The following is a 57,671-nucleotide window of genomic DNA, read 5'->3' on the forward strand; positions in this document are numbered from 1 at the left end:
TAATGTTAAATTTAAGAATAAACAGAGTTTATTTTAATTTAGAAAATTAAGAAAAGGCTATAAAAAATTTATTGAATGAAATTTAAACAGGCTCTAATAATTTCAAATTCTCGTAATAAGTACCAAAAATTTAGCAAATCTCTCTAATTTGCTCTAAATTTGCAAATCCAAAAAAACTTAAATTAAAGTTTTGATACTTAAGGGAGTTTTATTAGACAAACAGGCATACAAGCAGTGAATATACATAATAAGAAAAAAGTTGTAAGTTTTTTAAAGTATAAAAGAGAGTTCCAAAAATACGGACTCAAAAAAGTACGCAGTTACGAACTCATCCTGCATTGGCTAAGCAGCAGATTGAGCCGGAGTCAATTTCTTATTCTTTCTGGTATTTTAGTAGGCTGCACGGCAGGTTTAGCAGGCGTTTTACTGAAAACCTTGGTGCATAAAATTCATTTTTGGATTGTAACCAAAGTTCATTTTGAAGATCAAATCTTCTTCTACGTTGTATTTCCATTCTTAGGAATTGTGCTCACTACAATCATTGTACTGGGTATTTTTAAAGGTAATGACAGAAAAGGAATTGGCGCTATTTTATATGAAATTGCCCAAAATTCTAGTATTGTTTCATCCGTGAAAATGTACTCTCAAATCATCCAAAGTGCCGTTACCATTGGCTTAGGTGGCTCAGCGGGTCTAGAAAGCCCAATTGCTGTAACAGGCGCAGCGATTGGCTCCAATTTTTCACAAACTTACAGATTGGGCTACAAAGAAAGAACTTTACTTTTGGCTGCGGGTGCTTCTGCTGGTATCGCTTCTGCATTTAATGCGCCAATTGCTGGGATTATGTTTGCTTTTGAAATTCTTTTAACAGGTGTGGTTTTTTCAGATTTTATTCCACTTGTGGTGGCGGCCGTTTGCGGGAGTTTACTTTCGAGAATTTTATTGCAAGAAGATGTATTGTTTCACTTTTATGCAAGAAATTCTTTTGATTACCACAATATTCTTTATTATCTAATTTTAGGCATTGCTGCAGGATTTTATGCTCGGTATTTTGTTTTAATATACATCAAAACCGAACATTTTGTAAAGAGTTTCAAAATTTCGCGTTTAAGAAAAGCGATGATTGGCGGTGCGGCACTTTCATTATTGTGTGTGCTTTTACCACCACTTTTTGGTGAAGGTTATGACACTTTAAAAACGCTTACGAATGGTGAAACAACGGGAATAATTGAGCATAGTTTTTTTGGCTATTTTAATTTAGGTAGTTGGACGGTTATTATTTTTCTAGCGTTGGTTTGTGTTTTAAAAGCATTTGCAACATCCATCACAATTTTTAGCGGTGGTAACGGTGGGAATTTTGCACCTTCGCTTTTTGCAGGTGGAACTTTAGGATTTTTATTTGCATTGATTTGTAAACAATTTGGCTTAACAGACGTCCCAACAAGCAATTTAGTACTCGCAGGAATGGCAGCAGTGATGAGTGGCGTTCTATATGCGCCATTAACTGCAATTTTTCTAATAGCAGAATCCAGCCAAGGTTATGATTTATTTCTACCATTAATGATAGTTTCTGTCATTTCTTATTTAATGGCGCGATGGTTTTCACCAGTAAATCCAGATTTACAACCTATGGTAGAACAGGGAAAAATTTTTACTAACGAGCACGATAATAATTTGGTTTATTCCCTGCATTTACGAGATTTCATCGATCATCAATCTCAAACAATAAAAGCAGATGCGCCCATTTCGGAATTATTTGAATTAATAAAAAATGGCAAGAAAAATATTTTCGCAGTTGTTGATGACGAAAGTTCCTTACAAGGTGTACTCACTATGGACGACGTACGACCATATCTTTTCAACCCAGATGAAGAAATGCATACAAACATTCACCATATAATGAAAGCGCCGCCTGCCACTGTACATTTAAGCGATAATGCGGTCGCCATTCTGAAAACGTTTGATGATACAGGAGCGTGGCATTTGCCAGTGGTAAACGAAGACGACAGATTTATCGGCTTTATTTCAAAATCTAAAATCTTAACAGGCTATCGCCAACTTTTAAAAGATTATTCTTAATTAATTTTAGTTTTTATCTAAAAAATTCTACAAAAAAATTTTTTATTTTTATAGAATCTCGCCAATTTCTGATGAGAAGAATCGGCCTTGTTTTAGGACGGGATCACAGAGCGGCGTTTTAAATATAAATACAAAAAAAAATCTTTCAATAAAATTGAAAGATTTTTGCGATCCGGACGGGACTCGAACCCGCGACCTCCGCCGTGACAGGGCGGCATTCTAACCAGCTGAACTACCGGATCAAAAAATAAAAGTATTACCTGTTATTTGATGACTGCAAAAGTACACAATTCTTGCAAAACTGCAAATAAAAAACAAAAAAAATGCTTCCCAATATTGGAAAGCATTCATTATCAGTGTTATTTTTTTTATAAATGTGCAGATAGTTTTCCAGCTATCACTTCTTTTGGCGATACACCTACTAATTTATCTACTACTTCACCGTTTTTAAAAATCAAAACGGTTGGTATATTTCGAATTCCGTAATCCATAGAAATTTGTTGGTTGTTGTCTACATCCACTTTTCCTACGATCGCTTTTCCTTCGAAATCGTTTGCGATTTCTTCTACGATTGGGCCGAGCATTCTACAAGGACCGCACCATGCTGCCCAAAAATCTACCAAAACTGGTTTGTCTGAATTTAATACTGTTTCTTGAAAAGATTGGTCTGTTATTTCTAAAGCCATTTTATTTATTTTAAAATTAATGCTACAAATTTAATCATTTTATAATAGAAAGCACGAAACTAAATCTATACTAACTATTTACTTTTTCTATCTGATGACTTTCAAAAATATTTTTTAAAACTTCACAAAATCTATCAATTTCGCTTTCCGTAGTTGTATGGCAAAATGAAATTCTAAGTGGCGTGCCATTTTCCATCTCATCTTCATCTAAAACCATCATCATTACCATAGAAGGCTTTGTTGCGCCAGAAGAACACGCGCTTCCTTGCGAAATTGCAATTCCTTCCATATCCAATTTTAAACCAATCATAGGATCATTAAATGGCAAAAGCGCGCTCAAAACGGTAAAAAGACTTCTATCTTCTTCAGCACTTCTACCGTTAAATTTTATTCCAGGTATATTTTCTGAAAGTTTTTTGATGGTATAATTTTTAATTTTTTGAATGTGAGATTGGTATTCTTGCAAATGATTCATCACCAATTCTAAAGCTTTTCCTAAGCCTACAATGCCTACTACATTTTCAGTTCCAGCGCGCATTGTTCGTTCTTGTGGACCGCCAGTAATAATACCTTTTAAACCAGAAGATTTCCTTACAAAAGCAAAACCACTTCCTTTTGGGCCGTGAAATTTATGAGCGCTACAAGAGGCAAAATCTATATCAATCGCCGAAAAATCTAAATCTAAATGGCCAATCGTTTGCACGGTATCTGAATGAAAAAGCGCATTGTGTTTTTTACAAATTTCGCCTACTTTTTTTAAATCTAATAAATTACCAATTTCATTATTGGCGTGCATCAAACTCACCAGCGTTTTTTTGTCAGATTTACCTAAAGCCTCGTCTAACTGGTCTAAATCTATGTCGCCTTTTTTATTGGGTCTTAAATAAACCACTTCTACACCAAATAATTTCTTTAATTCTTGAGTACTTTCTGCGACACATTTATGCTCCAAAGGCGAAGTAATAATCCGCTGAACACCCAAATGATGCACGCAAGATTTCAAAATCATATTGTTAGATTCGGTACCACAAGATGTAAAAATAATTTCTGATGGACTTACTTTTAGATAAGTTGCGGCTTCGCGACGTACTTTTTCAATTAATGTTTTTGCAGCCTGCCCAAAACTGTGCGTGGACGAAGGATTTCCATAATTAATGTTCATTACATCCACCATTGCATCTATCACTTCTGGCGCAAGTGCAGTAGTTGCGGCATTATCTAAGTATATTTTATCCATTGGAAAGAATTTTTTAATTAAAATAAATGAAATTTAAAACATAAATTTCATCTTACGAAGTTAAGCATATTAAAAATTTTAGCATCGAAAATTTAGTGAAAAAATTCGTAGTGGCCTTCGTTTACAAAATCTAGCATTGCTCTATCGCCTTCAGTATCACCAAAGGCAATACTTTTATCAAATTTTTTATCTTTTATTTCTTCTCGTATTCGGCGTACTTTCTCTTTGCCGTTGCAATTTGCACCTTTAAATTTTCCCATAAAAATACCATCTTTAAAAAGGGCTTCGGTTGCAATAAGTTTCATATTAAATTTATCTGCAAATGGTTTTACCCAAATATCTAAAGATGCGCTTACAATATAACTTTCGCTTAAATCCCGATTAATATTTTTAATAAACTCCAACGCATTTTCCCGGATTAATGAGGGATAATTTTCTTCAAAAAAAGACTGTGCTTTTTCTTCTAAAAAACTTTTTGTGTGGCCTTTTAAAATTGATGCAATAAAGTGGCGCTTCACATTTTCTGCTTTTGCCAATTTTAATTTTAGCAATGAAAACAATGGGAGATGAAGAACAAACTGTTTTGCAAAACGAAATTTATCACAATGTTTCAAAAACATAAACATCGTGTCGTGCTTGGTAAGCGTGCCATCAAAATCAAAAAAATAAAGTTTCTTCATTAGAGTTTTAGTTTTTTAAATATAAATTCTGGAATATTTCTAATAATTGCCATTATGAAAAACCAAATTGGCAAAACATAAACTACATTTTTTTTGTTTTTATAAGCCTTGTAAATACAATCTGCGGCTTGTTTTGGGCTTGCGGTTAATTTTGGATTTAATGGTAAACCTTCCGTCATTTTTGTTGCCACAAAACCAGGTTTTACTGTTAAAACGTGGACTTTTTTTGAGAATAAATAATTCCTCAAACCACTTAAATAGGCTGTTAATCCGGCTTTTGCACTGCCATAAATGAAATTACTTTGCCGACCTCTTTCACCAGCAACAGAAGATAAAACAATTATAGTTCCGGCCCTTTTGGTTTCCATTTTTTGGGCAAAATAATTAATCAGCGTAATTAATTTAGCGTAATTAATATTGATAATACTTTCTGTATTTTTTAAATTATATAAAGCATTTTCAGAATCTTCACCTAAAAAGCCCGTCGCGCAAAATAGCAAATCTGAACTGATGTAATCTAACTTTTCAAAACTAACTTCTTTGAGTAAATCAAAATGTACCACTTCGCAATGTTGCAAGTATTTCACATCAATATGTTTTACAAATCTTTCGGTAATTTCAGGGTTTGAAGTGAGTAAAAAAATAGTGGAATACCTTTTACCTTCTGCTAAAATTCTTTCTACAAAAGCCTGCGCAATCTCCGAATTGGCTCCTAAAACTATCATTTTTTTAATTTAAAAAAGTGAAACCATTTAATCATATATTTTATAAATACAAATCAATAATTTTTAATCTAATTTCTAAAGTCTAATTTCTAACATCTGCTTAATATACGTTTTTGCTGCAAAGAATGAAATTTAAAATTTCGTGTATTTTTTAGATAATTGGTGAGTGAAGATTTGCTCATACTGTCTTTTGCCAAATAAATTTTACCACCATATTCTTCTACAATTTGGTCTAAATCTGCCACCAATTGGGGCAATTTTTTATTGATTTTAAAATCGAGCGCTAAAGTATAACCTTCCATGGGAAAGGAATTGTAAGCCTGCGGTGTTGGCGCACCAAATAATTTTAAAACCGCTAAAAAAGAGCCGTTTCCACTTTTGGCGATAGTTTTTAAAATTTTTCGCATGCCTTCTTTTCCGTTTTCTTTCGGAATTACCAATTGATATTGTATAAAACCATTTTTACCGTAGATTTTATTCCAATCTTTGATGGCGTCTAAAGGGTAAAAGAAGGTTTCATAATCGGTAAAATTGCTTAATAATTTATTTCTTTGCTTGGCATAAAATAGATAATTAAAAATTTTCACACTCCAATGGTTTAAAGCAAAACTAGGGAAAAAGAAAGGAATCGTGGGCGAAAATTTCTTTTTTATCGCGAAAGGTTTGGCTGCAAGTTTTGGGGGTAATTCGGCTAAAAGTGCGTGTTCGCCGCGCAACATAATGGAGCGACCAATATTTTGGCCTTTTTGCAAACAATCTATCCACGCCACTGTGTAACTCCAGTTTTTACTTTCTTCAAATAAGGTAAATATTTCGTCTAAATTCGTTGCTTTTATGCTTTCTTGTCTAATGTAAGAAGTTTCAATGTTTTTTAATTGAATTTTGGCTGACAAAATTATGCCCGTTAAACCCATTCCACCGAGGCTTGCCCAAAATAATTCTGCGTTTTCTGTGCGCGAGCAGTTTATGATTTCTGCATTTTCATTAATGATTTTAAAGGAAAGCAAATAATTGCAAAAAGAACCTTCAATATGATGGTTTTTGCCGTGAATATTGGCTGCAATTGCACCACCTAATGTTACAAATTTAGTCCCAGGAGAAACATATAAAAAATAGCCTTGTGGCATTGAAATTTCTAAAATATCCGATAATAAAACGCCAGATTCACATTCTAAAATTCCTTTTAACCTATCAAAACTGATAAATTTATTTAATTTCTTGGTAGAAAAAATATGTTCGCCCAATGCTGCATCGCCGTAGCATCTTCCATTTCCACGGGCAATAACATCATTTTTAGTATTGATAAATTCTTTTATTTTTGAATAAGATTCTTCAGATTTCACCTCTTTTTCTACGACGGGAAAATTGCCCCAATTGCTTATTTCTCTTTTAAAATTTCGTTGCATCGTAATAATAAATTAGAAGTAAAAAAGTGATAACCCAGAGAACAATTGTAACCTGAATGTAATGATCTTTATATATGATTTTGGTAGGAGATTCTGTTTTGTTATAAACCAATGTTTGCTGCAAATACCGCAAAAAAGCAAAAACAACAAAAATAACAGTGTAGAAAACCGGTGGATGAAAGCGTTGCTGAACTTCTGAGGAAAGCGTAAACATTAAATAACAAACAATTGCAAGCGTCACAGAAATCGAAAGTGCGATATCTGCAAACTGAACATTATAGCCATCTAAAGATTTTCTGGTTTTTCCTGAAATTTGTGCGTTGATGAGTTCGCCACGTCTTTTGCCAATGGCCAAAACTAGGGCAAGAACGAAGGTTAATAAAATAGCCCATTGTGAGGTGTAAATTTGCGTAATAGTACCACCTGCTAAAAGACGCAAAACGAAACCTATTGCAATAATGCAAACATCGATTATAGCGATGTGCTTTAATTTGAAAGTATAGGCTATATTTAAAACGATGTAAAACCCGATGACTAAAATAAAAAGCCAGATATTTTCGTAAAAATACCAATGCCCAAAAAAGAGCAAGGAAAGGTTAATTAAGAATAATACAGCCAAGATATAAAGCCCTTTTACTTTAGAAATTGCACCACTGGCCAAAGGTCTGTTTTTTTTCTGTGGATGTTTTTTATCTTGTTCTACATCGCAATAATCATTGATAACATATATAGAACTGGCCGCTAAAGAAAAAACTACAAAAGCAAAAATACTTTTTAGCAGTAAATCTCCATTCATTACATTTCCAGAAAAAAAGAGCGGCGCAAAAACAAAAAGATTTTTCACCCATTGCTCTAACCGAAGTAGTTTTAAATATTTTAGCATGGTATAAAATGAACTGCGAAAATAACGATTTTAAAATAAAAAAAACTGCCGAAGCAGTTTCTTTATAAATTCGAAAAATGACTAATTAGTTGCCTTGTTGCGCTTCTTTTATCATTGTTTCGTTTGCTGTAATCGCGAATTCTACGCGTCTGTTTAAGGCTCTACCAGCATCGGTATCATTTGTGGCAATAGGATCTAACTCGCCTCTTCCAACTGTTACCATTCTAGAAGCCGCTACACCATTACTCGATAAATAATTTTTTACTGCTTCTGCTCTTTTAGAAGACAATGTCATATTGTAAGAATCAGCACCTTTGCTATCTGTATAACCAAAAATATTTATATTGGTGTCTGGATTATTTACCAAAACTGTTGCTAATTTATCAAGATTTGCTTTTGCTTCAGGCGTTAAATTTGCAGAATCAAAAGCGAAATTCACAGTGTTTTCTCCTAAAGTAATTTTGATACCATCGCCTACTCTTTCTACTTCTGCACCTGGCAAAGTTTGTTTGATATCTTTGGCTTGTTTATCCATTTTATTACCGATTACATTCCCTGCAACGCCTCCGATTACTCCACCTAAAACAGCACCGAGAGCAGAATTTTTACCATTACCAATATTATTTCCTAAAATGCCGCCAATTATTGCGCCACCTGCTGCGCCAATTGCAGTTCCTTTTTGCTGATTATTTGCATTCTTGACAGCATCACAACCTGTAAGTAAAAAACTTGCAGAAAGAAATAATGCTGCTACATTTGTTTTATTGAATATTTTCATAATTTTTTAATTTTTAATATTAATTTTATTTCATTCCCGTTCTTTGGAAATTATAAGTCACTTGAACATTTTTACCATCAAATGGAATATTTTGTTGCAAACTAAATTGGTCTGTAGATTGGTTTACAATATCTAGAGAATAGCCCGCAGTTACATTTTTCGCTTTCACACCATCTTGCATTTTTTTAAACATGAATTGATTGTTGCTGGTAAAATCAATTTTTATAGGTTGGTTTACGCTTGGGCAATCGCCACCGCCATTTAAAGTGTAAGCGCCAGAATAATTATTTGGTATAAACCTCCAGTGGCTTCCGATAAAGCAAGACGCATCTGCATTTTCATCAAATGGCTTTATTTTGTAAGATTTATCGTAATCTATACTGGTGATATCCCAGTCGCCCTTTAATTTAAGAAATTCAGCACGTTGGTATTGTGCTGTTTTTGCGTTCTTTACGCTGTTGCAGGATGAAAGGGTTAACAAACCAACAATACCAGCGAGTAGTAATTTTTTCATTATTTAAATTTTATTTAAAGATATCATTAAAAAACCGTGCCACAAAATTTAATAAAAAAGTTCGGCGCTTTGCCGAACTCTCAAGTTTACTTTTTAGAATTGACTTTTCTATTTCGCTTTTTCTGAAGTCTTTTTTTACTTCCTTTTTTTTGAGGCATTTTTTTATAGAAATGGTCGTATGCATAGACGGCCGCTTTATATAAATCTATAACACCACCGGTTTTAGAAATTTTATCAAAAGTTAAAGTTGGATCATCAGCTATTCCTGCATTTACAGTTGATTTGTTTACAGTTTTCTCCAAAGATTCTATTACTTGTGCAGGCGTAAGATTCGGCATATAAGCCATCAAAACTGCGGCGGCACCTGCTACAACTGGCGATGCCATAGAAGTTCCGTCTAAATATTCATATTTATTGCCTGCTACAGAAGAATAAATTTGTGCACCTGGCGCAAAAACATCAACCATTTTTTGATTATAATTAGAAAAACTGGCTTTCAAATTGGCATCATCGTCTGTGCTCGCCCCTACTGTTATCATATTATTTAGAAATGGCGCAGGATCTGAAACACTTTTAAAATTGGTAGGGAAATTCTCCTCTTTCATCAAATCTGCATTATCATTTCCGGCAGCGTGAACTAAAAGTACACCTTTATCTTGAGCATATTTGAAGGCTTCCCAAACTTTCTTTTTACCAGGCGAAACCGATTTACCAAAACTCATGTTAATGATTTTAGCACCGTTATTTACCGCATAATAGATGCCATTTGCAATATCTTTATCTCGCTCATCTCCATCTGGCACGGCTCTAATTGTCATTATTTTCGCTACTTTATCTGCAATACCGTGTTGAATTTCGTCTCCATTTGGTTGCCCCGCAATGATGCCTGCGACGTGAGTTCCGTGGAGTGCATCTGGTCCCTCGTAATCGTTATTTCCATAATATCTTTCATTAATATTAGAATAATCATCACCTACGATTGGGCGTGGATCAAAATCTAAATTATATTGTTTTGTGGCTTGTGGCTCAAAATAATCAAGACCGTCTTTTATTTCTTTGGTCAATAATTTTTGAACCTCTTCTGCACTTTTGCCCTTTAACGAAGGATCTTTTATGGCTTGGGATAATACTTGCAAATTTCTAGCATCATCTTGTGTCGAAGGTTTGATGTTTGCCAAAGTTTCTTCCGTTAAATCTTTCCCACCTAGCAAAGCAACAATTGCAGGGATACGATCATAAATAGCTTTATAAGTTTGGTAATTTTGTTTTGCCTCCATACTTTTCTTAGTATATAAATCTTTAGATTTCATATACATTGCAAATTCTTCGGGCATTTTTGCTTGGTTTGCTTTGTTTGTGGCTGTAACTGGGCCTTCAAAAACATCTTTGTATTGGCGAATAACGCGTGTAATTTCTAAATTATCTACGTCTACATCACCATTTTTACCGCCAATAAAATCCCAACCATGAACATCATCTACATAGCCATTTTTATCATCATCAATCCCATTACCAGGAATTTCATTTGGATTTGTCCAAATATTACCTTTTAATGCTGGATGGTCGATCTGCACACCGCTATCTAAAACTGCCACAATTACAGTTTTTGGCTTTAATCCTTTAGAATTCAAAAAGTTATAAGCATTTTGTGTATCTACTCCATAAATTTTTGTGGTTGCAAAATCTTTATGGTACCAAGTCATCAAATCTTTATCTTGCATTGGATCATTGGACGTAGTTGCAGTTTGTGCAAAACCTAAAAATCCGCTAAGAAATAACGCGGCTATAAAAAACTTTTTCATATGTTGATATTTATTGTTTTTTTGGTCATATGTAATCGCTGAATCTTCATACGTGTTTGCGTTTGTAAATCATGGCGATTTCATATTAATTTTGATTAATTTTAATTTGTAATATATAAGCGCTCATCAAGAATTATATTTGTTGCATAATTTTGAAATAGCAATTTTCTCTTAATTTTAAATTGATTTTCTTAAATAAATTAAACTTTCTGGGCCAAGGTTAAAAAGTAAATCACACACGGATAAATCATATATAAAACCATATTTTTCTGAAAAAATTTGATAATAATTTTCAAAATTTTTCTTGGATTCTTTTTTTGCCGAAAATTCTTGCCTCAAATCTAATGCCGAAGTTTCAGCCTCATACTTTTCGGTGAATTGAATATTTTGGTCTATTTTTAAAAGATTGAGCAAAATCTCAAGAGCTTTTAAATTGAAATCGAAAAGATATTGTTCTTGATTTTCGTAAATTTTCGCAAATCGATCTTCATAAAATTCAAAGTAAGGCGAACTTTGATAGGCATTTTTTATGGATTTCCAGTGTTGTTTTTGCCAATTTTCAGCGTAGGAAATCTCGGTTTCTTTGTAAAGTCTTTTTCCTGTGTGGTTGATTGGAATTACCAAAGATAATTTTCCGTTTGCGCCGTAAATATTGGTTCTGTTGCGGAAAGTTTGTTTCGGAAAATTCTCGAATTTCTCTAGAATTACTTCTGAATCTTTTTTCAGAAATTCTGAAAACCAAGAGATATTTGGTAAATAAAAAAGTGGTAAAAGCTGAATATTCAATGTTGTTAATTTTTATTAAAAACTTTGTCAAAGTTACTATTGTTGCGCTTTAAAACTTTGACAAAGTGTGAAGTAAAGTTTTTGCGTTCATTCTCTATATTTTTTATTTAAAGCTTTGTCAAAGTTACTATTGTTGCGCTTTAAAACTTTGTCAAAGCGTGAAGTAAAAAAGCTTTGTCAAAGTTACTATTGTGCGCTTTAAAACTTTGACAAAGTTTGAAGTAAAGTTTTTGCGTTCCTCGGCTATATACTAAACTTAAATTACTTTTACCTAAAAATAATTATTCTTAGAAGAAAATTACTGCGTTTAGCCCCGATTGAACGGTTTGTTTGAGCTCTTTTTTTAAAATTTTTCACGGATTATGCTTGTTAAAAATTTTAAAAAAAAGCGAGCCGAGAAAGCGGGAAATAGCTCCTTATAAATGTTATGAAATACTATTCAATAAAGTTAAATAAGGCCCTTAAATATTTAATTTTCTTCTTCCGTTTGCTTTTTTCCGAACAATTTTACAAAATATTCCCAGCCAAAAAAGAGGATTAAAATGAGCGCTGCAATCCACCAATAGGAGGTTTTGTGCGCTTCACCGGTGTTTGTAGCTTTGAACATTCTGTCCCATCGAATTTTAAATGGTGCTTGATAAGAAGAGCTTTTATCTGAAAAGACGCCTTGTAAACTGAGCCAAGTAAACATGGGTTTTCCGACAATATTTTCTTCTGGAACGAAACCGAAAAAGCGAGCGTCCAAGGAAGCGTCTCGGTTGTCTCCCATCATCCAATAATAATTTTGTTTTATGGTGTAAGTATTTGTTTCTTTGCCGTTTATGAAAATTTTTCCGTTTTTGTTTTCTAAATGGTTGTGCTCATATTCTGAAATAATCCAGCGGTATTCTGGCAAAGTTTCTTGGTTAAGCGTCACCACATCTCCTTTTTTTGGAATGCGAAGTGGGCCGTAAAAATCTGGATTCCATTTTCTATTGATCGGAAAAATAGATTGTGTGGTATCAATTGTTTTTGTGTAGGCAGTTCTTTCTGCATTAACTTTATAAGATAGCATTGCGGAATCTTTTGGCAAAATTTCTTGTTTGATGTCTAGAACTTGCGGAATTTCTTTTATAATTTTGGCTGTTTTATCTGTTAAGCCTTGAAAATCATATTCATAACCGCCGTCTGTTTGTATTTCTCGCACTGGCAGATACTCTAAATTTTTGTAAAGAGACGGAATGTCTATTTGTGAACTGGCTTTTACAATGTATTTGTGCTGCTCCTCTTGATCACCCAAAATAACTTCGGGCTTATTATTAACGAATAGTTTTCCGGCGCGCATTTCCACTACATCGCCTGCAACGGCAACACAGCGTTTTACATAAGGGTCTTTTCTGTCTATCGCGGTATGCACAGAATCTTGTGGATAATTGAAAACCACAATATCATTGCGTTTTACTTTTTCCCAACCAGGAAGTCTTAAATAAGGTAATTTTACGGCATCAACATAAGATTTAGGATCATTTTTTGGATTTCCATCACCTTGTGGATCGTAGATTGTTCCCTGTAAAAATGGTAAAGCTAAAGGACGCATCGGCATTCTAAAGCCGTAATTTAATTTATTTACAAAAAGAAAATCTCCAACTAATAAGGTTCTTTCCATCGAGCCTGTTGGGATACCAAATGGCTGCGTAATAAATGTGTGAATAATAGTTGCAAAGACAATGGCAAAAGTGATGGAACCCAAAAATGTTTCTTTTTTTTGTTCGCTTTTTTCGGCATCTGTTAAATACAAATCATCTTCTGCATAAACTTCTGCATCTTTAGAATAATTGACGATTGCCATATAAATGAAAGGCAGAAAAATAGTCATTAATTTTTGCAAAGCGGAAGATTTGCCAAAATGTTTCATTAAAAACAAATGAAAAACGGTCATCATAATCGGCCCCACAATTGGCAGATAAGCCATTGCACACCACCATTTTGGATGTTTTGTTTCCTTTAAAATTAGATAATAATTAAAGAAAGGTATAAATGAAAAAATAGGATTTAAACCCATTTTTTTAAATAATTTCCAAGTGGAAATGCCCATCAGTATTGATAAAATCAGAACGTAATACGCATATTTTAAAATATAATCCATATAGTTTTGGTTTGCCGTTTTAGGCTGTGGTTAAATTAGTTTAAACTTGAATAAAAAAGTTACAGAAATTTTTAATTCTGTGAAGCCATTTGTAATTCCTTGAACTCATTTTTTTGCTAATCTATGGCTAAAACATCTTTCATACTGAAATTTCCAGTTTTTCCGATAATCCATTCTGCGGCAACGATTGCGCCTAAAGCGAAACCATTTCGGTTGAAAGCGGTGTGTTTTATTTCAATTTCATCTACATTAGATTTATAAAAAACACTATGCGTGCCTGGAACTTCATCTTCTCTGATGGCAAAAATACCTAAATTTTTATCTTCGGTTTCTTCTAATTTCCAAGCATTAAATTTAGAGTTTTTAATAATTCCTTCTGCTAAAGTGATTGCCGTTCCGCTTGGTGCATCTTTCTTGTGCGTATGGTGAATTTCTTCTAATTGGCAAGCATAATCTTCAAAAGGCTGCATCATTTGGGCTAATTTTTCATTTAAAGCGAAAAATAAATTTACACCTAGACTGAAATTACTTCCATATAAGAACGCCGTATTGTTTTCTATTGCAATTTTTTCTATTTCCTGTTTTTTTGAAAGCCAACCTGTAGTACCACAAACAACTGGTATATTTTGCTCTAAACAAAATTTAATATTATCAAAAGCCACTTCTGGATTTGAAAATTCTATCACAACATCGGGAGAATTAAGGTTTTCTAAAGTCGGTGATTCATTTAAAGTAGCAACAATGGAATGGCCTTTTTGCACTGCCAATTCTTCGATTATTTTTCCCATTTTGCCGTATCCGACGAGTGCTATTTTCATAATATTTCGCATCCTAACCTTCTCCAGCGAAGAAGGAACTATTTCGTTTTTATTAAAATTTAAAATTCAGAGCAAGTCCTGCTTTGCCATTTTGCAATCCCAATCCATCGTTTATTATGGTAGGCGAAACTGCTAAATCTGGATCGTGCCTTCCTTCATACAAATTGGCATCTACAACAGCATCTACAATATTTAAAATATAAACGAGCCCTGTAATTGCGATGGCATAATCTCTTTGCCTTTTAGCAGAATCTTGCGCATTTCCCAAAACATTTTTATCGATACCTGGAATGTTAGAAAATTCATGTGGCTGCCCATTAAGTTCGGCCACAAAGGCGTTTCTATACCTTTTGTATTGTTTATCATTATAAAAAGTAATACCCAAACCAGTTCCAATTGCACCAAAAACAATCGGGATTTTCCAATATTTTTTGTTGTAAAATTGTCCTAAACCAGGCAAAACTGCAGAATACAATCCGGCTTTTGTTGGGTTAAATTTTGGCTTTATTGCTTTAGAATTTGCGTTATTAATATCATCCAAAACCTGCCCTTCTGTTTTCGAAGTAGAAAGCGCTGCAATGGAATCATTCGGTTTGTTAGCCGTACGAATTGTATCATTTGGATTGACTTGTGAAAATCCAATTGTAAAAAATAATAAGAAAAAAAATAAAAAAATCTTCTGCATTTAATGAATGTGTGCTAGAATCTGTTCCAATTCTTGTTCGTTTTTAAAATCTAAAACTATTTTTCCTTTTTTGCCTGCTGCGGTAGATTTTATCTCTACTTTAACATCTAAAATATCCGATAAATTGCGTTCGGCTTTTTTTAAATAATTAGGCAAAGTAACTATTTTCTGTGGTTTTTTGTGAGGTTTTTTTAATTTTTGAACTTCCTGTTCCGCCTGTCGAACATTTAATTTTTGGGTAATAATTTTTTTAAACAAAACATCTTGTAATGCTTCTTCTTCCAAACTAATAATCGCTCTTCCGTGCCCTGCAGAAATTTCACCGCTTCTAATTGCATCTTGCACAACCGGACTTAATCGCAATAACCTAATTGAATTGGTAATCGTACTTCTCTCTTTACCAACTCTTTGGCTTAAATTTTCTTGAGTTAAACCAATTTCTTCTAATAATCTTTGGTAAGTTAGAGCCACTTCTATAGCATCTAAATCTTCGCGCTGAATATTTTCAACCAAAGCCATTTCCAGCAATTCTTGGTCGTTTACTAATCTTATATACGCCGGAACACTTTTTAAACCTGCCATTTTAGACGCCCGAAAACGTCTTTCACCAGAAATAATTTCAAATTTTTCACCGTCTTTTCGTAAAGTAATAGGCTGAATTACACCCAAAGATTTGATAGATTGTGCTAAATCTGCCAAAGCTTTTTCATCAAAATAAGTTCGCGGTTGGGTCGCATTTGGATAAATATCTTCCAACGAAACTTCCATTATATTTCCCACCAATTTTTCTGCACCTTCATCTGTTGCATTATTTATGGAACCCTTGGATTCGGCACTTAAAATTGCGCCCAAACCACGTCCCATTGCTCTTTTCTTATCTTTCATACTTCTATTATGCCTTATTTTATTGATATATGATGAATGATGATTATTGCGAAACTAAATTTTCATTTTTAATTAAAATTTCTTCCGCTAGTTGCAAATATTGAATTGCGCCTTTGCTTTCCGCATCATACATCAAAATACTTTCTCCAAAACTCGGTGCTTCACTTAAACGTACATTTCTGTTGATAATAGTATCAAACACCATTTCCGGAAAATGCGTTTTCACCTCTTCTACCACTTGATTTGATAATCTTAATCGACTGTCGAACATCGTTAAAAGCAAACCTTCAATATCTAAATCTTTGTTGTGAATTTTCTGAACATTCTTAATCGTGTTGAGTAATTTTCCCAAACCTTCTAACGCAAAATATTCACATTGAATTGGGATAATTACAGAATCTGCAGCCGTTAAAGCATTAATGGTAATTAAACCCAAGCTTGGCGCGCAATCGATAATGATATAATCGTAGTTGTTTAAAATCGATTGCAAAGATTCCTTCAGTCTAAATTCGCGTTTATGACGGTCAACCAACTCAATTTCAGCAGCAACCAAATCAATATGTGATGGAATAATATCCAAATTAGGAGAACTCGTTTTTTGGATGCAATTTTCTGCATCTTCAGAGTTTTCTAACAAATTATAAGTACTGAATTTTACTTCTTCAATTCCCAAACCAGATGTGGCATTCGCTTGTGGATCTGCGTCTATCAGTAAAATTCTTTTTTCTAAAACGCCCAATGCCGCAGCCAAATTTACCGCGGTTGTAGTTTTACCAACGCCTCCCTTTTGGTTTGCAATCCCAATAATTTTCGCCATAGTTATTACTTTATTTTCCAAAAATACAATAATTTTAAATCTGAAAGTCTTCTGGAAATGTTAGAAATTGTTAAACCTTTGTTAATTAAACCTTTAACTAAAAAAAAATTATCCACAAAAAAATAGTTTTTGTGGATAACTTTATAAAAAAACTAACTTTGCCTTATTCGAATTTCATAGAAACTGGAAAACTGAAGTAACTTCTAACCGCTTGCCCATTTAGTTTTGCTGGCGTCCATTTCCCGCGAATAGATTTTATGGTTTTAATAGCTTCTTTGTTAAAGTCTGCGTTCGCGCCATTTGCTTTTATATCGGAGATTGTACCATCTTTTTCAACAATAAAAGTAAGCGTAGTTTTTAAAACAATATCCGTTCCTTCAAAATTACTTCCATCAAAATTTTGAATCATTCCATTTCGAAAACCATCTATGCCTTTCGAAAATTTTGCTTCAACATCTACTTTCTTAGCGGGAGAATTATCTACTGGTTTTGGAGAATCTACTACAACCGGCGGCGAAACAGTTACGACGGCGGGCGGAGTAAAATTGTTTGCAGGCGGAGTACCTATAATTTCTTCTGTGCCAATATTTTTTCCGTCGGTACTTTTTAACGTAGTTGCCGGCGTTTGAACAATCGGATTTGCTGTGGGAGTTGGTATCCTTAAAACTGTAGTAGCGACTTGCGGCACAGTTGGTTCCACGTGTTTAACTGGAGGAACGACTTCGGGCGTTTCAACTCTGTGAAAAACATGCTCGCTTCCAAAATCCGTTGGCGGAGTGACAGTTTCAGTTTTAAAATTATTAATAATAAACGGTGTTGCTGAAATTGCAGCAAATAAAAAAACGCCTACAAATAATGATTTGGTAAGCACTTGATTGGCTTCGTTGCGAAGCGCATAAGCGCCATAATCCCGATTGCGGTGTTCGAAAAGAACTTCATCTAGTTGAAATTCGTTGTTGGATAGAAAATTTTTCATCTGTAAATATTTAAAAGGGTTAAAAAATTAAAAATTTATAGATTATCATTTCGTAGGTCTTCTGGTTATGTTATTAGCCACTAAACAACATTCGAGCCAAAAAAAATATTATTTCGTATGCCAAACAATTTTTTGGTATCAAATACACAATTTAGATAAAATTCATATTTACAGAAAATTAAAAAATGTTCGCTATTAATTTTCTAAATTTGAAGAAAAATAAACATTAATGGAAAAAATAGATGCGCTAAACCAAGTAGCAGAATTTCACAAAACTTTTAACGCACCCATTTTAGAATCGCCACAAATTCCTTCCGCAAAACGTTGTGAGTTGCGAGTGGCACTTTTACAGGAAGAACTAAATGAACTAAAAGAAGCCATTGCCCAAAATGATTTGGTTGAAGTTGCAGATGCTTTGTGCGATTTGCAATATGTACTTTCTGGCGCGGTTTTAGAATTCGGTTTGGGCGAAAAATTTGTAGAATTATTCAATGAAGTGCAACGCAGCAATATGTCTAAAGCCTGTGCAAATAAGCAAGAAGCAGATGAAACCATTGCATTTTATAAAGAAAAAGGTGAAGATGGCTATGCAGAAAAATCGGGTGATAAAATAAATGTACACAGAACATCAGATCATAAAGTGTTGAAAAATAAATATTACTCACCAGCGGATTTAAAAAAAATATTAAACAAATAGGTATGAAAAAAATAGGAAAAATAGTGCTTTTGGGTGGTTTACTTTTTTTGGTATTTCAATCTTGCACTTCTACAAAAATAGTTGTAAACAGAGAAGTAGATTCTAAAAATGATGGTAAAATGCTTTTGGGGAGACAAACTTTAGATCAGTTTCAAAAAGACCCATACGAAGGTTGGTTTAAGGAAGAACACGATGGTTACGCTTTTGATGCTGAAGCTATTAAAGAATTAAAAAAACAAAAAATCAACTCTTACAACATCACAATTTTCCTTGGAACTTGGTGCCCAGATAGCCACCGCGAATTTCCTAGATTTATAAAAATTTTAGAAGAACTGAAGTATCCAATGCAAAAACTGACAATAATTGCAGTTAACCGGAAAAAAGAATCCCCAAATGGTGAAGAAGGAAAATACAACATCCAAAAAGTACCAACTTTCATTATTTCAAAATATGGAAAAGAAGTGGGCAGAATTATTGAGTCGCCCAAAAGTGGCTGGCTAGAAAGAGATTTGCTGGAAATCTTAAAAAAAGATGACACTTCGCTAAAAGATTTATTTAAAAAATGATAAATACCATAAAATATTTCATTTCATTTATAATAGGAGCAATGGCAATGTTGTTCCTTTTTTTCATTTGGCAAAAAATCACGGGAAAATCTGCGGATCAAGTTCAAAACGATTACTACATCATCACCAATCAAATAAAAAAAATGAATAAATTGGTGGTGATGGAGCAAGATTTTTCAAGTATGCAAAAAACCAAATTTTCAACTGAATTGGCGGGCGGGCTTTTGCCAGCAAGCGAAAAAAAAATCATAACGTTTACAAAAACACATGCGCAAGTGTCTTATGATTTGAATAAAATGAAAATAAAGGTGGATAGTCTCGGAAAAAAATTAATTATTCAAGAATTACCAAATGCCGAGATAAAAATCACGCCAAGTGTTGAAATTCAGTCATTTGATGATTCTTTTTTTAACCGTTTTGATGAAAATGATATAAAAAAAATTACCAATTCAGCCAAAGAGAATGCTTTTAAAACGGTCAATCAAAACCGATTAAGAAGCGAAGGTAGAAAGCAACTTCTAATAGATTTAAACCAAATTTTCGTTCTCGCAAAAGCTTTAAACTACAAAATAATAGACCAAACGGGGACTTTAGATACTTCTAAATTATAAGAAACTCTGCTTCTTTTTTTAAGCTAAAATTAGACCTTCCTAACGTTAAATATTTTACAAAAAATAGTTAAAAAGAATGTTTGTCACGATTATTGATGCTTTTAAGTGTAAAAATTATTAATTAAAAAAAAAAAAAGATTATGTCTTACACTATTGTAGGGTTGTTTCCCGAACATAAACAAGCAGAACTTGCGGCAGAAAAACTTAGTAATGAAGGATTTTCTTCAGAAGATTACCATATTTCAAAATTTTCTACAAATATTGCGGATGAAGCTAAAGATTATTCTGCTGACGACCATCCACACTTTCATTTTCATGAAAGCGAAAAAACAACAGGTTTTTGGAATTGGCTTTTTGGTGATGAAGAACACGCAAAGAAAAAATACAGTTTCGCTGGCTCTAAAAATAATATAGTAACAGTTTTTGCAGATAATTTGGAAAATGCAGAAAAAGCAAGAAACATTTTAAACGAACAAGGCGCCATAAATGTGCATGATGAAACGAAAGAATATATCGCAAAAATGCACCCAAGCGCGAAAGCCAAATATGAGATAGATGAAGCAGAACGCGCAAGAATTATAAATAAAGCAAAAAATAATTTATACTTTACAAACGAGCGCAGCTATACTATAAAACACGAAGGAATGGACAGTGATATGGATTCGCAAGGCTCAAAAGACGTTTCAGTTTAGTTTCATTTTATTTAAAAAATAAAATTCCAGTTTTGCTACTGGAATTTTTTTTGTAAAAAACATTAAGAAAAGCAAAGCATCAGCCATTTCAAATTAATTACACTATAATTCTAAAATTTTTCTTAACTTGGCTTTCGATTTTAAAAAAAATAGATGCGGAAACAAAAAACATCAATTTTATTTGTAGATACTAAAGGAAAAGAAAACAAGGTGCTGCAAATCCCGACAAAATTACTTTTGCATTGGAAAAAATATTTTATAATTATAAATGTTGTTATAATTGTTTTATTGGGAATTATAGGTGTTTTTATATATCGAAGTACAAGCAACTCATACAAACAAAAGTTGGCAAATGCCAATAAAATAAGAAGTTTGATAGATTTAAAAAAAGTAAAAGAAACCTTTAAATCTATCGATAGTAGCACCTCAAAAATCAACCAATTTTTACAAAAACGCGGCATTGAAAATTTTGAAATACCCAACGCTGGTGGCGAGGAAAATTTTGAAATTACAGACATCAATGAAATTGCAGATTATTACAACGCCAAATTAAAAACATTAGAAAATACAACTAAAAAAATTCCGCTAGGTGTTCCTTTAAAAAGCAGAATAACTTCCACTTTTGGATATCGATCTAACCCTTTTACCGGCTTAAATACAGAAAATCATCCAGGGATAGATTTTAAAGGAAAAATAGGCGATTCAGTAATTTCCACAGCAGAAGGAATCGTAGAATTTGCTGGCCCAAGAGGTGGATATGGAAATTGCATTATTATAAAACATACCAAAAACCTTGAAACACTTTATGGCCATCTCTCTAAAATAAATGTGAAAATTGGGCAGAGCGTGAAAATTGGTGAAATAATCGGTGAAGTTGGAAGCACTGGTAGAAGCACAGGCCCACATTTGCATTACGAAATCATAAAAAACGGCGAAAAAATAAATCCAAAAGATTACACAACATTATAAAATTATGTTTAAAATAAGAAAAGAAAAACCAAGCATCTCGAAATTAGATACAATGCCAATAACCAATGTAATTGGGCAAGGTATGAATTTCGAAGGCAACATTTCTGGCGAAAACATCATAAAAATTGATGGAAATATTACCGGAAACATTGATGTAAAAAACGGACTTATTTTAAGTGAAAATGGCGTAATTACCGGAGATATAACCAGTGAAAATGTAATCGTTTATGGAAAAATAAATGGAAACATTTGCGCCAAAGAACTCCTTCTAAAAAAATCTGCTGTTGTAAACGGAAACATTGAAACCACCACATTAGAAATTGAAATGGGTGGAAAATACAACGGTTTACTTAAAATGCCTGAAATTGCCAGCCCGAAAAAGCTAGAAAACACAAAATTGCACACAGCCTAAAAACCTGCTTTTCGTGGCAAATTGCTAATTTTTAAACAAATTTTAAAAGTTTTTTCGTTTAAAAAGGCTAAATTTGCATCTTACAAAATTCTATGGAAAGTATCAAAATTCACGACAAAACTTTTGTACCTTATTTAAAGGATGAAGAAATTCAATCCATCGTAAAAGAAACCGCCCTGAAAATTTATGACGATTACAAAGATGAAACACCGGTTTTTATAGGTGTTTTAAATGGCGTTATTATGTTTTTTTCAGATTTACTAAAACATTATCCGGGAAAATGCGAAATTGCATTTATACAAATGAGTTCTTATGTCGGAACAAAATCTACAGGTATCGTTTACCAGAAAATGGATTTAACTAAAGACATCAAAGACCGACACATCATCATCCTAGAAGATATCGTAGATACAGGAAATACCGTAGAAAGTTTGTTTCAATACTTCACAGAAACGCAGCGTCCAAAATCGGTGAAAATCGCTTCATTTCTGCTAAAACCAGAAGTTTACAATAAAGAATTCAAAATAGATTATATCGGAAGAGAGATTCCAAATAAATTTGTCTTGGGTTACGGTTTAGATTATGATGAATTGGGAAGAAATCTAAAAGATTTATATCAATTAGAAGACGGTAAAATTAATCATTAATATCTTACAAATAAAAATAAAACATTTGGATTTTTAAATCTAAAATTTAAAATCTATAATTTAAAATCTAGTAAAGTGATAAACATCGTCTTATTCGGACCTCCTGGAAGCGGCAAAGGAACGCAGGCAGAAAATTTAATAAAGAAGTTTAATCTTAAACAAATTTCAACTGGCGACCTTTTTAGATATAATATGAAACAAGAAACGCCACTTGGGATTTTAGCAAAATCTTTTATAGAAAAAGGTGAATTAGTTCCCGATCAAGTTACAACCGATATGCTTGTGGAAGAACTAAAAAAACCAAGCGATTGCAATGGCTATATTTTTGATGGCTATCCTAGAACTTCCTTTCAAACAGAATGTTTAGATGAAATTGTTAAAAATGAATTACATTCCGAAATTTCAATCTGCTTATCTTTAGTTGTAGAAGACAAAATTTTAGTAGAAAGGTTGATTAACCGAGGCAAAACAAGCGGTAGAAAAGACGATTCTGAAGAAGCTATTATTAAAAACAGAATTGTAGAATATTACAAAAAAACCGCAGAAGTTGCCGAATTATACAAACAGCAAGGTAAATATGTGGAAGTGAACGGCGTTGGAGAAATCGCAGAAATATCCGAAAAACTCTTCGCAGAAGTAGAAAAACTAAACTAGTTGATGCTTGTCCATTTTTAGTTGATAGTTTTAAAATTATCCATAATACCGACAACTGACAACAAACAACCGACAACTAAAAAGAATATGTCCAATTTCGTAGATTACGTAAAAATAAACTGTAAATCCGGCCACGGCGGCGGCGGATCTGCCCATCTTCGCCGGGAAAAATACATCCCAAAAGGCGGGCCAGACGGCGGAAATGGCGGTCGCGGTGGACACGTTATTTTACGCGGCAATAGAAACGAATGGACTTTGCTTCCACTTCGTTACACAAGACATGTTGCTGCAGGACGTGGAAAAAATGGACAAAAAAGCCAATTAACTGGCGCCGATGGTGAAGATGTTTACATCACCGTTCCCTTGGGAACAATTGCTAAAAATGAAGAAGGCGAAGTAATTGCAGAAATTTTAGAAGACGGACAAGAAATTATCTTATTTAAAGGTGGAAAAGGTGGAATGGGAAATGAGTTTTTTAAAACCTCTACCAACCAAACGCCACGTTATGCCCAACCAGGAATGCCTGGCGAAGAAGGAATGGTAACTTTCGAACTAAAAGTTTTGGCCGATGTCGGCTTGGTTGGCTTTCCAAATGCCGGGAAATCTACCCTACTCGCTTCAATTTCTGCAGCAAAACCAAAAATTGCAGATTACGCTTTTACGACTTTAACGCCAAATTTAGGCATCGTAGAATACAGAAATTACAAGTCTTTTGTAATGGCAGATATTCCAGGAATAATTGAAGGTGCCGCCGAAGGAAAAGGTTTAGGACACAGATTTTTGCGCCATATAGAAAGAAATTCTATTTTGCTTTTTTTAATTCCTGCCGATTCTGAAGACCATTTTCAAGAATTTAAAATTTTAGAAAACGAATTGAAAGAATACAACCCAGAATTGATCGATAAAGATTTTATTTTATCTATTTCTAAGGCCGATTTATTGGATGATGAACTAAAAAAAGAAATCTCAGCAGAATTTCCTGAAAACAGAAAACCCATCTTTTTCTCCGCCGTTTCGCAAGAAGGTTTGATGGAATTGAAAGATGCGATTTGGAAGAAATTGCACGGTTAATTTTATTTAAAATATAAATTTCAAAGCGGAAAGGTTTTTACTTTTTTCGCTTTTTTTATTTTAAATTTTTATTCACAGAAATAATCTATCTTTGCAAAATATTTCGCGGCATTCTTAGCCACAGTAATTTTAGATTACTCAATTTGCTTCTTGCAGATTTGCTCAAAATGAAGAAGTAAAATACTTCATCCGCACAAAAATTTTAATACGACAAATTTGTTATTTACAGACTTAAAAATTATTAAGCCCATCCTAGATGCGCTTGAAAAACAAGGCTATGAAAAGCCAACGCCCATTCAGGAAAAAGCCATTCCATCAATTTTACAAGGAAAAGATTTCCTCGGTTGCGCGCAAACCGGCACAGGAAAAACCGCCGCTTTTGCCATCCCTATTTTACAAAATTTAACGGAAAGAACCGGACCAAGAAACAACCAAATCAAGGCTTTAATTTTAACACCAACGAGAGAATTGGCCATTCAAATTGAAGAAAATTTTGAAGATTATGGCAAAAATTTACCCGTCAGAACTTTAGTGGTTTTCGGAGGGGTGAAACAAGGCGCCCAAGAAAAAGCACTTCGCAGAGGCGTAGATGTTTTGGTAGCAACACCTGGCAGACTTTTAGATTTTATTTCGCAGGGCATTATTTCATTAAAACATTTAGAAATATTCGTTTTAGATGAAGCCGATAGAATGCTCGATATGGGTTTTGTGCACGATGTGAAACGCATTATAAAAATGATTCCACAGAAAAGACAGACTTTATTTTTCTCGGCAACTATGCCAAAAGAAATAGATTCTTTAGCCAATTCTATTTTAAATAATCCTGTGAGAGTGGAAGTTGCCGCCGTTTCCTCAACAGCAGAAACCATCAATCAATCCGTTTATTTTGTAGAAAAAAATGATAAATTAGATTTATTAACACATCTTTTACAAAACGATATTAAAGAATCCGTTTTGGTATTTTCTCGCACCAAACACGGCGCAGATAAAATCGCCAGAAAACTGCATTCCCATAAAATTTCTGCAGAAGCCATCCACGGAAATAAATCTCAAAATGCCCGTCAAAACGCTTTAAGTAACTTTAAAGACGGAAAAACCAGAATTCTTGTCGCCACAGATATCGCGGCGCGTGGCATCGATATTGACGATCTAAAATATGTCGTGAATTTTGAATTGTCTGACGTTTCTGAAACTTACGTTCACAGAATTGGGCGTTCCGGAAGAGCCGGCGCAGAAGGAAATTCCATCAGTTTTGTGGACGGTTTAGATTTAATTAATCTAAAAAACACCGAAAAACTAATCGGCAAAAAAATCCCAGTCGAAAAAAACCACCCTTTTCACACAGATAATTTAGTGGTCGAAAAACGCGATTCTAACAACAAACCCTTTCGCCCACAAAAAAATGCACCAAGTTCTGGGCACAAAAAAAAGCCCAATAATAAAAGTAACTTTTCGCGAAACAGATAAAACAATTTTTTATTTAAAAAATCAAATACTTTCTTCGGAAGGTATTTTTTTTAGGAGCAAAACGGCTTTACTTTCTTCGACTATTACGCGCGCTGTTCATTCCAATCTTTTTTTCTTTATCGAAGAGCCTACATAAAAAGAGGATTTCTCTGAAAGAAAAAAAGGATTTTCCCTTCCATCGCGGCTAGGTTGAGGCGATTTTTTTTGTTCGACGGGATTTTTTGCGAAAAATTTTCAATAAAAATATTTCTGTATGTCCGTCATTCATCATAAATGTTTTTTACTTTTTAAGGCATTTGTTAAATGAAATCAAAGATTCGACGAAGTCAAACGCCTTTATCAATGTTTTTTATAATAGTTTTAGAGGAATTGATGATTCTTCGATTTGCGACCTTAAAAACATGACTTAGACAGAGAGTCAATAAAAATCTTTGCGTTTTTCGCGTTAAAAATTAGCATTATGATTGAAAGCGAACATCCAAAAAAATATTATACAATTTTATCTTTGAATTTTTCGACAAATAAAAATGCTCCGTAGGAGCAATATCTTTGTAGAAAAAATGAACAATATCGAAAAAGAACTCCCTAGGAGTTTTTTTGTTCTTCGCGTAAAAATTAGCATTATGGTTGAAAGCGAACATCCAAAAAAATATTATACAATTTTATCTTTGAATTTTTCGACAAATAAAAATGCTCCGTAGGAGCAATATCTTTGTAGAAAAAATGAACAATATCGAAAAAGAACTCCGAAGGAGTTCAATCTTTTAAAGTAATTTTAATGACAAAATTATATTACATAATAATCACAGCAGAGATTCTTTCTGAATCATAAACTACTAGCAAAATAACCACTTTTAAAATCTACATTATTTTCTGAATATCAACATAATTTCTGCAAAATCCTTAACATTATATTAAAATCTATACGAATTTTAAAGGATAATTTTTATTAAATTTGCGCATGCGAAATACAGACAGAAAAGAAAAATTCCGACAAATTGTAGAAAATAAATTCCAGATTTACAACTCACTTTTTATGAGTTTGCCTTATGATAAAATGAGTAATATCGGGATGTTGCTGCCATTTTTATACGAAGAAAGCAAAGAAGGCTACGACGCTGGAAAAACCCCTGAAGAAATTTTAGAAAATTTTTTTACCAATCACACACATCTAAAAACGGAAGAAGAAAAATTAGACCTATTATTTAAAATCATTCAATATATTGAGCGACAAGTTGTGCTTTTTGACAGTATTGAAGATGCAGCATTTCCGTCTTTGCATTCCGACTCTGATGCAGGAACGGTACAAAATATTTTCGAGCGCGCCACACAGCAAAATTCTTTGCAGCAAGTGCGCGAAAAATTAAATCAATTTGGAGTGAAGGTCGTTTTCACAGCGCATCCAACACAGTTCTATCCCAATTCTGTACAGCGTATTTTGCACGATTTAAAAACGCAAATAACAGCAGATTCTATCACTCAGATCGATTTACTTTTGCAACAATTAGGAAAAACGCCGTTTTTGAATAAAGAAAAACCAACGCCTTTAGATGAAGCAATGAGCATTATTTACTATTTGCGCTACATTTATTACGACACTTTGGGCGAACTTTTCACCGAAATAAAATCAATTTTTAAGACCGACGGATTTCATTTGCATGAAGATTTATTTCAACTGGGATTTTGGCCCGGCGGAGACAGAGATGGAAACCCTTTTGTAACAGCAGATATAACCAAAAAAGTGGCTGAAGAACTGCATCTTTCTATTCTAAAATCTTACTATAGTCATTTAAAATATGTGCGTAGAAGATTAAGTTTTAGAGGTGTTTCAGAAATTTTAGATCAACTAAGCACCAAATTATATGATGCCATTTTTAAAGAAGAATGTGATATTTCTGCCGAAGACCTCATTTCTGAAATTGATAAAGCAGAAGAAATTTTAAACACTAAACATAATGGACTTTTCAAAAATTTATTAGATAATTTTAGAGATAGAATTCGGATTTTTGGGACGCATTTCGCAGGTTTAGATTTACGACAAGACAGCAGAATTTTGCAAAAAACAATAGATTTTATTGTTTCAAAATACGACCAAGAAAATTTAACCGAAAATGAAAAATTTAATTATCTAATCGAAAATAAACCACAGATAAATTTTGAAAATTGGGAAGATAATGTGATAAAAGATACCTTGAAAACGGTATCGCAAATCCCTGAAATTCAGAATAAAAATGGTGAACGCGGGATGAACCGATTTATCATTTCAAACGCAGAAGCCGTGAAAGATGTGATGAATGTTTTGGCGTTTTTTAAAGTTTGCCAGTTTGAAGACGACGCTATAAAAATGGATATTATTCCGCTTTTTGAAACCATGGAAGGTTTGGGAAATGGCGAAAGTGTGATGAAAGAATTGTATGAAAACCCAATTTATAAAAAACATTTGGAACGCCGCGGAAACCAACAAACCATTATGCTTGGCTTTTCTGATGGCACCAAAGATGGTGGTTATTTAAAAGCGAATTGGGAAATTTTTACTACCAAAGAAAAACTGACAAAAATTTCTGAAGAATATGGAATAAAAGTCATTTTCTTCGACGGTCGTGGCGGTCCACCTGCAAGAGGAGGCGGCAAAACGCACGATTTTTATGCGTCGCAAGGAAAAACAATTGCGAATAATAAAATTGAATTAACCATTCAAGGGCAAACGATTACGAGTGTTTTTGGAAATAAAGAACAGGCAAAATTTAATTTTGAACAGCTTCTAACTGCAGGAATTGAAAATGATGTCTTCGAAAATTCTAAAAAAGAATTATCACAAGAAGAACGACATTTATTTGAAAAATTAGCAAAATCTAGTTTTAAAAAGTATTCTTCTTTAAAAGCCAACCCGCTATTTGTACCTTATTTGCAGGAAATGAGCACCTTAGAATATTACGGAAAAGCAAACATCGGCAGCAGACCGAGCAAACGCGGCGGAAGTTCAGAATTAAGATTTGAAGATTTACGAGCGATACCTTTTGTGGGAAGTTGGTCGCAATTGAAACAAAATGTTCCGGGATTTTTTGGAGTAGGAACTGCATTGCAACAGTTTAAAAATGAAGGAAAATTTAATGAAATAGTCGAACTTTTTAAAGGTTCAGATTTCTTTAAAACCTTAATCTTAAACAGTATGATGAGTTTAAGCAAATCCTATTTTCCACTAACTTCTTATATGAAAAAAGATAAAAAATATGGTGATTTTTGGCAAATTTTATTTGATGAATATCAACTTTCGAAAGATTTAATGCTTGAATTGACGGGTTTTAAAACATTAATGGAAGAAGAACCTATTTCTCAAAAATCTGTAGAAATTCGAGAAAAAATAGTGTTGCCACTTTTGAGTATTCAGCAATATGCTTTAATAAAGATAAAAGAAAACCCAGAAAATAAAGAAGCGTTTGAAAAATTAGTGATGCGCTCTCTATTTGGAAATATCAATGCAAGTCGAAATTCTGCCTAATAAAAACTTAATGTCTCAAAATTATCCAATATGAATTATTGTCCCAAAATGAGTTTTTAGTACGAAATTAATAGTAAAAAAACCATTTACATATATATTTAATAAAATTAAGTGAAATATTTTTGTAATTTACGATTTATTTGAATACATTTATAGCCAGTTAGAAACTGGCTATTTTTAATTTAATGGTTTATGACAATAGTTGGTTTAAGTTTATTTTAATATAAAACTTTATGAAAAAAATTGTACTTATTTTTGCATTGATCTTCGTTGCAATCTTCCATGCCCAAGTTCAAACCACTTATCTGTGGCACATGCATCAGCCGACTTATTGGGGCGAAACGAGTAAAATAAACCCAAATAGATACCAAACGGTAAAAGAATCACAAGATTTGAAAATGTCTGGCGGCAATACTTATTCCGATGGTTTAGCGCATCCGTTGAATGATTTGAATGAGATTTTTGGTTCAGCAGACCGGGTAAACGCCTATCAATTTGCACCAAAAAATGCCGTAAATAGCATTAGAAGTTTACCAAACGCCGGCGCACAAATTACCTATGGCGGCTCATTAATAGAAAATATAAATTCTTTAGCAGCAGCCAACCAGTGGGGCTATGTGCCATCTTGGAAAGACAACGTCAACACGGCGCATTCTTGGCTCACTTCAGGTGGAAAACCTAGAATGGATGTAATGGGTTTCACGATGCATCACACGCTTTCGCCCTTAGCTTCAGATGAAGTTTTAAAGAAAGAAATAGAAGCGCATAAATATTATCAAACACAACAATTCGGTTATTATTCTAATGGATTTTGGCCAGCCGAAGCCAGTTTTTCTGAAAATATTATTAAAGTTTTAAAAGAAGAAGGTTTTAATTGGACGGTTGTGGCTAACTCACATTTAGCACGAACTTTAGCCGATTATCCTTTGGTTTTTGGGACAAACGGATGCAATATTGACCCACCAAATAAAGCCGATAAAGTTGAAACAACAGGCGTAAATTGGTCAAATGGTCAAATTGATGGTCGTGGCGGTCAGTTTGCGGCGCCTTATTGTTTTACGCCACATAAAGCAAAATATGTTGATCCAGAAACGGGTGTAGAATCTATAATTTCGATCATTCCGATGGCTGAACTAGACAGTTATAAAGACGGATTTTCTCAGCAAGGAACGGATAATATAGACACAAACATTGCACCTTACGCAGATCCTGCAAGACCGCCATTGGTTTTATTAGCACATGATGGCGATAATGCTTGGGGCGGCGGAAGCAGTTATTATAATGAAGCTGTTCCAGGTTTTTCTAATGCGGCTGCGGCTAAAGGTTACAATCCAACCACAATTGAGCAATATTTAAAAGATTTTCCTATTCCTGATTCGGATGTGGTTCATGTAGAAGATGGTTCGTGGTTCAATGCCGCAAATGATTGGGGTTCACCACAATTCATCAATTGGTTTTGGCCATTGACGGATCCTGTGGATAAAAGTAAATTTAACCCAAATGGATGGACTGAAGACGTTAGAAACCAAGCCGTACTTTTTGCTGGCGAAAATTTCTGTAAAATGGCCGAAGAATTAAATGGTGGTGTTAATATTGCAGATGTTGTAAACCCAACTTCAAGTTCGCCAGAAGCGGCAAAAGCTTGGAATTTTCTCCTTCCAGGCTATGACAGTGGAAACGCTTATTATGGTTTGGCTTTAGATTTAGAAATAAAAGCAACTTTAGCAGCAAACCGCGCTATTTCGCATGCACAATTGGTTATCGATGCGCACCCAAATGTAGATACCACAAAACCTTCGGTTTTAGTTCCGCAAAGATATCCTTATAATCCGGGTGAAATTGGTTTTGGACCCAATTATGGTTATAAACAAATTTTAAATTCTGCTGATTTTTCAGTTTGGACTTTGGCTTTCGACGTTTCTGGAATTCAATCCGCCGTTTTAAAATATAGAATTGATGCGGATGGCAAAAATCCGTTAACATCAAACCAAAATGAAACTTATGCCGGCGGTCCAGAAGTGGGAAGTTGGATTTCTAAACCGATGAATGAAAGAATTTTCCCGAAAGATAACGTTACAAATAACCCAGAAGTATCTTTCTTTATGCTGCCAGATTATATCGCTAATCTTTATTGGGCAGAAATAAACGGTATTTCAGAAAAACTATTAGATTATTATATTGAAGTAACAGATAAAAAAGGAAATGTTACTAAAACTAAAATAGAACACGTTTGGGTCGGTAAAAACTTAAATGTAAATCCTAAAATTACAATTACCCCAGAAAGTAATTATTCTGCAACTGCATTAGATATTACAATTAATGCAACAAGCAACTCCGATGCGAATCCCACTATTTATTATACACTCGACGGAACGACGCCAACAACTGCTTCAAGTTCTGCTACGAGTACAAAAACTATAAATATTACCACAACCACAACTGTAAAAGCATTTGCAAAAGATGCGGAAGGAAATGTTTCAGATGTAAGTTCAAAAACCTATTATATAGGCGTTATACCAACATTTACAGTCTATTTTAAACCACCAACAACTTGGACTACTCCACCGAAAATTTACCATTGGCAAGCTTTACCTACCGGTTCTTTAGCAGATGGAGTTTGGCCAGGCGAAACTATGACAGAAGGTTGCGACGGTTGGTATTCTTACACTTTTACTGGTATTTCTTCCACCAATATTATTTTTAATAATGGAACAGGCGGTGCAGGAAACCAAACTGCTGATTTATCTGCAAATGGAACTGCTTATTATGACGGCACTACAAATACTTGGCTTTCAACACCTCCAACAATTTCAAATCCTTGTCTAAAAATCTCACCTTCTGGTGGCACTTTTGCTAGTGGAACGCCTGTGAATGTTGTTTTAAGCGCGACAGATTCAACAGATCCAAATCCAACTATTTATTATACTACAAACGGAACTGAACCTAGCGTTTTTTCGTCTAGTTTTACGGGAAATGGAAATTTATCAATCAGCGCAAATACCACTTTAAAGGCTTTTGCAAAAAATTCTACTGATGAAATGTCGGCAGTGAAAACCGAAATTTATAATTTTTCTTCTTCAGGAATAACCGTTCATTTTAAACCCGATCCTACCGCTGCTGGTTGGAATGGCGTTACTCCAAGAGTCTATTATTGGAATATGACAGGCGGTGCAGTTCCTGCTGCAACTTGGCCGGGCAACCTCATGGTGGACGAAGGAAATGGTTATTTTAAATATACTTTCCCCGGCGTAACGTCCTTAAATGTAATTTTTAATAATGGAAACAGCGATGTAGGAACCAACCAAACGCCCGATATCACAAACATAACAAACGATATTTATTACGATTGGGCTACACAAAGTTTGAATACAAACGAGAAAAATTTAGCGAAAAAACTAATACTTTATCCAAATCCTGTAAAAGATCTATTAAATTTAAAATCTGATTTAATATTTACAAAATATGCACTTTATGATAGCACAGGAAATATGATTGAACAAAAAGAATTGAAAAATAACCAAATTAAAGTGTCGCAATTACCGACGGGAATGTATTATTTAAAACTGCTTTCCAAAGATGGTAAAATAAATTTCGAACAATTTATAAAACAGTAATTTATTTCATATTTTAATAAAACACTTCAAAAGCGAAGTGTTTTTTTTTGCTCTTTTTTTAAGTAAAATGAAAATAATTTTTGGCATTAAATCCATCCTAGAACTGATTTTAAAAGGGAAAACTTGCTACAATTATTATTTATAATCATTCAAAATAAACATTAATTTAAAAATAAAGAAAACCAACTTTAAAAATGGCTCGTAACTATTATTAAATTAAAAACTATCAAAATGAATAAAAAAGTAAAATATACTTTAATAAGTATTTCCACATTAGTAGTTGCTTTTCTTGTATTTAAAATTTTTACTGCGACACCTGAAACCGTAAATAACCCTTACGTGCAAATGAGCCGCATAGATTTTAAAGAAAATATAAATCCTACGCAAGCCAAACAAATTTGTAAAGATTTGAGAAGTATAAAAGGCTTAACATCAGATTCTATTATTGTAAAAAGAAACAGCGTTGTTTATTTTTCAAAAAATACAGAAACAAATTCCAAAAAAGTGTACGACCAACTAATGAGCAAAGGCAATTACAACGCCACTCGTTTTATTGTTGTAGCAGATAATTCTAATCGAGAAGTTTGCCCAATGGACAAAAATGGTCTTCCATACAAAATATCAAAAAAACTCATTCAATTTTTTAATTAATCTTTAATATTCTATTATGAAACATTATTCAAAAATCGCACTCGGTTTACTATTAGTATCCTCAGTAGCTCTTACATCTTGCCGACAAGACAACACCGTAACGCCAGATCCGCCAATGGAATCTATCTATGCAAGATTAGGTGGTTCTACAATGGTTCCTGATCCAGACAATGCAGGACAAATGATCGAACAAGGTCGTTTAAATTTCAGAAAAGTAGTTAATTCGGCCATTGGACTAATTGCCGCTGATGCAAATAACAATGTATCAGGTAATTTGGGCGATTATTTTAAAGTGCTTTTGGCTGAAGTAAATGCAGGAAATACAACAGGTTTTGCTGAATTATCCGACAATCTTACAAGTTTTTTCTCTTATAACACAGGTGGAACAAACGCTGTAAATACATACAAAGGTGATGATATGGTCACTGCGCACGATCCATCAAAAAACTCAAGAATTGGTAAAAAAGTAACCGCTGAAGATTACACAAAATTTGAAGGTTATGTTGGCAAAGCAGCTAATATGAACGGTGTGGCCGCTGATACCCAACTCTACAAAGATATAGTTGCAGTTTTGGAATCTTTGCGACCACAAATCATTCAAAAATAAAAAACAATTCCATTTGAAAATGCTATCTCAAAAGGATAGCATTTTTTAAAAATTCACAACTTAAAAATTATTTGACTTTAAAAAAGTCTATTAATAAACGATTTGAAAATTCTCACTATGCAAAACTTCAATACCACAAAACACCAATCTTTTTATGCATTAGGTATCAGTTACAAAAAAGCGGATGCAAAAATGAGAGGGAAATTTAGTTTAGACGCGGCAGCCAAAGCCACTTTGCTAATACAAGCCGAAGCAGAAGGAATTGAAGCATTAATAGTAACTTCTACCTGCAACAGAACAGAAATCTATGGTTTTGCCGATCATCCTTATCAATTAATAAAATTACTTTGCGAAAACAGCAATGGCACGGTAGAAGAATTTCAAGAGATTGCATATATTTATAAAAATAACGAAGCCGTAAATCATATCTTTCGCGTAGGAACAGGTTTAGACAGCCAAATTTTAGGCGATTTTGAAATTATTAGTCAACTAAAATTGGCTTTTAATCAAAGTAAATCTAGTGGTTTGGTTAATACATTTCTAGAAAGATTAGTCAATTCTGTTATTCAAGCGAGCAAAAAAATCAAAAACGAAACAGATATTTCTACAGGTGCAACTTCGGTTTCATTTGCAGCAGTTCAATATATTATAAAAAACGTATCAAATATTTCGAGCAAAAATATTCTACTTTTTGGGACCGGGAAAATAGGTACAAATACCTGCGAAAACTTAGTAAAACATTCTAAACACGATAAAATTACTTTGATAAACAGAACCGCTCACAAAGCAGAACGTTTAGCAGAAAAATTAGATTTAGTGGTAAAAGACCATTCAGATTTAAAATTAGAATTAGAAAAAGCCGACGTTGTAGTTGTTGCAACTGGCGCACAAACGCCAACTTTAGATAAATCATTTTTAAATCTTAAAAAACCTTTATTAATTTTAGATTTGTCGATTCCGAAAAACGTCAATGAAAATGTTAATGAAATTGAAGGCGTTACATTAATTCATTTAGATCATTTATCTTTAATAACAGATGAAACGCTTGAAAAAAGAAAACTTCACATTCCAAAAGCGGAAAGCATTATTGAAGAAATTAAAGCAGAATTTTTCGATTGGACAAATAACAGAAAATTTGCACCAACTATACAAGCATTGAAAGAAAAATTTAATGCTATAAAAGAAAGCGAATTGAATTTTCAAAGAAAAAAATTAGCCTATTTTGATGAAGAGCAAGCAGAAATAATTAGCAACAAAATCATCCAAAAAATTACAAATCACTTTGTAAACCATTTAAAAAATGGCGATTCAATGGACGATGAAATCGATTGGATCAACAAAATTTTTCAGTTGGATAAAGAGAAATTGTTTGTTTAGAATCTGTTAGATTATTGTTTTTCTTTAAATAACAGCAAAAATTTTCTCTGCATTTTCTGTCGTAATTTGGTCAATTTCAGAAAAATCTTTTCCATAAATATCAACTAATTTTCCGGCAACTAAATCTAGATAAGAACTTTCATTTCTTTTCCCACGAAACGGAACTGGCGCAAGATAAGGCGAATCTGTTTCTAAAACGATTTTTTCTAAAGGAATTTCTTTTAAAAACTGGTCTATTTTGCCATTTTTGAAAGTCACTACTCCACCGATTCCCAAAGAAAAACCTAAATCTATGGCGTGGTTTGCCTGTTTTAAATCACCTGAAAAACAATGAAAAATACCCCGCAATTTTGGATGTTTTTTACGTTCTAAAACTTCAAAAGTCTCATCAAAACTACTTCTGGTGTGAATGACAATTGGAACATCATACATAATTGCCATATCAATTTGCTGCTCAAATGCTTTTATTTGAATATCTAAAGTAGTTTTATCCCAATACAAATCAATCCCGATTTCGCCAATTGCTGGGAAATTTCTTTCTTTTAAATAACTGCCTACAATTTGTAATTCATTTTCCCAAGATTCCGGCTTCACATAACAAGGATGCAAACCAATCATTGCAAAAATATTTCTCGGATATTCTGCTTCTAAATCAAACATTTTTTGATGCGTTTCAGAATTAATGGCAGGTAGATAAAATTTTGAAACACCTTTATTTAAAGCCCTTTCAATCATTTCTTTTCTATCTTCATCAAATTCTTCGGAATATAAATGCGTGTGTGTGTCTATCATTTTGGTTGTTGGTTTTCCGTTGTCAGTTGATGGGATTAAAATCTGACAACCATCAACTAAAAACTTTTAACTAATTAAAAATTTTATGCTTCACTTTTCCTTGTTGAGAAGCAATTTTTTCTTTTAATTTCTGTTGAAATTCTAAATATTTGGGGTTTTTTAAATCATCCGTTTTGTGTTCTAAGGCTTTTTTAATTTTTAAATTTTCTGTGATGAAAGTCTTGGTTTCTTCAGAAAAATAAGCATTCCCAAATTTTTCCCAAATGTATTGAATGGCTTGCGAATTGGGATGAATTAAATCTTCTTTATAAAATCTGTAATCGCGCAAATCATCCATCATTATCTCGTAAATCGGCAAATAGGTGCAATTTTCTTCGGTAGAAATTACTTCATGCAAAGCGTTTATTAATTTAGATTTGCTTATTTGGTTTTCTACAATGCCGTCTTTTGTATGGCGAACTGGTGAGACTGTAAACAAAATCTGCACATTTTCTGGACAAATATCTTTAATTAAAGAAATACTTTCTGAAATAGAATCGCACAACTCTAAATGGCTTAAATATCGTTTTTCAAAATATTTCCCTGGAATTTTGTGACAATTAGCGACTAATTTTTTCTTTGGTAAAAATTCATAAATAAAGGACGTTCCGTAAGTAATTAAGACAAAATTGGTTTCCTTTAAAAACTCATTGCTTTGCTGAATTTTATGGTTAATAAAATCTAAAGTTTGGTGAGAAAAACGTGTATTGAAAGACGAATGGTGGTCTAAAGAAATAAAATATTCATTAAATTTAATCAAGTTATTCTCTGTAAAATACTCCGAATTATGGCAACTTTTTAAGGCTTTATTAATTGAAAATGGATTAAACAAAGTCCCAAACGGATTATTAAAATTTTGAATTTGTCCATCGTTTAAAAGTCCTGCAATCTCAGTGGCAAAGCAAGAACCAATGCTAAAAATTTTAGAATTCAAATCTATTTTAGTCTCGGAAAAAGGGATTTCAACTTCGGTTCGAAATTTCATTCTTATATATTTATACTACCCCGACAAAATTGCAAGCAATTTTGCCACCCCTTCAAGGAAGGGGAATTTTTAATTTTCTCTTTTTAATAAATAATTGGCGAGTTCTATAAACGGTTTTTTTCGTTCTGCAGGAACATCTATTTTTGCTAAAAATTCTTGAGCAATGTAATTGTGCTTCTGAATTAAGTGTAACACTTTTTCTTCCACTTTTGTACGGCGGAAAATCTTTTCTACACCGTATATTTTGTCGATATTATCGGTTTTTTTAGCATACCAATATTGCAATTCATCGCGCTCTTCAGGCGTTGCATTTTGCAAAGCATAATGGTAAAGCACTGTTTTTTTATTTTCGTAAATATCACCGGCGTGTTTTTTTCCAAACTGCTCCATATCGCCGTAAACATCGAGATAGTCATCCATAATTTGGAAAGCGATTCCGACATGTTTTCCGAAATTAAATAAATTTTTGGCGTCTTTAAAATTCGCACCTGCAATCACCGCACCGATTTCAAAAGAAGACGCACTTAATACCCCTGTTTTGTAGGTAATCATACGAATATAATCATCAAATGTAACATCAGCCTGAGTTTCAAAATTGATATCATATTGTTGTCCTTCGCACAATAATAAGCCTGTGTGTGTGAAAATTCTAACGCAGGCTTTGTACAATTCTGGCTCTAAATCTTCAAAGAATTTATAGGCTTTTAGTAATAATCCATCGCCGGACAGAATACCAACATTTACGCCGTGCAAGGTGTGGATAGTAGGTTTATTGCGGCGAAGTGGTGCTTCATCCATAATATCATCATGAATTAAGGTGAAATTATGAAAAAACTCTATAGCCAAAGCAGGTTTTATCGCTTTCTCTTGGTCGCCACCAAAGAGATCATTTCCCATTAGAACCATTATCGGGCGCAATCTTTTGCCACCATGACTGATGATGTAGTTCATCGGAGAATATAATTCTTCTGGCTTGTCTTTAAAGGTATATTTCTGTATTGCTTTCGCTATTATTTGCTGATACTCATCCAAAAATTCCATAAATGCTTTTGTTTGACGCAAAAATACAATTTTTTAAAATTTTTAAATGAAAAAAACTTTGCCAATATCTGACAAAGTTTGTTAATTTTAAAATAAATAGTTTTTAGAAAAGACCAACTATTAAATAAGTAATCCCTGCAACAATGGCGCTAATCGGTATAGTTAAAACCCAAGCCCAAAGTAAACTTACAGTGATTCCCCATCTTACTGCGGACACTCTTTTAGTAAGACCAACACCAATAATAGAACCTGTAATAGTATGCGTTGTAGAAACTGGAATTCCCAATCTATCGGTAATAAATAAGGTAATAGCACCTGATGTTTCTGCTACTACACCTTCTAAAGAGGTTAATTTTGTAATTCTGGTACCCATGGTTTTTACAATTTTCCAACCGCCGCTCATCGTTCCTGCACCCATTGCAACGAATGATACCAAAGGCACCCAAAAATAATGTTGTGCAAAAAAATTGAACCGGTCTGCAACGGGAACATTGAGGTAAAGTGGATCTGCAATCATTGTAACGTGGTAGTAAATGAAAGCGGCACCAATAATACCCATCACTTTTTGTGCGTCATTTAAACCGTGGGCCAAACTTAAAGCAGCACTTGAAGCAAGTTGTAATTTTTTGAAAATACCATCTGCTTTATGTGGATTTGTTCTTTTGAAAATATTGACAATAATAAAGGTGATAAATATCGAAATTATAAGCCCAATAATTGGAGCTAAAAATATAAACAAAAATATAGGTATTACTTTACTATACTTTACGACATCTTGTGTGAACAACTGCTTCACTGCGAGCACAAAATTTTGCCATGCCGAAAGATCTGGTTGTGATAAAGCAATTTGATGGTAATCTAAAACCAAAGCGTGCATCAACGCTGCACCAAGAAAACCACCAATTAAAGTGTGTGATGATGAAGAAGGAATACCAAACCACCACGTTAATAAATTCCAAGCGATGGCGGCTATTAATCCAGAAAATATAACTTCTAAATTAATGTAATTTTCATTTACAGTCTTTGCAATTGTATTACCAATATTAAATTCACCAATAATGTAGTAGGCGATAAAAAATGCGGCAAAATTCCAAAAAGCTGCCCAAAGAACGGCTTGAAATGGGGTTAAAACTTTAGTAGAAACAATAGTTGCAATAGAGTTTGCAGCATCATGAAAGCCATTTATAAAATCAAAGATTATAGCTAGAACTATAATTACAATAAGAAGTATTGGGAAATCCATTCAAAAAAATTTGAGTTAGGGAAGTTTTTTAAGCGTATTTTATTAAAATATTGTCAATCGTGTTTGCAACATCTTCTGCTTTATCGGTCACGATTTCTAAATAATCTAAAACTGATTTTACTTTAATAATATTGATTGGATCATTAGTTTCAAATAATTTCATAATTGCTTGGCTCAAAACATCGTCGGCAATATTTTCTATACTATTTATTTTAATGCAGCACTCTTTTACCACTTCAGGATTTTTAAAACCATCTAGATTTGAAATGGCTTTTTTCACTTCCAAACAGGCTTTGTAAATCAACAATGAAAACTCTGAATATGCTGTTGTTTCTGGGCTTTTATAAAGGTAAATGTATTTTGCAGAAGCGAAGATATAATCGGCAATATCATCTAAACCACTCGCCAAAAAATTAATATCTTCTCTATCAAATGGCGTAATGAAGTTTTCACCCAATTGCACAAAAATCTCGTGCGTTAAATCATCCAATTTGTGCTCATAATCGCTCATTTTTTTAAGCAAAGAATCATCATTTAAGTCGAAATCCATCATGCCTTCATGAAATTCTTTGGACATTTCTACTAAATGATCCGCAACTTTATTAAATAAAACAAAAAAAACTTTGTCTTTTGGCTGAAAAGCGCGAAAAATATTACCTATTCCCATATATTTAAATTTATTGGTGCAAATATCTTTATTTAATAATTGTTACGACGCATTAATAAATTAATTTTTGTTAACAATAGCATTTATTTTTCCACAATTTAAAAATGAGAAGCATTGCAAATTCTTCAAAAATAATTAATAATTATGCTTCAAAAAAAAATTCCATTAAAAAATAATGGAATTTTTAATTAAATCATAAAAATTTTAGGATCCTGCTACTTCTGCGCGGGCATCTTTACCTTTAAATTTTTGAGTTGCCATCCCTTTTAGAACGGTATCTTTAAAAGATTTCTCTACTTCGAAAAAGGAGAATTTTTCTAAAATTTCAATATTTCCGATATCGGCTTTTTTGCGAGAACCTTCGGTTGCTTTGTTGATGATATCCAAAACATCCATCTTTTTCAACTGGTCTCTTTTGCCGAGATTAAAGAAAAACCGCACCATATCTTCATTATTTCTTCTTGGGCCACGCTCTCTTCTTTCACCGGCTCTGTCGTTAGAAAACCTGTCTTTACTTCTTCTATCATCACCTCTCCCACGATCTCTATCTCTGCCTCTGCCTCCATCACGGTCTCTTCCTCGGTCGCGGTCTCTTCTGTCGCCACGGTCATTTCCGCGATCATCTTTGCTGAATTTCTGATCCGCCATATCATTTTTATCTTTATAAAAAAGAGCCAAATCTTTTAATTGCAATTGTAGCATTTGATGCATCAATTCTTCCTTAGTGAAGTTGGATAAATCTGGAATTAAGCTGTCTTCAAAAGTAAAAACATCTACATGCTCTGTAAATAATTTTTCAAAAACACCAGCAACTTGTGCTTTTATAATATCTTCGCCTGTTGGGATTTTTTTCTCAACAATATCAATTTTAGTAGAAGATTTTATTTGCTTTAATTTTCTACTTTCTTCTGGCTTTATTAAAGACATAGAAATACCGTCTTTCCCTGCACGACCCGTTCTCCCACTTCTGTGAACGAAAACTTCAGGATCATCTGGCAAAGAAAAATGAATCACGTGCGTTAAAGAATCCACATCTAAACCTCTTGCTGCAACATCCGTCGCCACCAAAATATCAATGTTTTTTAACCGGAATTTTTTCATCACTGTATCTCTTTGCGCTTGAGACAAATCTCCATGAAGCGCATCTGCTGCATAACCATTTTGCATTAAAAAATCTGCAATTTCTTGCGTTTCCATTCTCGTTCTACAAAAAATAATAGAATATTGATTGGGATTAAAATCAATTAATCTTTTTAATGCTTCCTTTTTGTGACGATAACCCACCACATAAAATTCGTGCTTGATGTTTTTCTTCACCTCATTAATATGGCCAACCGTAATTTTATGCGGATTGTTCAAATAATTTTTAGAAATTCGTTCCACTTCTCTGTTCATTGTGGCAGAGAAAAGAAACGTTTGTTTCGTTTCTGGCGTTGTGCTCAAAATAGTGGCTAAATCTTCTTTGAAACCCATAGAAAGCATTTCATCGGCTTCATCTAAAACCATCCATTGAATTTCGGAAAAATCCAAAGCCTTTCTATTGATTAAATCAATCACACGCCCTGGAGTTCCCACAATAATTTGCGGTTTTTCTCTCATAGAGCGAATTTGATCGGAAATACTGCTTCCACCATAAACTGCAACAGTTTTGATGTTTTGTTTGTATTTTGAGTAATTTTTAATGTCTTTTGTAATCTGAAGACATAATTCCCGAGTCGGACAAAGAACCAAAAATTGGATTTTGCGACTTGCATCGTCAATCAAATCCAAAATCGGCAAAGAAAATGCTGCAGTCTTTCCCGTCCCGGTTTGCGCAAGTGCAATCAGATCTCTATCGTCTGAAAGTATAAAAGGAATTGACTGTTTTTGGACTTCTGTTGGGGTTTCAAAACCCATTTCACCAATTGCCTTCAAGATTTCAGGGCTTAAATTGGATTCTGTAAATAAATTCATTAAGTATATTAAATATTTTGCAAAGGTACGATTTTATTAATGATAATTTTAGGGGCGATTTATTAAAGTTCCGTTAATGATTCCAACTTTAAAAATTTTTTAAGAAACAAAAATTCTTAAATTTGATAATCAAAACTTAAAATATGCAAAATTCAATTTCCCAAAAAACCTTCGATTTCTTACAAAACTTATCCCAAAACAACAACCGAGAATGGTTTAATGAAAATAAAAATCTTTATTTAGAAGCGCAAGAAAATGTGCTTCTGTTTTTAGAAAAATTAATTGAAGATATTTCAGAGTTTGATGATGATATTTTGAAAATTGATGCCAAAAAATCTTTGTTTAGAATTTACCGCGATGTTCGTTTTTCTTTAGATAAATCACCTTACAAAACGCATTTTGGAGCCGCTCTGGGTTTTGGCAAGGGCGGCAAGTTTTCTGGTTATTACCTTCACATTGCGCCCGGAAATTCATTTTTAGCAGGTGGAATTTATCAACCAGAAAAGGAAATTTTAAAGAAAATTAGAACCAACATAAGCAATAATCCTGATGATTTTTTAAAAATTATTGAAGATAAAAATTTCAAAAAACAGTTTTCAGAGTTGTCGCAAGAAGATAAATTAAAACGCATTCCACAAGGTTTTGAGAAAGAAGATCCGATGGAAGATTTTTTAAAACTGAAAAATTTCATCGTGAAATATTCTTTAAAAGATGAAAATCTAATGGGAACTTCAAGTATTAAAAATTTAGCAAAAATTTGCCAAAAAATGAAACCATTGAATGATTTTATTGAGAATTCTATTTTAAAGTAAGATAATATTTAAAAAAATCAATATTTTTGGAATTGAAAAACAAATATTATTAAAATTTCTATTAACAAGTCTGCAAACGAACATAAATGAAGATTAAGGCGATAGCATTTGACCTTAAAAAAATTAAAAATCTACATATGAAAAATCTATTTATCTTTTTTTTACTTTTAATAGTAACGGCTTGTTCTCGGTCGGAAAATATTGTAGAAGACACTCCCGATAAACCAACGCCTACTGAAACGCCGGGAACTATTGATAACATTAGTGGAGAATGGCGTTTGGTAAAAGTAGAAACTTTCAATGGACATATTGATTTTTCCAATGAAAATATCATTTATAACTTCCAACAAAATGATGTTTTAAAAGTAAACGGAGCAATAAATCCAAGCCTGCAAAATGGAGAATACAATTATGAATATAAAATTGACTATTTAAACGCATCTCCGACATCAACGGATCCAAAAATTCCAATTGTAAAAATTAGTAACCTAATATATGCTGTTGTTTACTATCCTACTTCTGGTACTTTAGTTTTAGATCGATCTTACGTCGATTCTGGAACATATTTTTTAAAAAGAAAGTAGAAATTAAATTTTTGAGTATTTACAACGAAAAATTAAAATTAATCCTTATAAATTCGTCAATTTATCAATCGTCTTCTGAATTTCTGGATCTTCCGGCGTTGTAGCATAATATTTTGCAATATAACCATTTTGTGAAATCACCATCAAACGGGGAATCCAGTTGAGTTCTACATAATCATTAAACTTATTCTTCCAACCTGCAGAAAAGAAATAATTTTCTTTTTTTTCTAAATCGTGTTTTTTTAATCCTTTTTTCCAAGCATCAAAATTTCTATCCAAAGAAAAATAAACAAAATCTACGTTTGCATTATTCGCAACCAATTCTTTGGTTTTGGGTAAAGCCTTCAAACAATCTTGGCACCAACTTGCCCAAAAATCAATCACCAAAACTTTGCCTTTGTGCTTTGCAATAATGTCTGAAATTGGTAATTCATTCCCATTTATATCCATTATTCTTTGGGAAACGGCATCTGGTGTGAATTCAATTTTATTGATATCTGGTGCTTTTTGCGAAAAAGCAAATGAAAATATAAGTATGCTAAAAACACAAATTAATTTCTTCATTATTTATTTTATTTAATTTTCTCCAACAAAACTACGGAAGAATTACTGTAAAACGAAACTTTGCCATCAATTACTGGCATTGAGGCTTTCGAATAAAAATCACGAATTTGCGAACCATTGGCAAAAACACCTTCAACATTTACTTCTTTTAAATCTCCTTTAATATCCAATCCGATTATCACTTTGTCATCATTTAAAATCCTAGAAAAATAATAAGGACTTTTTGAAATCATATTATGAAAACCCGCACCGATTGCTGGATGATTGGCTCTAAATTTCCCTAAAATTTGATAATATTTTAATAATTTTTGAGTTTCTGGATTGGTTTTTTCATCGTTCCAATTCATATCAGAACGAAGATTGGCGTCGCCTTCTGCACCTTTCACTTCTAAAGGTCTTGCACTTTCATCGCCGTAATAAATTTGCGAAACGCCCGGTGCAAGCAATAATTTTGTGGCCGCTTCATAAGTTCGAGTTCTGTTTTTGTCGAAAGGCGAACCGTCGTCGTGCGAAGTCAAATAATTTAGAACACTTTTTCCCTTTAGATCAGAATGCAAAAGGCGGTCGTAAGAAGAAAAAAGTTCTTCATAAGATTTGTTGGCATCGCCTTTAAAATCAAAATTTATCAAAGAATGAAAGCCATTTTCAAAAAAATTGACTTTTTTATCGCCGTAATTATAAATCTGTTTTTGCGAAATTCCATAGCCGTAAACTTCTCCAACGGTATAAAATGGCTCATTATCTAAAACTTTAGACGGATTATTTTTTTTGTATTCATCAAATGCATCTTGACAAACTTTCTGGAAATCTTTCCAAACATCTGCGTTGGTATGTTTTGCCGTATCAACTCTGTAACCATCAATCCCGTCTTCTCTCACATAATCTGAAAGCCATTTCATAATGTAATATTTCGGCGCTCTTGGGTAGCCTGTTTTTGTAAAAAATTCGTCCAAAGATTTCATTTCAGAATCGTAACGTCCTTCTTTTTTCCATTTATCGGTCAACATTTTTGGTAATTCTACGGGCGTATTATCTTCAGTTTTAATGTCTGGTAAATTTGCTACCAAAGTACATTCCGTTGTATTTTTATAATTATTATAAGTGCAAGTGGGCGAAGTTCTCACCCAATCTTGTGGATAAACGGGATCTAGATTTGTAACCGGGCCGGTGTGATTGATGACGGCGTCTAAAACAATTCTAATTCCTTTTTTATGCGCTTTTTCCACCAATTCTTTTAAATCTTTTTTAGTTCCAAAATTAGGATCCAAAGCCGACCAATCTTTCGCCCAATAACCATGATACGCATAAGTTTTTCCCGTTCCTTCATCTGTAAAGCCATGAATTTGTTCTACAATTGGCGTCATCCAAATGGCATTAATTCCTAAATCTGAAAAATAATTATCATCAATTTTTTGAATAATTCCACGTAAATCGCCACCTTCAAAACCTCTTAAAATAGCGGCTTTTTCAGTGCGGTTAAAATTAACATCATTCGATTTATCGCCATTTTTAAAACGATCGGTCATTAAAAAATAAAGATTTGCACCGTCCCACGAGAATTTATTTTCTGGTTTTGTAACTGTTTTACAAGAACTTAAAAGCGCTAGAAATGCAATTAAAATTAATTTTTTCATATGTAGATTTTTATATTCTTAAAGGTCATATGTTATCGCCTTAATCTTCATTTGTGTTTGTTTGCAAATTTGTAAATGACGATTTCATAGTAAAATTTAAAAACTGAAAGTTAATTATAAATCTTTAAATCTCTTAAACAATAAGTTTAAAAATTAATTTTAACATTCCTTTAACATTTTATATCTTTGCTTAATCAATTTTTAAAAATCTATGTCACTATACGTTGAGCTTGCTGAAAAATTACAGTTTATTTCGCCTAACTTTTACAAGACTAGGTTTTTTAAAAAAATTGATGGTTTAAATTCACATAATTTAAAAGTGAGAAACGTAGAGCCAGAAATGCTTTGGCTAAAAAATTATCTAAAAAAAGATTTTGTTTTTTTTGATATCGGAAGCAATGTTGGAAGTTATTTGAGACTCGTTGAAAATATTTTAAATCCTAAAAATATTTACGCTTTTGAGCCCAACCAAAGACTTTTTAAAAGATTAAAACGTTTATTCCCGAAAGCAAATTTGTTTGACCTTGCACTTTCTGATGAAAATACGGAAGCAGAATTTAAAATCCCCGTCATAAAAGGACAAGAAAAAAATTCGCGCGGAACACTCAGAACAGATTTTTCTGAAAATAATGAAGAAAAATTCATCATCGAAAAAGTGAAAGTTCAAACTTTTGATTCTTGGATTTTAGATAAAAATATCTCAAAAATTGACATCATAAAAATTGATGTGGAAGGCAATGAAATGAAAACTTTACGCGGTGCAAAAGAAAGTATTTCTCATTTTAGACCTATTTTATTAGTAGAAATGGAACAAAGACATCACGAAGAACATCTCAAAAATTTAGTTGAAGAAATTGAAAATTGGGGATATTCTGCAAATTATTTAAACCGAAAAACGTTTGAACTTGAACGACTTTCGGATGAAATTTATTTAAGTCAAAAAAAATCAGAAATTGAAGATAAAAACGGTTATATCAACAATTTTATTTTTATCCCAAATCAAGCAAAAATATGAGTGTAATTGCACGACAGGGATTTAAATATTCCATCATTGGCTATTTGGGTTTCCTTTTGGGAACGGTTTCTGCGATTTTTATTTTCCCGTACGATGTGAAATTTTACGGAAAACTGCGCTACATTATGCCAATGGCGGAAATTATTTTGCCAATTGTAGTTTTTGGAATATCATATTCTAATGTGAAATTTTTCTTTTCTACCAAAAATGATGGCAAACATCAAAACCTACTATCATTGAGTTTGGTAGCCGTTTGCATTAATTTTTTAATTTTTATAGGCGGTTTCTTTCTCGCCGCTTATTTATTTCCAGAATTAAAAGTGACGAAACTTTGGAAAATGAAACTAATCATTTTGCCTTTGGTTTTAGTTCTCGCTTTAAGCACGGTTTTCAATAAATATATTTCAAATTATAAAAGAATTGTAGTTCCGAATATTTTAGATAATTTTTTACCGAAAATTGCAAATTTAGGCGCGTTTTGTCTCTTTTTCTTTCTTGCGTTTCAAGAAAAAATAGCGTTTTATTTCTTTTTTGGAATGTTCGTTTTGGGACTAATCGCTTATTATTTTTACACCAATAAATTAGAAAAATTTACGCCAGATTTTTCTACAAATTATTTTAAAAAAGATAAACTTTACAAACAAATTTTCAATTATAGTTTCTACGGATTTCTTGGAAATATCGGAACTTACATTGCTCTAAGAATTGATAATGTGATGATTGGCGACTATCTTGGCTTTCAGGAAAATGGCGTTTACAGTACTTTATTGGCAATAATTTCTTTAATTAGTATTCCTTCGATGGGTTTGTACGCTATTTCTGCACCACTGATAAATGAACATTTAGAACTAAAAGAATACGAAGAATTAGATGTTTTTCATAAAAAAACTTCACTCACTTTGTTCTTTTTAGGACTCGTTTTATTTTCTTGTATTTGCGTGGGATTTCCCTTTCTCACAAGTCTGATGCAAAACGGAGAACTATTTAAACAAGCAGAACCCGTGATTTGGATTTTAGGAATTTCTACCCTTTTCGATTTGGCAACTGGTTTCAACGGCTACATTATTTCACTCTCAAAATTCTACCGTTATTCCACATTTGTAATGGCAATTTTAGCAGTTTTAACCATCACACTCAATCTTTATTTCATTAAAAATACCAGTTTAGGATTACTCGGAATCGCAATAGCGACGGCAATTTCTTTAACTTTATTTAATATCATTAAAATTATTTTTAATTATACAAAATTCAAAGTTCAGCCGTTTACGATTGAGATGATTTATGCAGCAATTATCGGTACTTTGGGAATCGCAGTCGCCGTTATGTTGCCAGATTTTAAAAATAATTTTGTGAATTTAGTGTATAAACCAAGCTTGGTTTTGGTTTTTTTCTTGATCGGAAACTACTTCCTTAAAATTTTTCCTTTAGAAAAATATTTAAACAAATCTTTTTTGAAAAGTATTATTAAATTTTAAAGCAATTTCTCTAAAACCGGCTCTAACTCCTGCAAAACCTTATCTTTTTGATATTTTTGATGAAGACCAACAGAATCATTTTTTAAAACATCTAAAATCTGAAGTTCTACATCTTCTTTTTCTTTTATAATAAACGGTTTTGAAGTGTAATATGATTTTCTAAAAATAGACAATTTCCCATATTTTATCGCATCGCCAATATTGCCAGACATTTTGGTTTTGCCATATATTTCGCGCTGACCAAAAAATTTAGAACTTCTTCGCACACGACACCACAAAATATCGGCGCTATTCATTATCTCTTCGTATTCTTTATGCGGAACTTTTTCAGTAAAATATTTTATAGAAATAATCAGATCATGCTTTTTTTCTAAATTTTGCAACCAAACCAATTCTTTTCCACTAGCTTTACCCAAAAAAATAAATTGAAAATTCTCAGGGTTTTGAAAATTTAATATTTTACTAATAATCATCAAATAGTCTCTTCGCTCTTGGGAAACGCTTCCCGGAATAACAACTTTTTTTATTGAGTTCTGTGGCTTTTTGCTGAATTTTGTATAAAATAAAGGCAGGAAAATCAAACTTCTAAATCGATTTATTTTAAGAAACCAAGCCAAATCTTCATCTAAATAAAGAATATTTTTTGCTTTGCTGAAAACTTTTGGTGCTGAAAACAAACCTTCTCTTAAAAATAATTTTAACCTGTAAATAAAATCTTTTTGAAAAATACTTTTTAAAAGATTAAATTTTGAAATGCTACAAAAATTAAAATTATGGCAAATAACAGAAGTATTATATTGCTCCGCCAACTTTAAATAAACATTAAAATGCCGATGAACAGTGCCAATAATAACTAAATCATAATGCTGAGCAGAAATTTGTTTCAAAATAGTACGAGCAGAACTTAGAAAAATAGTGTCGCTTTCTTTCAAGTTTAGTTGTCCTAAAATTTTTTCAGAGAAATAAAAATCTACTTTAAAACGTTTAGAATTTACTTCTAATTCTAAGAAATTGCTCGCAATTTCTGCGTGCGTATCCAACTCTATGAAAGCAATTTTTTTCAATTTTTAGAATTTATTTTTAATTTCTTGCCAGCGCAATTTACGAATAAATTGAATTTCTTTTTTATTTAAAATCATCTCATTTTTTTGGTTTAAAAAAGATTTAATAATCATAAAAAACTCAGAAATTGATTTATTTTTAAAAGAAGATTTTGCCGAAGAAATGAGCATTAAAGGGAAACTCAAGCCAATATTATAAAAATACTCGCCCAATTTTTGTGCCTTTTGTTTTTTATATTTAAATGCCGTCGGCCGCAAATGTTTTACCCAAAGATCTTTTATGGTAACAGTTTCCCAATCGTACATTTTTGCGAGCATTACATCAATATTGTCCCAACCTAAAACTGCGCGAAGTCCGTTCATATCTTCAAAACATTTTTTTCTGTAAGATTTTATCGGGCCGCGAACATGGTTTTTTGACGATAAATTTTCGAAAATCCATTCGTTATTTTTTTCGATAAAAACCAAACCAGAAACCATTCCGGCTTTTGGATTTTGTACATAAACTTCATTAATTTTTTCTAAATAATTTTCAGGAAAAATAATATCGGCATCGAATTTACAAATGATATCAAAATCTTTTAAATCAATTTCATTTAAACCTTTGTAGAAAGTTTGAACGACTTTTGCGCCAGGCTCGTGCGCTGATAATTTTAAATTTTGAATTTTAAATTTTAAATTACTTACAATAAAATTTTCAACAATTTCTTGCGTTTTATCCGTCGAACCATCGTTTACAACCACACATTCAAAATTTTGAAAACTTTGATTTTGCAAAGAATCGAGGCAAGAAAAAATAAATTCTTCTTCGTTGTGAGTTGGAATGATGATGAGGAATTTCATTGGAATTATTCAGAAAGATTTTCTAATTTTTCTGGATCTTGACGGCAATCAAAAATATCATAAATCCTTATAAGTTGCACAGATTCAACTTTGTAAATAATTTTGTAATTTTTATAAACCAAATACCTAAAATCTTCATTTTTAAATTCCAAAAAAGGGTCTTTTTGACCTAAAAATGGGTTATCAACTAGTTTTTTTGATTTGTCTATAATACCTTTTAAAATTTTGTTTGCAATTTTTAAACTTGCTACTTCTGTATAATAAACTTTAATATTTAATAAAGTTAGTTTTGAAGTTTTAGACCAAACAATTTTTGGTTTCATATGAAGTTTCTATTTTTTTAAAAGGTCACATGCATTCGCATAAATTCATAAGTGTCTGTTTGCAAACTTGCTAATTGCAATTTCATAAGTCCAATTCTTTCAACAATTCTTCTGTGGTGTAGAAGTCTTCATTTTCGAAATCCTTTTCAGATTGCTCAATTCTTGCCACATATTCTTTGTGGGTAAGAGGAATTATTTTTTGTTCTGAATTTGCTTTATTTAAAAATAATTCTAAATTTTCTAACAGAAATTCATCTTTTAGATTTAATATTCTTTTGGCTAAATCTATTTTTCTGATGTTGATATCTATTTCCATCCTGTAAATTTTAAAACAAATATAACAATTTTAATGTGCTTCTAACCAATTATTTCCCACGCCAACTTCCACTAAAAGTGGCACTTCAGTTTTCACGGCGCTTTCCATTTCATTTTTGATGATTTCTTTAGCAGTTTCAACCTCATCGTCTGGTGCTTCAAAAACCAATTCATCATGAACTTGCAAAAGCATTTTGGTTTTTAGATTTTTTTCTGTGAATTTTTTATCGATGTTGATCATCGCAATTTTGATAATATCTGCTGCACTTCCTTGTATTGGGGCATTTACAGCATTTCTTTCGGCGTGACCTTTTACCACAAAATTCCCAGAATTTATATCTTTTAAATGGCGTCTTCTTCCCAAAAGTGTTTCTACAAAACCATCTTCTCGCGCTTTTTCTACCTGCTTTTTCATGTACTCTTTAAGTTGCGGATATGTTTCAAAATAGGCTTCAATCATGGCTTTGCTTTCCGCGCGAGAAAGTCCGGTTTGTTCGCTCAAACCGAAAGCAGAAACGCCGTAAATAATTCCAAAATTGACGGTTTTTGCTTGTGAACGTTGCAATTTCGTTACTTCATTTAAAGGAATATTAAATAATTTTGCGGCTGTAGAAGCGTGAATATCTTCGTTGTTTTGGAAGGCTTTCATCATTTCTTTTTCGCCAGAAATCTCGGCAATTAAGCGCAATTCTATTTGAGAATAATCGGCAGAAATTATTTTTTTTCCTTCGGCAGAAACAAAAGCGCCGCGAATTTGTTGTCCACGCAAAGTTCTAATTGGAATATTTTGAAGGTTAGGATTTATACTTGAAAGCCTTCCTGTTGCTGCAACCGTTTGCGCAAAAGTGGTGTGAACACGGTTGTCATTTTTATCAATTTGATTTGGCAACGCATCAACGTAAGTAGATTTCAGTTTTTGGTAGGTTCTGTATTCTAAAATATGTTTGATTATTTCATTATCGTGCGATAATTTTTGCAAAATATCTTCGCCGGTTGCATATTGTCCGGTTTTTGTTTTTTTGGCTTTCGGGTCGAGTTTCATTTTATCAAACAAAACTTCGCCTAATTGCTTTGGGGAATTCATATTAAATTCTTCTCCAGAAAGGCTGAAAATTTCGGTTTCAAGATTTTTTAAATCATTTTCTAAATCTTTACTTTCTTTGGCTAGCCAATTTTCATCTAAAGAAATTCCTTCTAATTCCATTTTTGCAAGCACTTTTAGCAAAGGAATTTCTATTTCGTAAAAAATGTTTTCTAGTTTTTCTATTTTTAATTGTGGCTCGAATAATTGATACAATTGAAACGTAATATCCGCATTTTCAGCACCAAAATCTGTTTGTGTTTTAATGTCTAAATCTCGGAAATTGCTTTGGCTTTTTCCTTTACCAATGAGAGATTCCAGTGATACAGGTTTATAGTTTAGAAACATTTCCGCCAAATAATCCATGCCGTGTCTTCCGTCCGGATTTAGCAAATAATGTGCAATCATGGTGTCGAAAAAGTTGCCTTTTAAATCAAAACCATAATTTTTTAAAACTTTATAATCAAATTTTAAATCGTGGGAAATTTTCAAAATATCTTCTTTCTCGAAAAATGGTCGAAAAACTTCTAAAGTTTCTACCGCTTCTTCCCTATTTTCTGAGATTGGAATGTAATATGCCAAACCATTTTTGTAGGAAAAACTGATGGCAATTAATTCTGCAATCATCGCATCATCATTTGTGGTCAAAATTTCAAAAGCAACGGCTTTTTGATTTAATAAATTTTTGACTAAATAATATTGCGCTTTCGGGCCAGAAATTATTTGGTATAAATTATCTTTTTCTGCTAAAGTAGATTTTGTGGAAGTGGCTTCGTTCAATTCTTCAAAATTGGCAAATAAATCTAATTGTCCCGTAAAAGGTTGCGTGGATTTTTCAGTTTTATCGGCAGATTTTGGGGCTTCGGTTTCTGGTGATTCTTTGAATGCGCGATAAAGATTTTCGTATAAACGACGGAACTCTATTTCTTCGAAAATAATTTTTGCTTTTTCAAAATCGGGTTCGTCTAAAGTGTAATCTTCATAGTTAAAATCAATTGGCGCATCGCATAAAATGGTGGCTAATTTTTTAGATAAAATCCCTCGTTCTGCAGAATTCTCTACTTTTTCTTTTAATTTTCCTGTAAGTTCGTGCGTATTTTTTAACAAATTTTCTATACTTCCGTATTCTTTTAGAAATTTTTTCGCCGTTTTTTCGCCAACGCCTTCTAAACCTGGAATGTTATCTACGGAATCGCCCATCATGGCGAGATAATCTATGACTTGTTTAGGATCATCAATTTCAAATTTTGCTTTTACTTCTTCTATGCCCAAAATTTCAATTTCACTGCCTTTCATACTTGGCTTGTAAATTTTGATATTTTCTGTCACCAATTGCGCAAAATCTTTATCTGGAGTTACCATAAAAACTTCGTAACCCATTTTTTCTGCTTTGCAAGCAATTGTTCCGATCACGTCATCTGCTTCGTAACCTGCAACGCCTAAACTTGGGATGTGCATGGCTTCTAAAATTTTATGAATATATGGAACAGCGATTTTTATTGCTTCTGGTGTTTCGCTTCTGTTGGCTTTGTATTCTGCAAAATCTGCGGTTCTAACTGTGGCTTCACCAACGTCGAAAACTACAGCAAGATGACCTGGTTTTTCTCGGCGAATTAATTCAATTAAAGAATTGGCAAAACCAAAAATTGCGGAAGTATCCATTCCTTTGCTCGTCAGTCTTGGGCTGCGAATAAGTGCGTAATAGCCGCGAAAAATCATCGCGTAAGCATCTATTAAATAAAGTCTTTTGTCGGTAGATTCTGTCATAAGACAAAGATAGAAATTAGAAGTGAGATTTTAGCGGGTGTTTATAAGTTTCGCTTTTCTTCTTTGCAAGTTTCATTTTTCTTTTAACAAGAAAAAATATTTTTTTTTAAAAATTCTCTAAATTTCTGTAGAATTTCATTTAACTTTACTATGTATTTTGAATTTTAATAATTTGGATGTCCGCTTTCAATCATAATGCTAATTTTTAACGGAAGAACGCAAAGATTTCTATTTATTCTCTGTCTAAATCATGTATTTAAGGTCGCAAATCGAAGATTCATCACTTCCTCTAAAACTATTATAAAAACATTGATAAAGGCGTTTGACTGCGTCAAATCTTTGATTTCACTTAGCAAAGGCCTTAAAAAATAAAAACATTTATGATGAATGACAGACATACAGAAAATATTAATAAATAAAAACCATGAAAACTATTTTTATACTAATTAGCCTACTATTTTGCGGGCTGAATTTTAAAGCACAAACGCCAAGCAAAGTTCAATATGGTGATAATGCAAAAGCGGGAAACTACTTTGATAATCGAGGTTTTAAAATGTATTATGAAACTTATGGCAGCGGAGAACCACTTTTAATAATTCATGGAAATGGCGGAAGTATAAAAGATTTCAAAAATCAAATTCCTTATTTTTCTAAAAATTATAAAGTTATACTTGCAGATAGTCGCGCACAAGGGAAATCAATCGACCCAAGTGATTCTTTAAGTTATGAAATGATGGCCGATGATTTGAACGGACTTTTAGAACATTTAAAAATAAAATCTTGTGACGTAATTGGCTGGAGTGATGGCGGAATTAACGGTTTATTACTCGCCATTCGGCATCCTGAAAAAGTGAAAAAATTAGCCGTAACTGGCGCAAATCTTGTTCCGGATGACTCTGCCGTTGATCCTTATATTTATAAATGGGCAAAATCTCTTAATGATTCTATTAATAAATTGCCAATTACACCAGAATTGAAAACGGAACGAAAACTATTTCATTTATTGGCAAAAGAACCGCATATTTCTGTGAAAGATTTACAAAAAATTGAATGTCCCGTTTTGGTAATTGGTGGCGATCACGACGTGATTCGCACAGAACACACAATGCTGATTGCAAACTCAATCCCAAAATCTTATTTATGGATTTTGCCGAATAGTGGCCATTCTACGCCCATTTTCTACAAAGATATTTTTAACCAAACCGTGAACGATTTTTTTATAAAACCTTATCGGAAAATTGAAGGCTTGGATCGGATGAGATAATAAAAATAGTATTAATTAGCCCATTTTGCATTTGTATAAATTTTCAAAATTTTTCAAAATCGGGGAAAGCGCAATAGGTTAAATTAATAATTTGAAAAGGGCTAGATAAAATTTAATCTTGAAAAAAATTTAAATAAATTAATATATCAAAAAATAAATTTCTAATTTCGTAATCAAAATAACATAAAACAAAGTCTATGAAAACTTCCAAACTTAAAGCCATCCTCTCCTCTATGGGATTTTTAGCAATTATTGGTATTGTGATTATCTTCACGACCAATTCCACAAAACTCTATAAACCCGTAAAGGAAACGCAAAGCGAATGGAAAAATTTGAAGGTTTTGCCGCAAAACATTTCGGAAGATAGTTTGCATTTTGTGATGAAAACGTTCAGTAATTCTCTAGGTGTAAATTGCGCCTATTGCCACGCCGCAAGAGCAGACGATCCGCAAAAATTAGATTTTGCATCAGACGCAAAAAAAAGCAAATTAATTGCCCGAGGAATGCTTGAAATGACGGATGACATTAATTCTAAATACTTTTTGCCACACGCACCAGATCCAAAACCTAAACAAGTTACAATGGTTTATTGCATCACGTGCCACCGAGGCCAGAAAAACCCAACCGAATATTTGCAAGACGTAAGCAAAATGATTCCAAAACTAATGCCTGAAAGAAAAAGGGATCATAGATAATATTTTTTAGAATAAAAATAAACTTTGAATAGGTTTTAGTACAAACTTAATTTAGTTTTGTCTAAAGCCTATTTTAATTTAAAATTATAAAATAATCGGATTTAGGTTAGTAATTCTTATAAATTATCTTTCCACTTTTCTTTTTTAATTAAGTTTAAAAATAAATTATCACTAGATTTCTATTTAAAAATTTGGGTAAAATTGAGATAAAATTAACTTTCTATTTCGATTGAAAATTTTCTATGTATTTAATGACACTCATCACATCATCCTGACCAAAACCGGCATCACTTGCCGATTGATAAGAATCTGCCAAAACCTTAGAAAGCGGAAAATCTGCGCCTGCCTTGACAGCCAAAAGAACATCTTTCAGCATTAAATCGAGCCCAAATGCGGCCGGGTAATTATCCTCAATTAAACTAGAAGTTTTAAGTTTGGTTGCACCACTTCCACTTGCACTTTCATTGATGATTTCTAACATATCTTTTCTCTCGATTCCGAGTTTGTCTGAAAGCAAAACGGTTTCTCCTAAACTTTGGTATAAAGCTGAAATAAAATAGTTGATTGACAGTTTTGCGGCAATCCCCTTTCCATTTCCACCTAAATGTTTGATTTTGGTTCCTAATTTTTGAAGGTAAGGTTTCGCTCTTTCCACATCTTCTTCGCTACCACCAGCCATTATAATTAAAGTTCCTTCTGCGGCAGGTTTAGTACTTCCAGCGACCGGCGCATCAATAAAAGATGCATTATTTGCACTAATAAGTTGGCTTACAGAGGCACTTTGCTGGGGAGAAATCGTGCTCATATCTACAAATAATTTTCCGGAAATATTTTCCTTTAAAATAAAGTCATAAACTTCTTTAACAGCATTATCGTTTGTTAACATTGTAAAAATAATATCCGTATTTTCGACAAGTTCTGCTATAGAATTACAAACCTTTGATTTTTCTTTAAAATCCGCTGTCTTTTCAGAAGTTCGATTATACACAAAAAGTTTAAATCCTGCATTTTCTAAATTTTTCGCCATTGGATGTCCCATATTTCCAAGGCCGATAAATCCTATTTTTTCTTGATTCATTTTAATTTATTTAAAATTATTAACTCATTCATCGATGCTTTGCAATTCTTCCTTGTTTAGTTTTAAATCTATTTCTTTAGCATTTTGAGTAGATTTTTGCGCATTTCTTGCGCCTGCTAAAGAAATCTTAATTTCCTGCCGCTCAATCGTCCATCTTAAAACCAATTGGCTTAAACTCGCCTGATGTTGCTCTACAATTGGTTTAATTTTATCTAAAAGCCCATGGTTTTTTTTTAATAAAATCTGCTTGGAACTGCGGTAAACCAGCGCATTGGCATTCATAAATAATGCTTTCATTTCCAAGCACCAAAAGTAATTACAGATAGTTCTAAATCGCTGTTTCCTAGTTTTCTAAATGCCATTTTAAATTAAATTTTAAATTTCCTATAGATTTGTTAGTATCACAAAGCTTTCTGAGATTTTCTTCAGTATCAAAAAATTGACCAAATTCTAGTTTTAATGTTTATAAGAAGTAAAAAATGAAATTATGATTAATTTTTAGGATAACGTTATTTAATTTCGTACCTTTTGAAATAATTTAAAAATTAAAAAAATTTATGGCAGAATCTTTCTCAAAAAAAGAAAACTTTAAGAAAAAAATTCAAAAGCAAAAAGAAAAAGCGATGCGTCGTGAGGAGCGCAAAGAAAGCAACGATAAAGGTAAGGACCTTAGTGATATGATTATGTATGTAGATGCATACGGCCAATTAACAAGCACGCCACCTGATAAAAGTAAAAATACTGATATAGATATCAATTCTATTCGTTTAGGTGCTGCGCCGATTGAGGCAGAAGATCCGGTAAAATCTGGAGTAATCACATTTTTAAGCGAAAAAGGCTACGGTTTTATTACCCAAGGCAACAGCCAAGATACCATCTTCTTTCACACCAACAACTGCACAGAAATGGTGAAAAAAGGAAATAAAGTGTCTTACGAGGTAGAAAAATCACCCAAAGGCCTTGTGGCAGTAAATATAAAAGTAGAAAAATAACTAAATAAAAAACTCCGAATGGAGTTTTTTTA

The 57,671-nt window shown here is 32.8% G+C and carries 54 protein-coding genes and 1 tRNA gene; 23 read left to right on the forward strand and 32 right to left on the reverse strand.

The features are described from left to right. The first annotated feature begins 234 nt into the window (after nucleotides 1-234). On the forward strand, nucleotides 235-2,079 hold the full coding sequence (locus tag C4S29_RS09970) for a chloride channel protein (RefSeq protein WP_103913947.1): 1,845 nt from the start codon (nucleotides 235-237) through the stop codon (nucleotides 2,077-2,079). 168 nt (nucleotides 2,080-2,247) lie between these two features. On the opposite strand, the gene C4S29_RS09975 is transcribed toward C4S29_RS09970, so the two are convergent. The 17 genes from C4S29_RS09975 to C4S29_RS10055 all read right to left on the reverse strand — a co-directional run bounded on the left by C4S29_RS09975 (nucleotide 2,248) and on the right by C4S29_RS10055 (nucleotide 17,882). Beyond that, nucleotides 2,248-2,321, reverse strand: a tRNA-Asp gene (locus C4S29_RS09975). Between the two features lie 126 nt (nucleotides 2,322-2,447). Continuing rightward, a complete protein-coding gene (gene trxA, locus C4S29_RS09980; RefSeq protein ID WP_103913948.1) occupies nucleotides 2,448-2,765 on the reverse strand; it encodes a thioredoxin in 318 nt (105 codons plus the stop codon). A gap of 70 nt (nucleotides 2,766-2,835) precedes the next feature. After that, a complete protein-coding gene (locus tag C4S29_RS09985; RefSeq protein WP_103913949.1) occupies nucleotides 2,836-4,002 on the reverse strand; it encodes a cysteine desulfurase family protein in 1,167 nt (388 codons plus the stop codon). A 92-nt stretch (nucleotides 4,003-4,094) separates the two neighbouring features. Further along, complete coding sequence (locus C4S29_RS09990; protein ID WP_103913950.1) at nucleotides 4,095-4,682, reverse strand: HAD-IB family hydrolase; 588 nt, start codon at nucleotides 4,680-4,682, stop codon at nucleotides 4,095-4,097. Beyond that, nucleotides 4,682-5,407 carry an SDR family NAD(P)-dependent oxidoreductase gene (locus tag C4S29_RS09995; protein ID WP_103913951.1) on the reverse strand — a complete coding sequence of 242 codons (726 nt, stop codon included), beginning with the start codon at nucleotides 5,405-5,407 and terminating at the stop codon, nucleotides 4,682-4,684. Before C4S29_RS09995 ends, C4S29_RS09990 begins: the two co-directional genes overlap by 1 nt. A gap of 89 nt (nucleotides 5,408-5,496) precedes the next feature. Continuing rightward, complete coding sequence (locus C4S29_RS10000; protein ID WP_103913952.1) at nucleotides 5,497-6,813, reverse strand: FAD-binding oxidoreductase; 1,317 nt, start codon at nucleotides 6,811-6,813, stop codon at nucleotides 5,497-5,499. After that, nucleotides 6,797-7,696: a decaprenyl-phosphate phosphoribosyltransferase gene (locus tag C4S29_RS10005; protein WP_103913953.1), complete on the reverse strand. Its 900-nt coding sequence runs from the start codon at nucleotides 7,694-7,696 to the stop codon at nucleotides 6,797-6,799. The genes C4S29_RS10000 and C4S29_RS10005 overlap by 17 nt, the downstream gene beginning before the upstream one ends. An 85-nt stretch (nucleotides 7,697-7,781) precedes the next feature. Then, nucleotides 7,782-8,474: an OmpA family protein gene (locus C4S29_RS10010; protein WP_103913954.1), complete on the reverse strand. Its 693-nt coding sequence runs from the start codon at nucleotides 8,472-8,474 to the stop codon at nucleotides 7,782-7,784. Nucleotides 8,475-8,499: 25 nt separating this feature from the next. Further along, nucleotides 8,500-8,988 (reverse strand): lipocalin family protein, encoded by a 489-nt coding sequence (locus tag C4S29_RS10015; RefSeq protein ID WP_103913955.1) that lies wholly within the window; start codon nucleotides 8,986-8,988, stop codon nucleotides 8,500-8,502. An 86-nt stretch (nucleotides 8,989-9,074) separates the two neighbouring features. Next, nucleotides 9,075-10,790, reverse strand: coding sequence for a S8 family serine peptidase (locus tag C4S29_RS10020; RefSeq protein WP_103913956.1), 1,716 nt, complete (start codon nucleotides 10,788-10,790; stop codon nucleotides 9,075-9,077). Nucleotides 10,791-10,967: 177 nt separating this feature from the next. Continuing rightward, complete coding sequence (locus C4S29_RS10025; protein WP_103914216.1) at nucleotides 10,968-11,570, reverse strand: WbqC family protein; 603 nt, start codon at nucleotides 11,568-11,570, stop codon at nucleotides 10,968-10,970. A gap of 475 nt (nucleotides 11,571-12,045) precedes the next feature. After that, nucleotides 12,046-13,701 carry a signal peptidase I gene (lepB, locus tag C4S29_RS10030; RefSeq protein WP_103913957.1) on the reverse strand — a complete coding sequence of 552 codons (1,656 nt, stop codon included), beginning with the start codon at nucleotides 13,699-13,701 and terminating at the stop codon, nucleotides 12,046-12,048. A 116-nt stretch (nucleotides 13,702-13,817) separates the two neighbouring features. Next, nucleotides 13,818-14,519: a 4-hydroxy-tetrahydrodipicolinate reductase gene (gene dapB, locus C4S29_RS10035; protein ID WP_103914217.1), complete on the reverse strand. Its 702-nt coding sequence runs from the start codon at nucleotides 14,517-14,519 to the stop codon at nucleotides 13,818-13,820. Between the two features lie 52 nt (nucleotides 14,520-14,571). Further along, nucleotides 14,572-15,204 carry a DUF5683 domain-containing protein gene (locus tag C4S29_RS10040; protein ID WP_103913958.1) on the reverse strand — a complete coding sequence of 211 codons (633 nt, stop codon included), beginning with the start codon at nucleotides 15,202-15,204 and terminating at the stop codon, nucleotides 14,572-14,574. Continuing rightward, nucleotides 15,205-16,089, reverse strand: a complete 885-nt coding sequence (locus C4S29_RS10045; RefSeq protein WP_103913959.1) for a ParB/RepB/Spo0J family partition protein — start codon at nucleotides 16,087-16,089, stop codon at nucleotides 15,205-15,207. It abuts the gene before it with no gap. 43 nt (nucleotides 16,090-16,132) lie between these two features. Next, nucleotides 16,133-16,906 carry a ParA family protein gene (locus C4S29_RS10050; RefSeq protein WP_103913960.1) on the reverse strand — a complete coding sequence of 258 codons (774 nt, stop codon included), beginning with the start codon at nucleotides 16,904-16,906 and terminating at the stop codon, nucleotides 16,133-16,135. A gap of 163 nt (nucleotides 16,907-17,069) precedes the next feature. Further along, nucleotides 17,070-17,882: an energy transducer TonB gene (locus tag C4S29_RS10055; protein ID WP_103913961.1), complete on the reverse strand. Its 813-nt coding sequence runs from the start codon at nucleotides 17,880-17,882 to the stop codon at nucleotides 17,070-17,072. Nucleotides 17,883-18,111: 229 nt separating this feature from the next. On the opposite strand from C4S29_RS10055, the gene C4S29_RS10060 reads away from it, so the two are divergent. The 15 genes from C4S29_RS10060 (at nucleotide 18,112) to hemA (ending at nucleotide 35,416) form a co-directional block, all read left to right on the forward strand. Then, nucleotides 18,112-18,579 (forward strand): pyrophosphohydrolase domain-containing protein, encoded by a 468-nt coding sequence (locus tag C4S29_RS10060; RefSeq protein ID WP_103913962.1) that lies wholly within the window; start codon nucleotides 18,112-18,114, stop codon nucleotides 18,577-18,579. A gap of 2 nt (nucleotides 18,580-18,581) precedes the next feature. Next, complete coding sequence (locus tag C4S29_RS10065) at nucleotides 18,582-19,145, forward strand: TlpA family protein disulfide reductase (RefSeq protein WP_103913963.1); 564 nt, start codon at nucleotides 18,582-18,584, stop codon at nucleotides 19,143-19,145. After that, on the forward strand, nucleotides 19,145-19,756 hold the full coding sequence (locus tag C4S29_RS10070; RefSeq protein ID WP_103914218.1) for a DUF4230 domain-containing protein: 612 nt from the start codon (nucleotides 19,145-19,147) through the stop codon (nucleotides 19,754-19,756). The genes C4S29_RS10065 and C4S29_RS10070 overlap by 1 nt, the downstream gene beginning before the upstream one ends. Nucleotides 19,757-19,896: 140 nt before the next feature. Continuing rightward, on the forward strand, nucleotides 19,897-20,448 hold the full coding sequence (locus C4S29_RS10075) for a hypothetical protein (RefSeq protein ID WP_103913964.1): 552 nt from the start codon (nucleotides 19,897-19,899) through the stop codon (nucleotides 20,446-20,448). A gap of 153 nt (nucleotides 20,449-20,601) precedes the next feature. Further along, nucleotides 20,602-21,417: a M23 family metallopeptidase gene (locus C4S29_RS10080; RefSeq protein WP_103913965.1), complete on the forward strand. Its 816-nt coding sequence runs from the start codon at nucleotides 20,602-20,604 to the stop codon at nucleotides 21,415-21,417. Nucleotides 21,418-21,421: 4 nt separating this feature from the next. After that, nucleotides 21,422-21,829, forward strand: coding sequence for a bactofilin family protein (locus C4S29_RS10085; protein ID WP_103913966.1), 408 nt, complete (start codon nucleotides 21,422-21,424; stop codon nucleotides 21,827-21,829). Between the two features lie 92 nt (nucleotides 21,830-21,921). After that, on the forward strand, nucleotides 21,922-22,476 hold the full coding sequence (gene hpt / locus C4S29_RS10090) for a hypoxanthine phosphoribosyltransferase (RefSeq protein ID WP_103913967.1): 555 nt from the start codon (nucleotides 21,922-21,924) through the stop codon (nucleotides 22,474-22,476). 75 nt (nucleotides 22,477-22,551) lie between these two features. After that, complete coding sequence (locus C4S29_RS10095; protein WP_103913968.1) at nucleotides 22,552-23,130, forward strand: adenylate kinase; 579 nt, start codon at nucleotides 22,552-22,554, stop codon at nucleotides 23,128-23,130. Nucleotides 23,131-23,217: 87 nt separating this feature from the next. Further along, nucleotides 23,218-24,201, forward strand: coding sequence for a GTPase ObgE (gene obgE / locus C4S29_RS10100; RefSeq protein ID WP_103913969.1), 984 nt, complete (start codon nucleotides 23,218-23,220; stop codon nucleotides 24,199-24,201). Nucleotides 24,202-24,417: 216 nt separating this feature from the next. Continuing rightward, on the forward strand, nucleotides 24,418-25,668 hold the full coding sequence (locus C4S29_RS10105) for a DEAD/DEAH box helicase (RefSeq protein WP_103913970.1): 1,251 nt from the start codon (nucleotides 24,418-24,420) through the stop codon (nucleotides 25,666-25,668). A 961-nt stretch (nucleotides 25,669-26,629) separates the two neighbouring features. After that, a complete protein-coding gene (locus C4S29_RS10110; RefSeq protein WP_103913971.1) occupies nucleotides 26,630-29,167 on the forward strand; it encodes a phosphoenolpyruvate carboxylase in 2,538 nt (845 codons plus the stop codon). 233 nt (nucleotides 29,168-29,400) lie between these two features. Further along, nucleotides 29,401-32,781: a starch-binding protein gene (locus tag C4S29_RS10115; protein ID WP_103913972.1), complete on the forward strand. Its 3,381-nt coding sequence runs from the start codon at nucleotides 29,401-29,403 to the stop codon at nucleotides 32,779-32,781. 231 nt (nucleotides 32,782-33,012) lie between these two features. Beyond that, nucleotides 33,013-33,432, forward strand: coding sequence for a hypothetical protein (locus C4S29_RS10120; protein ID WP_103913973.1), 420 nt, complete (start codon nucleotides 33,013-33,015; stop codon nucleotides 33,430-33,432). Between the two features lie 16 nt (nucleotides 33,433-33,448). Then, entirely contained in the window at nucleotides 33,449-34,039 is a 591-nt protein-coding gene (locus C4S29_RS10125; RefSeq protein ID WP_103913974.1) for a globin family protein, read from the forward strand. A 117-nt stretch (nucleotides 34,040-34,156) separates the two neighbouring features. After that, complete coding sequence (gene hemA / locus C4S29_RS10130) at nucleotides 34,157-35,416, forward strand: glutamyl-tRNA reductase (RefSeq protein ID WP_103913975.1); 1,260 nt, start codon at nucleotides 34,157-34,159, stop codon at nucleotides 35,414-35,416. A 24-nt stretch (nucleotides 35,417-35,440) separates the two neighbouring features. Here hemA and C4S29_RS10135 read toward each other — a convergent pair whose 3' ends face one another. The 6 genes from C4S29_RS10135 to C4S29_RS10160 all read right to left on the reverse strand — a co-directional run bounded on the left by C4S29_RS10135 (nucleotide 35,441) and on the right by C4S29_RS10160 (nucleotide 42,136). Then, a complete protein-coding gene (locus tag C4S29_RS10135; protein WP_103913976.1) occupies nucleotides 35,441-36,208 on the reverse strand; it encodes a TatD family hydrolase in 768 nt (255 codons plus the stop codon). Between the two features lie 70 nt (nucleotides 36,209-36,278). Continuing rightward, the gene (locus tag C4S29_RS10140) at nucleotides 36,279-37,232 is read right to left on the reverse strand and encodes a GSCFA domain-containing protein (protein WP_103913977.1); all 954 of its coding nucleotides are present in this window, start codon (nucleotides 37,230-37,232) and stop codon (nucleotides 36,279-36,281) included. 69 nt (nucleotides 37,233-37,301) lie between these two features. Continuing rightward, a complete protein-coding gene (locus C4S29_RS10145) occupies nucleotides 37,302-38,273 on the reverse strand; it encodes a polyprenyl synthetase family protein (RefSeq protein WP_103913978.1) in 972 nt (323 codons plus the stop codon). Nucleotides 38,274-38,376: 103 nt separating this feature from the next. Beyond that, on the reverse strand, nucleotides 38,377-39,516 hold the full coding sequence (locus tag C4S29_RS10150; RefSeq protein WP_103913979.1) for an inorganic phosphate transporter: 1,140 nt from the start codon (nucleotides 39,514-39,516) through the stop codon (nucleotides 38,377-38,379). Nucleotides 39,517-39,544: 28 nt separating this feature from the next. Further along, nucleotides 39,545-40,183, reverse strand: coding sequence for a DUF47 domain-containing protein (locus C4S29_RS10155; protein ID WP_103913980.1), 639 nt, complete (start codon nucleotides 40,181-40,183; stop codon nucleotides 39,545-39,547). A gap of 204 nt (nucleotides 40,184-40,387) precedes the next feature. Next, the gene (locus C4S29_RS10160; protein ID WP_103913981.1) at nucleotides 40,388-42,136 is read right to left on the reverse strand and encodes a DEAD/DEAH box helicase; all 1,749 of its coding nucleotides are present in this window, start codon (nucleotides 42,134-42,136) and stop codon (nucleotides 40,388-40,390) included. A 143-nt stretch (nucleotides 42,137-42,279) separates the two neighbouring features. Here C4S29_RS10160 and C4S29_RS10165 point away from each other — a divergent pair, with 143 nt between their 5' ends. Both C4S29_RS10165 and C4S29_RS10170 read left to right on the forward strand, forming a co-directional pair. After that, the gene (locus C4S29_RS10165) at nucleotides 42,280-42,948 is read left to right on the forward strand and encodes a DUF2461 domain-containing protein (protein ID WP_103913982.1); all 669 of its coding nucleotides are present in this window, start codon (nucleotides 42,280-42,282) and stop codon (nucleotides 42,946-42,948) included. Nucleotides 42,949-43,085: 137 nt separating this feature from the next. After that, a complete protein-coding gene (locus C4S29_RS10170) occupies nucleotides 43,086-43,532 on the forward strand; it encodes a lipocalin family protein (RefSeq protein ID WP_146063304.1) in 447 nt (148 codons plus the stop codon). A gap of 45 nt (nucleotides 43,533-43,577) precedes the next feature. Here the strand turns inward: C4S29_RS10170 and C4S29_RS10175 are convergent, their stop codons facing one another. Further along, nucleotides 43,578-44,096: a TlpA family protein disulfide reductase gene (locus C4S29_RS10175; protein ID WP_103913984.1), complete on the reverse strand. Its 519-nt coding sequence runs from the start codon at nucleotides 44,094-44,096 to the stop codon at nucleotides 43,578-43,580. Nucleotides 44,097-44,104: 8 nt separating this feature from the next. Beyond that, nucleotides 44,105-45,730 (reverse strand): alpha-amylase family glycosyl hydrolase, encoded by a 1,626-nt coding sequence (locus C4S29_RS10180; RefSeq protein WP_103913985.1) that lies wholly within the window; start codon nucleotides 45,728-45,730, stop codon nucleotides 44,105-44,107. 211 nt (nucleotides 45,731-45,941) lie between these two features. Between C4S29_RS10180 and C4S29_RS10185 the strand changes: the two genes are divergently transcribed. Beyond that, nucleotides 45,942-46,745 carry an FkbM family methyltransferase gene (locus C4S29_RS10185; RefSeq protein WP_103913986.1) on the forward strand — a complete coding sequence of 268 codons (804 nt, stop codon included), beginning with the start codon at nucleotides 45,942-45,944 and terminating at the stop codon, nucleotides 46,743-46,745. Then, the gene (locus C4S29_RS10190; RefSeq protein WP_103913987.1) at nucleotides 46,742-48,220 is read left to right on the forward strand and encodes a lipopolysaccharide biosynthesis protein; all 1,479 of its coding nucleotides are present in this window, start codon (nucleotides 46,742-46,744) and stop codon (nucleotides 48,218-48,220) included. The genes C4S29_RS10185 and C4S29_RS10190 overlap by 4 nt, the downstream gene beginning before the upstream one ends. Here the strand turns inward: C4S29_RS10190 and C4S29_RS10195 are convergent. From C4S29_RS10195 to polA, 5 genes are all read right to left on the reverse strand, one after another. Then, on the reverse strand, nucleotides 48,217-49,284 hold the full coding sequence (locus tag C4S29_RS10195) for a hypothetical protein (protein ID WP_103913988.1): 1,068 nt from the start codon (nucleotides 49,282-49,284) through the stop codon (nucleotides 48,217-48,219). The two genes, C4S29_RS10190 and C4S29_RS10195, sit on opposite strands and share 4 nt — an antisense overlap. A 3-nt stretch (nucleotides 49,285-49,287) precedes the next feature. Continuing rightward, a complete protein-coding gene (locus C4S29_RS10200; protein ID WP_103913989.1) occupies nucleotides 49,288-50,124 on the reverse strand; it encodes a glycosyltransferase in 837 nt (278 codons plus the stop codon). Between the two features lie 5 nt (nucleotides 50,125-50,129). Further along, a complete protein-coding gene (locus C4S29_RS10205) occupies nucleotides 50,130-50,447 on the reverse strand; it encodes a type II toxin-antitoxin system RelE/ParE family toxin (RefSeq protein WP_103913990.1) in 318 nt (105 codons plus the stop codon). A gap of 82 nt (nucleotides 50,448-50,529) precedes the next feature. Continuing rightward, entirely contained in the window at nucleotides 50,530-50,763 is a 234-nt protein-coding gene (locus C4S29_RS10210) for a hypothetical protein (RefSeq protein ID WP_103913991.1), read from the reverse strand. Nucleotides 50,764-50,793: 30 nt separating this feature from the next. Continuing rightward, nucleotides 50,794-53,610 (reverse strand): DNA polymerase I, encoded by a 2,817-nt coding sequence (polA, locus tag C4S29_RS10215; protein WP_103913992.1) that lies wholly within the window; start codon nucleotides 53,608-53,610, stop codon nucleotides 50,794-50,796. A 424-nt stretch (nucleotides 53,611-54,034) separates the two neighbouring features. Between polA and C4S29_RS10220 the strand changes: the two genes are divergently transcribed. Both C4S29_RS10220 and C4S29_RS10225 read left to right on the forward strand, forming a co-directional pair. Then, nucleotides 54,035-54,874: an alpha/beta fold hydrolase gene (locus tag C4S29_RS10220; protein WP_103913993.1), complete on the forward strand. Its 840-nt coding sequence runs from the start codon at nucleotides 54,035-54,037 to the stop codon at nucleotides 54,872-54,874. A 197-nt stretch (nucleotides 54,875-55,071) separates the two neighbouring features. Beyond that, nucleotides 55,072-55,569, forward strand: a complete 498-nt coding sequence (locus tag C4S29_RS10225) for a c-type cytochrome (RefSeq protein ID WP_146063305.1) — start codon at nucleotides 55,072-55,074, stop codon at nucleotides 55,567-55,569. Between the two features lie 220 nt (nucleotides 55,570-55,789). Here the strand turns inward: C4S29_RS10225 and C4S29_RS10230 are convergent, their stop codons facing one another. After that, on the reverse strand, nucleotides 55,790-56,647 hold the full coding sequence (locus C4S29_RS10230) for an NAD(P)-dependent oxidoreductase (RefSeq protein ID WP_103913994.1): 858 nt from the start codon (nucleotides 56,645-56,647) through the stop codon (nucleotides 55,790-55,792). A gap of 24 nt (nucleotides 56,648-56,671) precedes the next feature. Next, a complete protein-coding gene (locus tag C4S29_RS10235) occupies nucleotides 56,672-56,944 on the reverse strand; it encodes an aldo/keto reductase (protein ID WP_103913995.1) in 273 nt (90 codons plus the stop codon). A gap of 260 nt (nucleotides 56,945-57,204) precedes the next feature. Between C4S29_RS10235 and C4S29_RS10240 the strand changes: the two genes are divergently transcribed. Next, a complete protein-coding gene (locus tag C4S29_RS10240) occupies nucleotides 57,205-57,639 on the forward strand; it encodes a cold shock domain-containing protein (RefSeq protein WP_103913996.1) in 435 nt (144 codons plus the stop codon). Nucleotides 57,640-57,671: the final 32 nt, after the last annotated feature.

The organism is Halpernia humi, assembly GCF_900108025.1.
Lineage (GTDB): Bacteria > Bacteroidota > Bacteroidia > Flavobacteriales > Weeksellaceae > Halpernia > Halpernia humi.

What these genes read in the sequence shown, in the direction of transcription:
- lepB (WP_103913957.1), bottom strand. Translation starts at nt 13,701, where the DNA reads ATGGATTATATTTTAAAATATGCGTATTACGTTCTGATTTTATCAATA.
- C4S29_RS09990 (WP_103913950.1), bottom strand. Translation starts at nt 4,682, where the DNA reads ATGAAGAAACTTTATTTTTTTGATTTTGATGGCACGCTTACCAAGCAC.
- C4S29_RS10020 (WP_103913956.1), bottom strand. Translation starts at nt 10,790, where the DNA reads ATGAAAAAGTTTTTTATAGCCGCGTTATTTCTTAGCGGATTTTTAGGT.
- C4S29_RS10060 (WP_103913962.1), top strand. Translation starts at nt 18,112, where the DNA reads ATGGAAAAAATAGATGCGCTAAACCAAGTAGCAGAATTTCACAAAACT.
- C4S29_RS10110 (WP_103913971.1), top strand. Translation starts at nt 26,630, where the DNA reads ATGCGAAATACAGACAGAAAAGAAAAATTCCGACAAATTGTAGAAAAT.
- hpt (WP_103913967.1), top strand. Translation starts at nt 21,922, where the DNA reads ATGGAAAGTATCAAAATTCACGACAAAACTTTTGTACCTTATTTAAAG.
- polA (WP_103913992.1), bottom strand. Translation starts at nt 53,610, where the DNA reads ATGACAGAATCTACCGACAAAAGACTTTATTTAATAGATGCTTACGCG.
- C4S29_RS10220 (WP_103913993.1), top strand. Translation starts at nt 54,035, where the DNA reads ATGAAAACTATTTTTATACTAATTAGCCTACTATTTTGCGGGCTGAAT.
- C4S29_RS10170 (WP_146063304.1), top strand. Translation starts at nt 43,086, where the DNA reads ATGAAAAATCTATTTATCTTTTTTTTACTTTTAATAGTAACGGCTTGT.
- C4S29_RS10125 (WP_103913974.1), top strand. Translation starts at nt 33,449, where the DNA reads ATGAAACATTATTCAAAAATCGCACTCGGTTTACTATTAGTATCCTCA.
- C4S29_RS10160 (WP_103913981.1), bottom strand. Translation starts at nt 42,136, where the DNA reads ATGAATTTATTTACAGAATCCAATTTAAGCCCTGAAATCTTGAAGGCA.
- dapB (WP_103914217.1), bottom strand. Translation starts at nt 14,519, where the DNA reads ATGAAAATAGCACTCGTCGGATACGGCAAAATGGGAAAAATAATCGAA.
- C4S29_RS10200 (WP_103913989.1), bottom strand. Translation starts at nt 50,124, where the DNA reads ATGAAATTCCTCATCATCATTCCAACTCACAACGAAGAAGAATTTATT.
- C4S29_RS10145 (WP_103913978.1), bottom strand. Translation starts at nt 38,273, where the DNA reads ATGGAATTTTTGGATGAGTATCAGCAAATAATAGCGAAAGCAATACAG.
- C4S29_RS10190 (WP_103913987.1), top strand. Translation starts at nt 46,742, where the DNA reads ATGAGTGTAATTGCACGACAGGGATTTAAATATTCCATCATTGGCTAT.
- C4S29_RS09985 (WP_103913949.1), bottom strand. Translation starts at nt 4,002, where the DNA reads ATGGATAAAATATACTTAGATAATGCCGCAACTACTGCACTTGCGCCA.
- C4S29_RS10185 (WP_103913986.1), top strand. Translation starts at nt 45,942, where the DNA reads ATGTCACTATACGTTGAGCTTGCTGAAAAATTACAGTTTATTTCGCCT.
- C4S29_RS10210 (WP_103913991.1), bottom strand. Translation starts at nt 50,763, where the DNA reads ATGGAAATAGATATCAACATCAGAAAAATAGATTTAGCCAAAAGAATA.
- C4S29_RS10050 (WP_103913960.1), bottom strand. Translation starts at nt 16,906, where the DNA reads ATGGCGAAAATTATTGGGATTGCAAACCAAAAGGGAGGCGTTGGTAAA.
- C4S29_RS10175 (WP_103913984.1), bottom strand. Translation starts at nt 44,096, where the DNA reads ATGAAGAAATTAATTTGTGTTTTTAGCATACTTATATTTTCATTTGCT.
- C4S29_RS10045 (WP_103913959.1), bottom strand. Translation starts at nt 16,089, where the DNA reads ATGAAAGATAAGAAAAGAGCAATGGGACGTGGTTTGGGCGCAATTTTA.
- C4S29_RS10080 (WP_103913965.1), top strand. Translation starts at nt 20,602, where the DNA reads ATGCGGAAACAAAAAACATCAATTTTATTTGTAGATACTAAAGGAAAA.
- C4S29_RS10065 (WP_103913963.1), top strand. Translation starts at nt 18,582, where the DNA reads ATGAAAAAAATAGGAAAAATAGTGCTTTTGGGTGGTTTACTTTTTTTG.
- C4S29_RS10085 (WP_103913966.1), top strand. Translation starts at nt 21,422, where the DNA reads ATGTTTAAAATAAGAAAAGAAAAACCAAGCATCTCGAAATTAGATACA.
- C4S29_RS10150 (WP_103913979.1), bottom strand. Translation starts at nt 39,516, where the DNA reads ATGGATTTCCCAATACTTCTTATTGTAATTATAGTTCTAGCTATAATC.
- C4S29_RS10075 (WP_103913964.1), top strand. Translation starts at nt 19,897, where the DNA reads ATGTCTTACACTATTGTAGGGTTGTTTCCCGAACATAAACAAGCAGAA.
- C4S29_RS10140 (WP_103913977.1), bottom strand. Translation starts at nt 37,232, where the DNA reads ATGAAATTTCGAACCGAAGTTGAAATCCCTTTTTCCGAGACTAAAATA.
- C4S29_RS10235 (WP_103913995.1), bottom strand. Translation starts at nt 56,944, where the DNA reads ATGAAAGCATTATTTATGAATGCCAATGCGCTGGTTTACCGCAGTTCC.
- C4S29_RS10115 (WP_103913972.1), top strand. Translation starts at nt 29,401, where the DNA reads ATGAAAAAAATTGTACTTATTTTTGCATTGATCTTCGTTGCAATCTTC.
- C4S29_RS10240 (WP_103913996.1), top strand. Translation starts at nt 57,205, where the DNA reads ATGGCAGAATCTTTCTCAAAAAAAGAAAACTTTAAGAAAAAAATTCAA.
- C4S29_RS10180 (WP_103913985.1), bottom strand. Translation starts at nt 45,730, where the DNA reads ATGAAAAAATTAATTTTAATTGCATTTCTAGCGCTTTTAAGTTCTTGT.
- C4S29_RS10165 (WP_103913982.1), top strand. Translation starts at nt 42,280, where the DNA reads ATGCAAAATTCAATTTCCCAAAAAACCTTCGATTTCTTACAAAACTTA.
- C4S29_RS10015 (WP_103913955.1), bottom strand. Translation starts at nt 8,988, where the DNA reads ATGAAAAAATTACTACTCGCTGGTATTGTTGGTTTGTTAACCCTTTCA.
- C4S29_RS10010 (WP_103913954.1), bottom strand. Translation starts at nt 8,474, where the DNA reads ATGAAAATATTCAATAAAACAAATGTAGCAGCATTATTTCTTTCTGCA.
- C4S29_RS10000 (WP_103913952.1), bottom strand. Translation starts at nt 6,813, where the DNA reads ATGCAACGAAATTTTAAAAGAGAAATAAGCAATTGGGGCAATTTTCCC.
- C4S29_RS10005 (WP_103913953.1), bottom strand. Translation starts at nt 7,696, where the DNA reads ATGCTAAAATATTTAAAACTACTTCGGTTAGAGCAATGGGTGAAAAAT.
- C4S29_RS10040 (WP_103913958.1), bottom strand. Translation starts at nt 15,204, where the DNA reads ATGCAGAAGATTTTTTTATTTTTTTTCTTATTATTTTTTACAATTGGA.
- C4S29_RS10230 (WP_103913994.1), bottom strand. Translation starts at nt 56,647, where the DNA reads ATGAATCAAGAAAAAATAGGATTTATCGGCCTTGGAAATATGGGACAT.
- C4S29_RS10205 (WP_103913990.1), bottom strand. Translation starts at nt 50,447, where the DNA reads ATGAAACCAAAAATTGTTTGGTCTAAAACTTCAAAACTAACTTTATTA.
- C4S29_RS10120 (WP_103913973.1), top strand. Translation starts at nt 33,013, where the DNA reads ATGAATAAAAAAGTAAAATATACTTTAATAAGTATTTCCACATTAGTA.
- C4S29_RS10155 (WP_103913980.1), bottom strand. Translation starts at nt 40,183, where the DNA reads ATGGGAATAGGTAATATTTTTCGCGCTTTTCAGCCAAAAGACAAAGTT.
- C4S29_RS09995 (WP_103913951.1), bottom strand. Translation starts at nt 5,407, where the DNA reads ATGATAGTTTTAGGAGCCAATTCGGAGATTGCGCAGGCTTTTGTAGAA.
- C4S29_RS10225 (WP_146063305.1), top strand. Translation starts at nt 55,072, where the DNA reads ATGAAAACTTCCAAACTTAAAGCCATCCTCTCCTCTATGGGATTTTTA.
- obgE (WP_103913969.1), top strand. Translation starts at nt 23,218, where the DNA reads ATGTCCAATTTCGTAGATTACGTAAAAATAAACTGTAAATCCGGCCAC.
- trxA (WP_103913948.1), bottom strand. Translation starts at nt 2,765, where the DNA reads ATGGCTTTAGAAATAACAGACCAATCTTTTCAAGAAACAGTATTAAAT.
- hemA (WP_103913975.1), top strand. Translation starts at nt 34,157, where the DNA reads ATGCAAAACTTCAATACCACAAAACACCAATCTTTTTATGCATTAGGT.
- C4S29_RS10055 (WP_103913961.1), bottom strand. Translation starts at nt 17,882, where the DNA reads ATGAAAAATTTTCTATCCAACAACGAATTTCAACTAGATGAAGTTCTT.
- C4S29_RS10135 (WP_103913976.1), bottom strand. Translation starts at nt 36,208, where the DNA reads ATGATAGACACACACACGCATTTATATTCCGAAGAATTTGATGAAGAT.